The following is a 51,222-nucleotide window of genomic DNA, read 5'->3' on the forward strand; positions in this document are numbered from 1 at the left end:
GGGCTCGGCCTGCGGCTCGGCGGTCGCGGCGGCGGCGCCACCGAACAGCATCGCCGCGGCCATCGCCGCTCCGGCCCCTGCGCGGCCGGCGCGGGAGACGGGGGTGACGGTGCGCATAGCGCGGCGGTGGGTGTGGTGCACGGTGTTCGACACGAATCGCTCCCAGCCCCGGGCTCAGCCCCCGCGCGTGGTCACGTCTCGCACCCTGTTCTCCGGTGCGCGGTGGGGCTTCCGGAAGGGATGTCGCGGACCTCTGCGCCGCGACACGCCCTCGAGACTAAGGGCTGGTCGCGCCCTCGTCAGGATGACTGGAAGCTTCTGGGGAAGGGCTTGACGGAGGCTTTACCCGGCGGCGATCGGAGTCACGTGGAGCTGGTCGGCGTCGAGGTCGCCGATCGCCACCTCCCCGCCCTCGGGGCCGTGGACGACGACGCTCGCCCCCACCCGCTCCACTGCGAGCCGTGCACCGGGAAGGATGCCGTGACGTGCGAGTTCGCCGAGCAGGTCGACATCGCTCTGGAGTCGCTCGCCGATGCGCTCGAGGCGGACCTCGCGGCTCTGGCCGTCCACGACCGCGCCGCGCAGCTCCTGGACTGCGGAGGTCTCGTCTTTACCCTCGTCCGTGGCCTGGGTCTCCTCGATCCCGAGGGCCGCGAGGCCGGGGATGGGGTTGCCGTAGGGGTCGACGTAGGGCGGGGTGATCTGGCGGGCGAGGCGCTTCTCGACCTCGAGGCTCATCACGTGCTCCCAGCGACAGGCCTCCTCGTGGACGTGGGCGTAGTCCAGCCCGATCACGTCCAGCAGGTGCCGTTCGGCGAGGCGGTGCTTGCGCATGACGTCGGTGGCGACCTCGGTGCCCTCGGCGGTGAGGCGGATGCGCCGCTGGTCGTCGAGGTGGAGCAGCCCGTCGCGCTCCATCCGGGCGACCGTCTGGGAGACGGTGGGTCCGGAGTGCCCGAGCCGTTCGGCGATGCGGGCGCGCATCGGGGCGATCCCGGCCTCGTGGAGCTCGAACACCGTCTTCAGGTACATCTCGGTGGTGTCGATGAGATCTCCGGACACAGGCCCCTCCTCGGTCAGCGCGACTGGCGAGGTCCAGCTTATCGGGCGCGCCGACGTCGGACGCCCCGTTCGCCCCGGGCCGAGCGGGGGCAGGGTCGGATCGGACCGACGGATCCCCTGGTCGCGGCTCCCCACCCTGCCCTCACCCCAGCAGCCCCAGGAGATGGAGCAGCACCCCGAGCCCGTTGAGCAGGACGTGGGCGAGGACGCACACCCACAGCCGTCGCCAGCGCCGCCACATCAGGCCCAGCGCGATCCCAGTGGTGCCCTGCAGCGCGATCACCTGCGCGGCGCTCTCCCACCAGGCCCCTCCCCCGTGGCTGAGGACGTGCATGAGGCCGAACAGCAGCGAGGCGAGCAGCAGTCCGGTCCACGGGCCGAGCAGCGCCTCGAGGCGGGTCTGCAGGAAGCGGCGGTAGATGAGCTCCTCGCCGAGACCGGCGGTGATCGCGGTCGCCGTCGCCGCGATCAGCAGGACCTCGAGGGGCGGCCAGCTCGCGGGGCCGCCCGAGGAGAAGGGGCCGACGGTCGAGAGCACGCCCAGCACGAGGGCGGGCAGTGCGATCACCGCTGCGCCGACCTCGGGTCGTCGGATCATGAGCGAGGCGCCTCTGCGCCGGGCGGACAGCGCGAGCACGACCGACGGGACCAGCAGGAACAGCGCGGCCTTCACCAGCACGTAGTCCTCGCCCGTGGGCAGCAGCGGCACGAGCAGCGGGAAGGCGAGGACCAGGCCCAGCAGCACCGCCGTCTCGGCGCGCAGGGCGTAACCTCGTCGCACGCTCAGCTCCGCCGCGCCGCGCCCCCGCGGCAGCAGCGCGGTGAGCGCCATCGCGGCCAGTGCCGGGACGAGCAGGAGGAGGACCGGCATCGGGGCGTAGCCGGGATCCCGGGAGACCACCACCCCGTCGGGATGGCGCCAGGCCGTCACCGCGATCGCGAGGACGAACAGCGCCAGCAGGATGCCGACGACGACGGGGCTGTCCGCTCGGGCGGTCCGGCCGGTGGGCCCAGGATCAGCGGGAGGGACGGTGGGGTCCGCACCGGGTCCGCCGGCGGGCGCAGGATCGGAGGGACGGACAGCGCGGCCTGCACCGGGCCCGCGATCGGAGGAGGCGGGGCGATGGGCAGGAGCAGCGGTCATGCCCCGATCCTGCCCTGCGGCCGCACGGAGGCGCCTCCTCCTCCCGGAGGAGATCCGCACCCTGCCCCTGCGGTCCGGAACGACTCAGCGCTTGAGACCTGCCCGTCGGGCCACGGCACCGCTCCTCCCCTGGACGGCGACGTGCCCCGGACCCGTGCGGGTCCGGGGCACGAAGGCCTCGCGCGCTCAGGAGCGCTGGGCGGGAGGGATCAGGAGAGGCCCTTGATGATCTCGCGCATGAGATCGGCGGTCTCGGTGGGGGTCTTGCCCACCTTGACGCCGGCGGCCTCGAGGGCCTCCTTCTTCGCCTGCGCGGTGCCGGCTGAGCCGGACACGATCGCGCCGGCGTGGCCCATCGTCTTGCCCTCCGGGGCGGTGAAGCCCGCGACGTAGCCGACGACCGGCTTGGTGACGTTGGCCTTGATGTACTCGGCCGCGCGCTCCTCGGCGTCGCCGCCGATCTCGCCGATCATGACGATGCCGGCGGTGTCGGGGTCGGCCTCGAAGGCCTTCAGCGCATCGATGTGGGTGGTGCCGATGACCGGGTCGCCGCCGATGCCGATGGCGGTGGTGAAGCCGATGTCGGCCAGCTCGTACATCATCTGGTAGGTCAGGGTGCCGGACTTGGAGACCAGGCCCAGCTTGCCCGCACCGGTGATGTTCGAGGGGGTGATGCCCGCGTTGGACTTGCCGGGGCTGATCAGACCGGGGCAGTTCGGCCCGATGATGCGGGTCGTGCCCTTGGCCTGCGAGTAGTTGAAGAACTCGGCGGAGTCCTTGACCGGGATGCCCTCGGTGATGATCACCAGGAGCGGGATCTCGGCGTCGATAGCTTCGAGCGCGGCGGACTTGGCGAACTTCGGCGGCACGAAGACCACCGAGACGTTCGCGCCGGTGGCCTCCATGGCCTCCGCCACGGTGCCGAAGACGGGCACCTCGGCGCCGCCCTCGAAGGACACTGACTGGCCGGCCTTGCGCGGGTTCACGCCGCCGACGATGTTCGTGCCGGAGTCGAGCATGCGCTGGGAGTGCTTCATGCCCTCCGAGCCCGTCATGCCCTGGACGATGACCTTGCTGTTCTCATCAAGGAAGATAGACATGTCGGGTGCTGCTCACTTTCCTGCGGCGGCGGCCTCGGCGACCTTCGCGGCGCCGCCGTCCATGGTGTCGGCCTGGGTGACGAGGGGGTGGGCGAAGTCCGCGAGGATCTTGCGGCCCTCCTCGACGTTGTTGCCGTCGAGGCGGACGACGAGCGGCTTGGTCGCCGCGTCGCCGAGCTTCTTCAGGGCGCCGACGATGCCGTTGGCGACCGCGTCGCACGCGGTGATGCCGCCGAAGACGTTGACGAACACGGCCGAGACCTGCTCGTCGCCGAGGATGACGTCGAGGCCGTTGGCCATGACCTCGGCGCTCGCGCCGCCGCCGATGTCCAGGAAGTTCGCGGGCTTGACGCCGTGCTTCTCGCCGGCGTAGGCGACCACGTCGAGGGTGGACATGACCAGCCCTGCGCCGTTGCCGATGATGCCGACCTCGCCGTCGAGCTTGACGTAGTTGAGGTCCAGGGCCTTCGCCTTGGTCTCCAGCGGGTCCTCGGAGGTGACGTCGACGAGCTCGGCGTGGGCCTCGTGGCGGAACGCGGCGTTGTCGTCCAGGGTGATCTTGCCGTCCAGCGCGACGATGTCGCCGGCGCCGGTCTTGACCAGCGGGTTGACCTCGACGAGCGTCGCGTCCTCCTCGCGGTAGACGTCCCACAGCTTCTGCAGCACGGGGGCGACCTTCGCGCCGGTCTCGGCGTCGAACTTCGCTGCCTCGACGATCTCCTTCGCCTTGGCCTCGTCGATCCCGACGTTGGGGTCGACGGCCACGCGGGCGAGGGCCTCGGGCCGCTCGACGGCGAGCTGCTCGATCTCCATGCCGCCCTCGACCGAGCACATGGCCAGGTAGTTGCGGTTGGCGCGGTCCAGCAGGAGCGAGAAGTAGTATTCCTCGGCGATGTCCGCACCGGCCGCGATCATCACGCGGTGCACGGTGTGGCCCTTGATGTCCATGCCGAGGATCTCGGAGGCCTTCTGCTCCGCCTCCTCGGGGGACTTGGCGACCTTCACGCCGCCGGCCTTGCCACGACCACCGGTCTTCACCTGGGCCTTGACGACGACGACCGGGGTGCCGAGCTTCTCTGCGCCGGCCTTGGCGGCTGCGGGGTCCTCCGCGACGACTCCTCCGAGCACGGGCACGCCGTGCTTCTCGAAGAGATCGCGGGCCTGGTACTCATACAGGTCCACGGGGTGCTTTTCCTCTCGATGTCGGCAGTGGGCGGCAGGCCGCACTGGCCTCGATGCCACCCCTGGGAACACCGCCAGGGTAACGCGTCCGCAGGCCCCGCCGGACCCGGGCCCGGCACAGGAGGGGACTGTGGCGCGACTCTCATCCCGTCCGGCTCGCGTCCAGGCGCCGCGTCTACGATGGGACGATGAGCCGCCGTTCCCGCAGCCTCGTCCAGCGCGTGCGAGACCACCTCGGATTCAGCATCGTCGCCATCGGGGTGCTGTTCATCGTGCTGCGCCTGCTGGGCATGCGCTCGACCCTGGGCGGCTTCGTGCTGTCCGTGGGCATCACCCTCGCGCTGAACGTCGCCCTGTCGTACTACTACGAGCGCCGTGCCCGGAACCCGCGTCCGCAGCGGGAGCCCCGTGGCGGCGGGGACATCCGCTTCCGCGAGGACGACCGGCGCCCCCGAGACGACCGGCGCTTCGAGCACCTGGACCCGCGGGACCGCGGCGACTGGCACCGCTGAGGCGAGGAGAGCGATGGCCGACTGGAAGACCTACGTGAAGGCGGCGCGGAACACCGCCCGCAAGCAGGCCCCTGCCGCGAAGGACGCCGCCCACAGGGCCGGTGACCGTGCCGGCGGCTATGTGCGCGCCGCCGGCCGCGCGGTCGACGAGGGCTGGCGCGAGGACGGACGCCGTGCGTCGGCCGGAGCCGACGAGCGCGACGCGTACCTCGAGCGCGACGTCGATCGGGACCGTGACCATGGCGGGGACCGGGAAGCCCGTGGGGAGCGGGAGGACGAGCATCGCTCCGCCGCTCCGGAGGGCCGGCGCCGCTCCGCGGACCGGGACGGCGGGACCCGCACCGCTCAGCGCCCCCGCCCCTCCGGCGAGGAGATGCGCCGCGAGGCCGCCGCGTACTACGCCGTCGCGAGCCGGCACGCCGAGCGCGCGAACATCTTCCCGCGCATCATGCGCGCCCTGCGCGACGCCCTGCTGATCGGCCTCTCGCTGGTGGTGATCTGGGCGGTGCTCGCCGCCGCCGGGATCCCGATCCCCTTCACCACCGTGCTGATCGCCGTGGGGCTGATCGTGGTGGTGAGCTTCGGCGCGGGCCTGTACGCGCAGTGGAAGCGCAGCAAGGAGCGGCTCGACCGGACCGAGGACCCCCGCGACCGCTGAGCGCGCGTCGACCGCCGCGCACGCCGCTCCCGAGTGAGCATCGGTCCGCCCCGCCCGGGACACGTGACGACCAGACCGTGACGCGGTGGCCCGAGCGGCCGAGCGCTGTGCCGTGACGTCGGGACCATGGCCTGACAGGGCGTCGTCGGCCCGTCCTAGTCTGGAACGGTCCCTGCCCGTCCCCGACCGGTCGCCCGCCGCCCGGACCGGGATCACGCCTGAGGTGGTCCTGCACCGTGCCGTCCTCCCCTGTCCCGTCGGCTCCCGGGCCGTCATCCTCCGAGTCCTCCTCCCCCGCTCCTGACCCTCGTCCCGCCAGGCGCTCCCCCGCCACCGGGCGCGGTGCCTGGCATCGACGTGCCGCCCGCCCCGTGATGGGCTGGATGCTCGCTCTGGTCGTGGTGGTCCTGGTGCACCAGTGGCTGCCGCAGGCTCGCTGGCTGATGGTCCACATGGTCACGCTGGGACTGATCACCACCTCGATCATGGTCTGGGGGCAGCACTTCACCGAGGCGCTGCTGAAGACCCGCCTGGGCGAGGAGTCCCGCCCGCGCCAGCTGGCGAGGCTGCGGCTGCTCACCGCCGGGGTGGTGGTGACGATCGCCGGGATGCTGCCGGGATGGCCGTGGCTGGTGGTGCTCGGCGCGCTGGCCGTCTCCGCGGCGCTGCTCTGGTACGCCGCCACGCTCGGCGCGCAGATCCGGGCCGCGCTCGCGCCGCGCTTCGCGTTCACGGTGAGGGCCTACATCACTGCGGCCTGTCTGCTCCCCGTCGGTGCGCTGCTCGGCGCGGTGATGGCGTTCAGCCCGGGCGAGCCCTGGCAGGGACGGCTGATGCTCGCCCACCAGATCGTGAACGTGCTGGGGTTCGTGGGCCTGACCGTGACCGGCACGCTGCTGACCCTGTGGCCCACCGTGCTGCGCACGCGCATCGAGCTCGCCGCGGCGACCCGGGCCGCGGGCGGACTGCTGGGCATGTTCCTGGCCGTCCTCGGCGCGGTCGCCGGGGCGCTGATCGGCTCCACCCTGCTGGGCTGCGCGGCGCTGCTCGCCTATCTCGGCTCCTTCGCCTGGGTCGCGGTGACGCTCGTGCGGGTCGGGGTGCACGGCGTGCGCCAGGAGCGCCGGGTGCCGCTCGCTCCGTTCCCGATCCTGTCGATCGCGGCGGGGACGGGCTGGTTCGCGCTGACCACCGCGGGCCTGCTGGTGATGTGGTGGCGCTCCGCCGATGCGCAGATGGCGAGCTCCCTCGTCGCCGCCGACGTGCAGCAGCTCACCGTCCCCTTCGTCGCCGGCTTCCTGCTGCAGGTGCTGCTGGGGGCGATGAGCCATCTGCTGCCGGTGACCCTGGGCGGCGGTCCCCGCGCGACGACGGCGGCGCTGGCGGTGATGAGCCGCGGCGCGGTGCTGCGCGTGGTGGCGTACAACCTCGTCGTGGCCCTGTTCGTGCTCGCCGAACGGGCCACGGCCGGCTCCGGGGCGCTGTTCTCCGCGCTCACGCTCGGCACCGCGGAGGTCGCGGGCTTCGGCTCGTTCTCTCGGGTGCTCCTCTCCCTGCTCGGCTTCGCGGTGCTGGTGAGCTTCGTGGTGCTGCTGGTTCTCGCGGTGCGGACGAGCTCGCGGCTGCGCGGCACCGCCGTGCCGCTGCCGACGCCGGGCCGCCCGGAGCCCGCCACAGCGGTCTCCCCCACACGCAGCACGCTGCGGTCGCCATCGGTCGGCCCGCCGCCCTCCGTCGGCCCGCCGACGGGGTCCGGGACCGGGCTCGCTCCCGCCGCCGCAGCGTCTGTGGACCGACGTGCGCTGACCGGCGCGCTGCTGGGCCTCGGCTCCGTGCTCGGGGCGACCGCGCTCGGCGGCTCCCTGGACCGCTCCCAGGGCTCGATCCCCGACGCCTCCGGCACCGCGGGCACCGCCGCGGTGACGCCCACCGGGGAGACCACCACGATCTCGGTGTCCATGGCCGAGATGCGGTTCACGCCCGACCGGCTCGAGGTCCCCGCCGGGAACACCCTGGTCATCGAGCTGAGCAACGACGATCCGCACGACGTGCACGACCTCGTGCTCGCCACCGGCGCGACCTCGGGGCGCCTGCAGCCGGGCGAGTCGACGGTCCTCGACGGCGGCGTGGTCGCCCATGGAATGGAGGGATGGTGCTCGATCGTCGGCCATCGCGCGATGGGCATGACGCTGAGCGTCGTCGCGACCGGTGCCGCGGCGGGCACGTCCGCCGTCGGGGGCGCCGTGGCCGCGGCGTCCGGGCACGACGAGCTCGCCCGCGTGGGCGCCGACATGATGGCCGCCCCTGGACCGGGCGTCGCCGTGCGCGATGCCCGCCTCCCTGCCGCGACCGGTCCGCAGCAGCGGGTCACCCTGGAGGTCGTCGAGGTCGCCGCCGAGATCGCACCGGGCGTGACCATGGACGCGATGACCTACGGCGGCGCCGTCGTCGGGCCGGTGCTGCGCTCCGAGCTCGGGGCGCGCCTGACCGTCGACCTGGTCAATCATGGGTCGATGGGGCACTCCCTCGACCTGCACGCGGGCCGCGTCTCCCCCGACCAGGCCATGCGCACGATCCCGCCGGGCGAGCAGCTGGAGTACGCGATCACCACCGACCATGCCGGGATCTGGCTCTACCACTGCTCGACCATGCCGATGTCGGTGCACCTGTCCGCCGGGATGGTCGGCGCGCTCGTGGTCCCGCCGCCGGAGCTCGCGCCCGTCGAGCGGGAGTTCGTGCTGGTGCAGTCCGAGCACTATCTCGTGCCCGTCGGCGCTCCCGGCTCCGAGTCGACGACGCACGAGGGCGCCCTGCCGGTGAGCCCCGTGAAGATCGCCTCCGAGCGCCCCGACCTCACGGTCTTCAACGGCCATGCCACCCAGTACGTCCGCTCCCCGCTCGAGGCTCGGGTGGGCGAGCGGGTGCGGCTGTGGGTGCTCGCCGCGGGCCCGTCGCGCGGGATCTCCTTCCACGTCGTCGGCGGGGTGTTCGACACCGTCTTCAAGGAGGGCGCCTATCTGCTGCGTCCCGAGGACGGCGAGGGCGGCGGGGCGCAGGCGCTCGATCTCGCCGCGGCCCAGGGCGGGTTCGTGGAGCTGGTCTTCGACGAGCCCGGCACCTACACCGCGGTGAACCACTCCTTCGTGGAGATGGAGCGAGGCGCTCGCGCCCTGATCCGCGTTACGGCCTGAGCATTCCCGCGGCCGCGCACCGTCCGTGGCCGGACGTCGCCCGTGCGCTGCCGGACGCCCGCCCCCTCAGAGAGTCGGCGGTGCTCGGAGCGGGCGTGGCCGCGGGATACCGTCGGCCCCATGAACGCACCGTCGCCCTCCTCCGGCCTGCACCACCTCGAGCTCTGGACCGCGGACCTCGCCGTCTCGGAGCCGGCCTGGCACTGGCTGATGACCACGCTGGGCTGGCGGGCCGAGCGCGTCGAGGGCTGGGAGCTCGGGCGGATCTGGCGCCACGCCGACGGCTCCCATCTCGTCCTCGAGCAGTCCGAGGACGTGCGCGGCGAGCGCGCCGAGCGGCGCGCCCCAGGCATGAACCATCTCGCGCTGCGGGTGCGGGACCGCGAGCTGCTGGACCGGGTCCGACGGGAAGGGCCCGGGCACGGCTGGCGGGAGCTGTTCGCGGAGCACTACCCGCATGCGGGCGGCGGGGACCACACCGCCTGGTACGCGGAGGACCCTCACGGCATCGAGGTCGAGCTGGTCGCCGGCCCCTGACCGCCGCGGCTCGCCCTTGCGGCGCGCGGCCCGCGCGCCGGCCCGCTCAGAGCTTGGTCAGCGGGGCGTAGCGCAGTAGCAGGCGCTTGCGGCCGTGGGGGTCGCGGAACTGGACCTCGACCTGCGTCTTGTCGCCCTGTCCGGAGACCTCCGCGACCGTGCCCATCCCGAAGGAGTCGTGGGTGACGCGGTCGCCGACGGCGAGCTGCGGGAGCTTGTCGGTGGGCGTGGCGGTGCGACCGGATCCGAAGCTGGGGCGCTTCACGTCGGAGCGGCCGCCGCCGACCCCGCCGCTGAAGGACGGCCCCCGGCCCCCGGGGCGACCGCCGCCGAAGCCGGAGCCGCCGGAGAAGCTTCCGCCGCCGAACCCGGCGCCGCCGAGGGTGGAGCCGGCGCGCGCCACGTCCAGGACCTCCTCCGGCACCTCGTCGAGGAAGCGGCTGGCGGGCATGTACTGGGACTGTCCCCACATCGAGCGCATCTGCGCGCGGGTGAGATAGAGCTTCTCGCGGGCGCGGGTGATGCCCACGTAGGCCAGTCGCCGCTCCTCCTCGAGCTCGTCGGGATCCTGGAGCGTGCGGTTGTGGGGGAAGGTTCCGTCCTCCATGCCGGTGAGGAACACGACCGGGAACTCGAGGCCCTTGGCGGTGTGCAGGGTCATGAGGGTGACGAACTGGTCCTCCTCCCCTGGCAGCTGGTCGGCGTCCGCGACGAGGGAGACCTTCTCCAGGAAGCGGTCCACGAGGCTCGCTTCGGGATCGTCCGGCGCGGTCAGCGCCGCGTCCGGGGCGATGTCGGCGCCGACGGGGTCGGAAACGGGGGCCGCTCCGGCGACGACCGCGCCGGGCGCCTCGGCGACCGCGTCCGCGGAGCCCGCCGCGGCTGCGTCCGCTGTGCCCTCGGCGGCTGCATCCTCCTCGGCCTCGGCAGCGCCTTCCGCGCCCCCGGCCGCGGCGGCGTCGCCCTCCTCGTCCTCCATCTCGCTGGCGAGCGCGTCGAGCTCCTCCATCTGCGCCTCGAACTCCGCGGCCACGCTGATCAGCTCGGCGAGGTTCTCCAGGCGGGATTCGTCCTGCGGGTCGTCGCTGCCCTGCAGCTCGGCGTAGTAGCCGGAGCGGGTGAGGATCGCCTCGAGCAGCTCGGCGGGGCCATCGCCGCGCTCGGCCATCGCCTGGAGGTCCTCGAGCATCGCCACGAAGGTGCGCACGGCGTTCAGCGAGCGGGTCGCGATGCCCGGCGCCTCCTCCGCGCGGCGCAGCGCCTCCCCGAAGCTGATCCGGTCCCGCTCGGCGAGCATCGCGATCGCGGCCTCGGCGCGGTCGCCTATCCCGCGCTTGGGGACGTTGAGGATGCGGCGCAGGTTGATCTCGTCGGCGGGGTTGGCGAGCACCTGCAGGTAGGCGATCGCGTCCTTGATCTCGCGCCGCTCGTAGAAGCGCGTGCCGCCCACCACGCGGTACGGCAGGCCCACGCGGATCAGCTGGTCCTCCAGCGCCCGGGACTGGGCGTTGGCGCGGTAGAAGATCGCGATGTCCCCGGCACGACGGCCGTCGTCCACGAGCGCGTCGATCTGACGGCCGATGTAGCGGGCCTCGGACTGCTCGTCGTCGGCGACGTAGAGGGTGATCTGCTCCCCCTCGCCCTGGTCGGTCCAGAGGTTCTTCTTGCGGCGGCCCTGGTTCTCCTCGATCACCGCGTTCGCGGCGGTGAGGATGTTCTGGGTCGAGCGGTAGTTCTGCTCCAGCACGATGGTGCGCGCGGAGGGGAAGTCCTGCTCGAACTCGATGATGTTGCGGATCGTCGCACCGCGGAAGGCGTAGATCGACTGGTCGGAGTCGCCGACGACGGTGAGATCGGCGCGCGGGTCCTCCCCCACCAGCTCCCGCACCAGCTGGTACTGGGCGGTGTTGGTGTCCTGGTACTCGTCCACCAGCAGGTGGCGGAAGCGGCGCCGGTAGCCCTCGCGGATCGCGGGGTTCTCGCGCAGCAGCGCGACGGTCAGGCCGATCAGGTCGTCGAAGTCGACGGCGTTGGCCTGGCGCAGGCGCTCGGTGTAGTTCGTGAAGATCTTCGCGAGCGTCTTCTCGAACGGGTTCTTCGCGCTCTCGGCCTGATCGGCGAAGTCGATCGGGTCCACGAGGTCGTTCTTCAGCGTCGAGATGCGGGAGGCGAGCGCGCGGGGGGCGTGCTTCTTGGTGTCGAGCTGGAGGTCCTTGGCGATCGTGGTGATCAGGCGCAGCGAGTCGGCGCTGTCGTAGATCGTGAAGGAGCTCTTCAGCCCGGCCGCGGCGGCGTCGCGGCGCAGGATGCGCACGCAGGCGCTGTGGAAGGTGGAGACCCACATCGAGCGGGCGGCGGGGCCGATCAGCTCCTCGACGCGCTCGCGCATCTCGGCGGCGGCCTTGTTGGTGAAGGTGATCGCGAGGATCTCGCCGGGCAGCGCCTCGCCGGCGCGCAGCAGGTGGGCGATGCGGCGGGTGAGCACGCGGGTCTTGCCGGAGCCGGCGCCGGCGACGATCAGCAGCGGGCTGCCCCGGTGCTCGACCGCCTCGCGCTGGGCGGGGTTCAGGCCGTCGACGAGCTCGGCGAGGGCGGGTGAGTCCGCCGGGACCCGACGACGGGACGGCGCCGGGGCGGGCGGGGCGGCGACGGGCGCGGGCTCCTCCCGCGGCGGCTCGTCCTCGTAGGGCGGCTCCTCCTCGTACGGGGGCTCCTCGTGCTCGGGCGGCGGCTCGCGGTCGAGCAGGTCCGGGGCCTCCTCCTCGCGGTGCATCTCCTCGCCGTCGGTGCGTCCGTCGGCGCGAGCGTCGTCGTCGGCCGCGGCCCGGGAGGGCAGGGCCGAGGGCGTCACCTGCACGCCGTCCAGGCGGCGGAAGGCGTCGGGCAGCGAGAGGTCGTCGAAGAGTGAGCTCATGAGGCCTCCAGGATAGGCGCGGGGCCCGACAGCGGGTGTGCTGCCGGGCCCCGTGGGGACGGAGGTCGCGGTGGAGGGGAGGTGGGCTCCCTCGTCGCCGCGGGCACCGCCCGCGGCTCCGTCGCTCCGCGGGAGGCCCCCCGCGGGGATCGGATCAGACGAAGACCGCCACGATGATGTTGACGATGATCGCGGTGGGGATGCCGAACCAGACGGCCGAGGGGGTCTCGGTCTGCTTCCTGTTCGCGATGTAGGCGAGGACGGTGGCGACGATCGCCAGGAGCAGCTTGATGCCGAGCTTCATGTGGTTCGGGTCGCCGCCGATGGAGACGAGGGCGGCCAGGACGATGCCGAACACGAGCGCGCCCGCGGTGGCATGGGCCATCCCCTTGTTCGGGACGCGGGTGCGGGCGGAGGCGAACCAGGTGCCGAGCGCCACGGCCCAGCAGATCATGTGCAGCACGACGAAGAGCGAGATCAGGAAGGACATGACACCATGTTAGATCCCGGGCCTGGGAACTCCAGCGACACAGCGTGCGAGAATCACCGCATGTCAGAGGCACCTCCCGGCCCCCAGGACCCCGCACCGGAGCCCCCCGAGAGCGCAGAGCCGGCGCGGAGCACGGACCGGGCCTCGCGGGCGGTCCGCAGCCCGCAGCGGCTCGCGATGCTCACCGAGGACCTCGGCTCCGCCCCGCCGGAGCGTCCCGGCGCCGGGCGCCTGCTCGCCGCGGCGGCCTCGGGCCTGCTGGTGATCGCCCTGCTGGTCTGGGGCTTGCCGTGGGCGACCGGCGCGAGCTGGGACGAGATCGTCGCGAGCCTCGCCGCGCTGCCGTGGTGGTCCGTGCCCGCGATGCTCGTGTTCGGCGCGGGGGCGCTGCTGCTGGAGGCGATGACGGTCCGCGCCGCGGTGCCCGGCTCCCGCCCCTCCCCCGTGCTGCAGGGCCACGTCGCCTCCCAGGGTGCCGCGCTCGCCCTGCCGGGCGGGTCCGTGCTGGGTCTGGGACTGCTGGCCTGGGTCCTGCGTCGCAGCGGGATCGCCCTGCCCGTGGTGCTCACCGGCATCCTCGCCGCCTCGCTGGTCGAGATGGCGATCACCTCGGTGCTGGTGCCGCTGCTGGGCGCCGGCTCCTACCTGCTCGGCTCCGCCCTCACCCCGGCCGGCGCGCTCGCCGCCGGCTGGCTGTGGGCGGCCGCCGTGGCCGCAGCCGGCGCCGTGATCGCCCTCGTCCTCAGCGCGGTGCTGCTGCGCCGCGGCGTGCTCACGGCGCTGCTCGCACAGGCCGACGGGATGCTCCCCGCCGGGGCGTCGGCGGAGATCCTCCACCAGCGGGAGGCGCTGGTGGGGATGCTGCGGCGCCGGCTCCCCTCGCTCGCGCTGCCCACGCTCGCGGCGCGGGCGCTCCAGCTCGCCGCCCTGTGGCTCGCGATCGAGGCGGTCGGCGCCGAGGTGCCCGCGCTGTTCGTCCTCGCCGTCTTCGCGCTGGGCAGGGTGCTCGCGCTGGTGCCGCTGACGCCGGGCGGTGCGGGGATCTCCGAGACCGTCAGCGGGGCGGCACTGGTCGGCCTCGGGGTGGGCTCGGCCGATGCCGCCGCCGCGATGCTCCTGCTGCTGGTCGCGATGCTGGTGGTGCCGCTGCTGGCCGGGGCGGTCGCCGTGCCCGCGGCGCTCACGCGGACTCCCGCGCGGCGCTGACGCGTCCCGCGGCGGCGGCACGGGCGTCGCGTCGGCACCGGCCGGGCGCGGGCCGGGGCCGCGTCGCCGCTCAGCCCTCGTCGTCCTCGTCGAAGTCGGGGGTCTCGATGCCGAGGGCGGAGGAGGGATGCGCGAGGAAACCCTCCCGGACGCTCGGCTGCAGCGGGAAGCCGCCGATGCTCGCCCCGTGCTCGGTGCCGACGAAGGCGGGCTCGGCGGCGACGACCGCGGCGACCTCGTGCACGTGACGGCTCGCCTCCCTGCCGCGCCCCAGGAAGCCGGCGCCGGTGTAGCCGCCCATGCGGCGGCCGCTGAGCCGCTCCGCCCGGACCGCCTCCTGGTCGAGCTGCTTCGCAGCCGCGCGCAGACCCGTGACCAGGCGTCCCAGCTCGGGATGCTCCTCGCGGGTCCAGCGCTCGTGGACCTGCTCCCCGATCTCGCGGACCTCGGGCTGCTCCGCGCGACCGGCCTCGGCCAGCGTGTTCGCCAGGCGCAGGCGCAGGAGGGTGAGCCGATCCGCCCCACGGCGCTGGGCATCGGCGAGGGCTCTGAGGCCATGGGGGTCCGCGGTCATCGTGCTCCTCCTTGTCACGAGGTCTCGAGGGTCACGAGGCCCCGGTCTCGGAGGCGTCGGGTCCCGCGGTGCGGCCTGTCCCGATCATCGTAGGCGCTGAGAGCAGATCCGTGGCCAGCCAGTCGTCGAGGATCTCGATCGCCGTCGCCCGCACCGGCGGATCGGAGAGGAAGACGTCGTGCCGCGCCCCGTCGACGGGCACGATCCGCACCCGGGGGCCGAGCCGCCGCGCGGCCGCGGCGAGGGAGCGCACGTCCAGGACGGTGTCGGCGCGGAGGGCGCGCTCGCCCCGTCGTGACGTGATCGCGGTGCGGTCCGAGTGCAGGACCAGCGCCGGTACGGCGAGCGGGCCGGCGGCCGCCAGACGCCGGTGCCCATCGAGCATCGCCCGGAGGGTGCTGGCGGGGAAGCGGTGGCCCCCGGGCGGCTTCAGCTCGAGGTCGTAGTCGTAGTCACCGCCCAGGTCACGATGGGTGGCACGGGCGTAGCTGTCGTCGCCGACGGGGAGGATGGGCCTGGTCCTCAGCCGGCGGGCCAGCAGCTGCACCGGGCCCTCGAGCAGCTTCCGCGCGCCCGGTCCGAGATGCATCTCGAGCCACGGCGAGTTCAGGGCGAGGCCCCGGACCGCGCCGGGATGGCGCAGCGCGTAGAGCGTCGCGACGAGTCCTCCCGCGGAGTGGGCGAGGATCACCGGGGGCGAGCTGCGGCCGATGCGGCGCAGCGACGCTCCGATCTCCTCGTCGTACCGGCTGAGGTGGTCGATCTCGGTGGGAGTCTGACCGGGCAGGATGCTGCGGCCGCACTTGCGCAGGTCCAGGCCCCAGACGTCGTGGCCGCGGGCGCCGAGGTGGTCCATCAGGTCACGGTCGAAGACGTAGTCCGACCAGCCGTGCATCAGCAGCACGGGCGGGGTCCGTCCGGTGCGGGGAGCGTCGCCCGGGACGGGCTCGCGGTGGATGAGGCTCGCCTGCAGCGGTCCCTCGTCGTCGCTGCCGAGGTCGATCCGGTGGAGCGTGTAGCCCGCTCCGAGCACCGGGTCGGTGCTCACACGTCCTTGGAGCTCTCCCGCAGCAGCTCGACGACCTCGCCGCGGCGGTAGCGGCGGTGACCGCCGAGGGTGCGCATGTAGGTGAGCTTGCCCGCCTGGGCCCAGCGCGTGACCGTCTTGGGGTCCACATGGAACATGCTCGCGACCTCCGCGGGCGTCATCAGCTCAGCGGCGTCGTCCCCGTCGGGCACTCCACCGGGGTGCTGATCCGTGGAAGCGTTCATCGAGGAGGAGACCTTTCGCTGGGGGAGACGGCTCGAGACGGGACGGGGGTCCCCACTGCACTCGAGTACCGAGATAAGACTACCCGGTACGGTGTATGGGCCGGTAGAAGGCGGGCCGCGAAACGCCCAATTCCTTCACCGGGCGGTGCTCCGCCCGTCACACCGGGCGCCGCAGAAGGGACGTCGGGCACGTCCGGAGGGTCGCGGTTCGCCGTCGGCCGGAGCGACCATGTACTCTGGGCATCCGAAACTAATGCCATCCTCCGGGTCGTCGAGCACACCCGGCACCCGACGCACAGGGGGTCAGATCCATGGGTCGCGGCCGACAGAAAGCCAAGCACACCAAGGTGGCACGAGACCTCAAGTACTACAGCCCGCCGACGGATCTCTCAGCGCTGCAGCGGGAGCTGCAGTCTCAGCGGAGCGAGACCTCCTCCGCCGACGGGGACGACTGGGGCGAGGACGCCGAGGACTGGGCCGACGAGGACGCCCCGTCCGCACATCGCCGCTGAGCGGCGCGCGGCAGGCTCCGCGGAGCCCCCGCACACCAGGAGGGCCGACCTGATGGGTCGGCCCTCCTGCTGTGTGCGGGGTGGCCGCTCAGGCCCAGCCGGGGTGCTGGCCGGCGAGCATGACCGCGCCGCCCTCGACGCCCTTGGCGCCGGCGACGACGTGCTCGAGCACATGGCCGGGCTCGGGCAGGGACTCCTCGGCCACGACCTCGCCGATCGCGCGGGCACCGAGGCCGCGCTCGGCGAGCACGGCCAGGACCTGGTCGGCCTGCTCCTGCGCGACCAGGGCGACCATGCCGATGCCCATGTTCAGCGTGCCCTCGAGGTCGAGCTGCGGGACGGAGCCCCACCCGGCGACGCGGGAGAACACGGGGGTCGGCTCCCAGAGGGCGCGGTCCACGCGGGCCGCGAGGCCGTGCGGCATGACCCGGGCGAGGTTCGCGGCGAGCCCGCCGCCGGTGACATGGCTGAGGGCGTGGACCGCGCCGACGGTGCGGGCGTCGCGCAGCACGGCCAGCAGGTCCGCGGTGTAGATGCGGGTGGGCTCCAGGAGCTCCTCCCCCAGCGTGCGGCCGAAGTCCTCGACGCGCTGCTCGAGGGTGAGCCCGGCGGCGGAGACCACGGCGCGGACCAGGGAGTACCCGTTGGAGTGCAGGCCGGAGGCGTCCATGCCGATCACGACGTCGCCCTGGCGCACCCGGTCGGGGCCCAGCAGGTCGTCGGCCTCGACCACGCCGACCGCGGCGCCCGCGACGTCGTAGTCCTCGGCGGACATCAGCCCCGGGTGCTCGGCGGTCTCCCCGCCGACGAGGGCGCAGCCCGCGAGGCGGCATCCCTCGGCGATCCCGCGCACGATGTCGGCGATCCGCTCGGGCACCACGGCGCCGCAGGCGATGTAGTCGGTCATCGCCAGCGGTGCGGCGCCGACCACGACGATGTCGTCGATGACCATGCCGACCAGGTCCTGGCCGATCGTGTCGTGCACGTCGAGGGCGCGCGCGATCGCGATCTTCGTGCCGACGCCGTCGGTCGAGGAGGCGAGCAGCGGGCGGCGGTACTCCTTCAGCGCGGAGACGTCGAGGAGCCCGGCGAAGGCGCCGATCCCGCCGAGGACGTCGGGGCCGTGCGTCGCCGCGACGGCCTCCTTCATCAGCTCGACGGCACGGTCGCCCGCAGCGGTGTCGACACCGGCGGAGGCGTAGGTGATCGCGTCGCCCGAGGCGGGGCGGGGGGTGGTGTTCATGCGTCCTTCCCGACGGCGGCCGGCTCGCCGGGGCGAGCCTGGAGGATGCCCTGTGCCCGGGCGACGGGCTCCGGCAGGGCGACCGGGTACTTCCCGGAGAAGCAGGCGGTGCACAGCCGCTCCTCAAGCTGGCCGCTGGCGGCGATCATCCCCTCCTCGGAGATGTAGCCGAGCGAGTCCGCGCCGAGCGAGCGGGCGATCTCCTCGATGCCCAGGCCGTTGGCGATGAGCTCGGCCCGGGAGGCGAAGTCGATGCCGTAGAAGCAGGGCCAGCGCACCGGCGGCGAGGAGATCCGCACATGGACCTCGGCGGCGCCGGCCTCGCGCAGCATCCGCACCACGGCGCGCTGCGTGTTCCCGCGCACGATGGAGTCGTCGATGACCACGAGGCGCTTGCCCTGGATCACCTCGCGCAGCGGGTTGAGCTTCAGGCGGATGCCGAGCTGGCGGATGGTCTGGGAGGGCTGGATGAAGGTGCGGCCCACGTAGGCGTTCTTGACCATGCCCTGCCCGTAGGGGATACCGGACTCCTGGGCGTAGCCGATCGCGGCAGGGGTCCCGGACTCGGGGGTGGGGATGACCAGGTCGGCCTCGACGGGGTGCTCGCGGGCGAGCTGGCGGCCCATCTCGGCGCGGGACTCGTTCACGCTGCGTCCGGCGATGCGGGTGTCGGGACGGGCGAGGTACACGTACTCGAACACGCAGCCCTTGGGCTCCGCGGGGACGACCTGCTCGCTGTGCAGGCCCTGCTCGTCGACGATGACCATCTCGCCGGGGGCGACCTCGCGCACGAAGCTCGCACCGCAGATGTCCAGCGCCGCGGTCTCCGAGGCGATGACCCAGCCGCGCTCGAGCCGGCCCAGCACCAGCGGGCGGATGCCCTGCGGGTCCCGCGCCGCGTACAGCGCGGTCTCGTCCATGAGGGTGAAGCAGTAGGCGCCGCGCAGGTGCGGCATGACCTCGCGCAGCGAGTCGGCGAGGGTGCCCTCGGAGTTCAGCAGCGCGGTGACCAGGGCGGTGTCGGTGGTGTTGCCGCGGGCGAGCTCGCCGGTGCGGGGCGTGCCCTGCCGCTCGTGGATCAGCTCGAGCAGCTCCTCGGTGTTGACGAGGTTGCCGTTGTGGGCGAGCGCCACGGTGCCCTCGTGCCGGGGGCCGAGGGTCGGCTGGGCGTTGGACCAGACGGACCCGCCGGTGGTCGCGTAGCGGGTGTGCCCGATCGCGATGTGCCCCTGGAGGGTGCCGAGGGAGGTCTCGTCGAAGACCTGGGAGACCAGTCCCATGTCCTTGTAGACCAGGATCTGCGAGCCGTCGGAGGTCGCGATGCCCGCGGACTCCTGTCCGCGGTGCTGCAGCGCGTACAGCCCGTAGTAGGTCAGCTTCGAGACGTCCTCGCCGGGGGCGAAGACGCCGAAGACCCCGCAGGCGTCCTGCGGGCCCTTCTCCCCGGGGAGCAGGTCATGGGAGAGTTTTCCGTCGCCGCGTGCCACCGGTCCATGATGCCACAGCGAGGACCCGCCGCCGCCGTGCGGTCCGTCCCGCGGGCAGGGCGCGGCAGGCAGGGGTGCGGCACCCGCCCGCCCACGCGGTCCCCGGGGCGGGAGGCGTGCGCTCGACCGCGGGATGCGTGCACTCGGCCCGGGGATGCGGGCGCTCAGCCGCGGCGGCGGTCCTCGCGGCGGTGGCGGCGCGCGTCGACGAACGAGGCGATCGCGGCGAGCGGGAGCCCGATCACGACCATCGCCAGCAGCACGAAGTTCACGACGCCGCGGAGGTCGCCGAAGCCGAACAGCGGCACGCTCAGCAGGGCCAGGACCCCGGGCACCAGGAAGGACAGCAGGACCCAGAACCCGAGGGCGGGGGCGCGCCGACGGCGGACGTAGAGCGCGGTGCGCGGACTCCCGGCCTCCTCTGCCTCCCCGGCCCCGTCGGCGTCGGTCGGGTCAGCGGTGGGGGCCGAGTCGACGGCATCCTCCGCGGCGTCCGTGCGGCCCGTCAGGTGCTCGCGATCCTCGTCCTCGAGACGGGACTGGGGGTTCTCGGTGGTGTTCACGGTGTTCACAGCTCTCCTGCGGCATCGACCGCCGCGGCGACGATCGCCGGGTCGGTCAGGGTCTCGGGGGCGTCGGGCTCGACGGGCGCACCGGGCCGCCGACGGGCGGAGAGGTGCACGGAGCCGACGCCGGAGCGTCGGACGAGGTCCACGACGTCGGCGGGGCGGACCCCTCCCCCGGCGCAGATCTCGACGAGGTCCTCGGCGGCGTCGACCATCGCGGAGAGGTCGTCGGCGCCGTCGAGGGCCCGAGCCTGCCCTCCCGAGCTGAGAACTCGGTGGATCCCGAGGCCGATCGCGGCCTGGACGGCGGCGACGCGGGCCTCGCGCGAGGGCATCGCGTCGACGGCGCGGTGCAGGGTGAGGGTCAGTCCGCGGCCGGCGCGCTGGGCGGCGAGGAGGGCGCTGTCGCGCACGGCTTCGAGGGCGGGGAGGTCGAGCTCGCCGGCCTCGGTCAGCACCCCGAGCACGACGCCCGCGGCGCCGGCGTCGACGACGGCGGCCGCCTGGTCCGCCATCTGCCAGGTCGCGTCGGCGTCGGCCGCGAACTCGGTCGGCCTGCCGAAGAAGTCCGCGCTGCTCGCCCGGGGGCGGATCAGCGCGTGCACGTCGAGGTGGGGCTTCGCGTCCCGGGCGGCGACGAGCTCGCGGGCGCGGCGCACGGCCGGCTCGACGAGCTCGGGCGCGGGGGTGGTGCCGCCGAGGTCGAGGTCCTGGCACAGCTCGATCCGGTCGGCGCCGGCGAGCGCGGCGACCTCGAGGCCGGCGAGGTCCTCCACGGCGATCTCGACGGCGGGGCTCATCGCGTCTCCTCGGCGGTCTGCTCGCCGCGGTCCGGGGCCGACCCGTCGTCGTTCGGCGCCTCGCCGCCGGCGGGCCGCCCGCCGGTGCCGCCGGCGGTGCGGACCGTGCGTCGCGGGCCGGGCAGGGGCAGCAGCTCGGAGAGGTCGCTGCGCTCGCCCGACGCGGTGACCCGGCCGTCCGCGACGGCGTCGGCCCAGGTCAGGTCTCCGGTGACGAGAGCGAGCCAGGTCGCGGCGTCGGTCTCGACCACGGCGGGCGGGGTGCCGCGGGTGTGGCGGGTGCCGGCGATGGCCTGGACCGCGGCGTAGGGCGGGACCCGCAGCTCCACGGCACCGCCGGGATGCTCCTCGGCGAAGAGCTCCAGGGTGTGCCGCACGGCGGGGGCGAGCACCGGGCGGCGCGCGGCCGCGGGATCTCTCGCCCAGGCCGCGAGCGCGGCGCGGCCGGCCTCGGGGTCGGTACGGCGGGTCACCACGTCAGGCCGTCGTCTCCGGCAGGAGGTCATGGACGGCGATGGTGTCGGCGCGGTCCGGGCCCACGCCGATGGCGCTGATGCGGCAGCCGGCGAGCTCCTCGAGGCGGCGCACGTAGGCCTGCGCGTTCTCGGGCAGCTCCTCGAAGGTGCGCGCCTCGGAGAGGTCCTCGGTCCAGCCGGGCAGGGTCTCGTAGACCGGCACGGCGTGGTGGAACTCGGTCTGGGTCATCGGCATCTCGCGGTGGATCACGCCGTCCACGTCGTAGCCGGTGCAGATCGGGACCTCGTCGATGCCGGTGAGGACGTCGAGCTTGGTCAGCACGATGTCGGTGAAGCCGTTGATGCGCACCGCGTGGCGGATCATCAGCGCGTCGTACCAGCCGCAGCGGCGGGGACGGCCGGTGTTCACGCCCACCTCGCCGCCGGTCTTCTGGAGGTACTCGCCCCACTTGTCCTCGAGCTCGGTGGGGAACGGTCCGGCGCCCACGCGGGTGGTGTACGCCTTGACGATCCCGATCACCCGGTCGATGCGGGTGGGGCCGACGCCGGTGCCCGTCACGGCGCCGCCCGCGGTGGGGTTGGAGCTGGTGACGAAGGGGTAGGTGCCGTGGTCGACGTCGAGGAAGGTGGCCTGGCCGCCCTCCATCAGCACGACCTCACCGCGGTCCAGCGCATCGCCCAGCAGCAGCGTGGTGTCCACGACCATGGGGCGCAGGCGCTCCGCGTAGGAGAGCAGGCCCTCGACGATCTCGTCGACCTCGACGGCGCGACGGTTGTAGAGCTTGACCAGCAGCTCGTTCTTCTGACGCAGCGCGCCCTCGGCCTTCTGGCGCAGGATCGAGGCGTCGTAGAGATCCTGCACACGGATGCCGAGACGGCCCACCTTGTCGATGTAGGCGGGGCCGATGCCGCGCCCGGTGGTGCCGATCGCGCGCTTGCCGAGGAAGCGCTCGGTGACCTTGTCGAGGGTCTGGTGATAGGGCGCGACGATGTGGGCGTTGGCGCTGATGCGCAGACGGGTGGTGTCCACGCCGCGCGACTCGAGCATCCCGATCTCCTCGAACAGCGCCTCGAGGTTCACTACGACGCCGTTGCCGATCACGGGGGTGACCTGCGGGGAGAGAATTCCGGCGGGAAGGAGCTTGAGCTCGAACTTCTCGCCGTCGACGACCACGGTGTGGCCGGCGTTGTTGCCCCCGTTGGGCTTGACGACGTAGTCGACGCGCTCTCCGAGCAGGTCGGTGGCCTTGCCCTTCCCCTCGTCGCCCCACTGGGCTCCGACGATCACGACGGCGGGCATGGCGACTCCTGGGAACGATGTCGGAACTTCTGCACAGGTGACCGCGTGCGGTGCACAGGGCCGCGTGGATCCTACCAAGCGCCGTCCGGGAGCACGTCCGAGGGGTGACGGCGGGCGCTGCATCCAGTGGCGCTCAGCCGGCATCCGACCCCGCATGCGGCGACCGCTGTGCACTGGGCGCCGCTGGTCGCACACGCACCGCCCGCACTGTCCGGGCCGGCTCCGATCCTGCCAGGCCAGCGCAGGTCCCGCCGGTCCGGCCGGGCTCGCGCAGGCCCGGGCCGGGAGCCGGCTCAGTCCAGCAGGCTCGGGTCCGCCTCGCGCAGGAAGTCGGTGATGCGGTCGGCTTCGGGCTGGTCGCCGAGACGGCGGGAGACCTCTCCCAGCAGCGCCAGCGCACGCAGCACGCCGCGGTTCGGCGCGTGGGAGGCGGGGATCGGGCCCTGACCGCGCCAGCCGTTGCGGCGCAGCGCGTCGAGGCCCCGGTGGTAGCCGGTGCGGGCGCAGGCGTAGGCGGTGATCTCGTCACCGTCGCTCAGCGCGTCCTCGGCGAGGGTGGCCCAGGCCAGAGGGGAGTCCAGATGCCGGGCGACGACCTCGCGCGGCTCGCCCTCGACGAGCTCCTCGGCGACCTGGACGTCGACGAAGTCGTCGGGGAGGCGGGTCTCCGGAATGCCCAGGAGATTCCCGCTGGTGAGGTTATCGGTACGATCAGCCATGCAAGCATCGTAGGCGCAGCCGCCCGATGACCACAGAACAGAGTGAATCGCCCATGTCACACACGCAGGACGGCTCCGAGCTTCTCACCGGGCCCGGAGCCGGTGGGCTGCTCCGCTCGGCCGTCGGCAACTCGGGCGGGGTGCTGCACAGCTGGCAGCTCGACCACGTCGACCACCGCCCTGGCCGCAGCACCAAGGCCCTGTACCGCACCCAGGTCTCCTGGCCCGAGCTCGACGGCCCCCAGGCCCCGGCCCGGGAGGAGCTGTTCGGCGCGAGCGCCCACATCGGGGAGCGCGAGAAGAACCTCTACGTCGCCGAGCAGACCCTGGTGATGACCGACGGGGACATCAACGTGCGGGTGTGGCGCTACCCCCACGATCCGTGGCTGCCGATGCTCCCGCAGGTCTGCTATCCCGACATCGTCGGCCGCACCCTGCACGACCTGGGCGTCTCCCTCGGTCCGGACCCGTCCGAGCCGATCGCGATCGATGTCGTCTCCTACCGTCCCGGCCGGCGCGCCGTGCTGCGCGCCTCCCAGGGCGCCGCGGCCGTGTACCTCAAGGTCATGCAGCCGCACCGCAGCGGCGAGATCGTGGAGCGCCATCAGCGCCTGCTCTCCGCCGGGGTGCCGGTGCCCGAGGTCATCGCGCACCATCAGGGTCTCGTCGTGCTCGCGGAGCTGCCGGGCCGGCCGCTCGCCCGCGCGGTGATCGACGAGGGCGTGGACTCCTGCCGCGCCGAGGACCTGGTCGCGCTGCTGGACCGCCTGCCAGCCTCGATGTACGGCCTGTCGCTGCGGCCGCCGTGGACCGACTCGGTCGAGTTCTACGCGGGGATCGTCGCCTCCGCGGTGCCCGCGCTCGGGCCGCGTCTGGACGCGCTGGTGCGGGAGATCCGCGAGGGCCTGGCCGCGATCGAGCAGCGGATCGACATGCGCCCGCACGACGTCGTCCACGGCGACTTCTACGAGGCGCAGGTGTTCGTCCAGGACGGCAGGGTCGTGGGCCTGCTCGACATCGACACCGTCGGCCCGGGCCGACGCGCCGACGACCTCGCCTGTCTGCTCGCTCATCTCAGCGTCCTGGCCGACTACGGCAACGCCGGGCGCATCGACCGCGGCATGCAGCAGCGGGTCGAGGACGCGATCCGCACCTGGCACGAGACCTTCCAGGAACGGGTCGATCCGGTGGAGCTCGCGCTGCGCTCCGCAGGGGTCGTGCTCTCGCTCGCGACCGGGCCGCACCGTCAGCAGGAGGCGGCCTGGGAGGCCGCGACCGAGGCGATCGTGCGCGTGGCCGAGGAGTGGGTCGCCGCGGCACGGCACGCGGAGCGGCAGCGGATCGACCGGGCCGCCGCGGCGCAGCCCGCGACGCCCGCGCCCGGTCAACCGGCCGCCCAGCAGGCTGGTCCGGCCGCGGGGGCGCAGCGCGCCGCGCAGTCCCCTCCGACGCAGGGGCCGACGGGCATGCGGCAGGTCCCTGCCCAGGGCATGCACGTGCCGAGCGGTCCCGGGATCGCTCCCCCGTCGGGCTCCTCGGCGGTGCACCAGTCCGCTCCGCCGCAGCGCTCGGCGCCCTCGCAGTCGGCGCCCCACCAGTCGGCCCAGCACCCGTCGGCCCAGCACGTTTCGGCCCCGCAGCACTCGGCCCCGCAGCACTCGGCGCCGGCGCACCACTCGGCACCAGCTCAGCAATCGGCACCCCCGCAGCAGTCGGCACCGGCTCAGCAGTCGGCGCCCCCGCAGCAGTCGGCCGCGCCGCAGTACGTCGCCCCGCCGCAGCAGCACGGCGCCCCTGACCGCTCCGCGCCGCCGCAGCAGTTCGCCGCACCGGTCCAGCAGTCGGCACCGACGCAGCCGGTTCCCCCTCAGGCGGCGCCGCAGCAGTCCGCTCCCCCGACGGACCGCCCGTCCGAGCCGGTCGACCAGCACCCCGAGGACGACTCCCCCACCCAGGAGCGGAGGATCTCCTCGATCCCTCCCCGCTGACCCCGCGCCGGCGGAGCCCGCACCTGTGCCACGATCGAGGGCATGCGTGCAGTGCTCCAGAGAGTCGACGGTGCCCGGGTCGAGGTCGAGGGCGAGGTGGTCGGAGAGATCACCGGCGAGGGCCTCGTCGCGCTCGTCGGCGTCACCCATGAGGACGGCCCCGAGCAGGTCGCCACGATCGCGCGGAAGATCGCCGAGCTGCGGATCCTGGACGGCGAGCGCTCGGTCCAGGACACGGGCGCGCAGGTGCTCGTGATCTCGCAGTTCACCCTCTACGCCGACGTGCGCAAGGGGCGCCGTCCGTCCTGGAACGGCGCCGCCCCGGCCCCGGTCGCCGAGCCGCTCGTGCAGCAGGTGGTCGACGCGCTGCGTGAGCGCGGGATCACGGTCGCGACGGGCCGCTTCGGCGCCCACATGCGGGTGGGGCTGACGAACGACGGGCCGGTGACGATCCTGCTCGAGGCCTGAGCACCCGCAGCCTCGGCTGGAGGATCAGCCGCGCAGCATCCGGTGGAGCTCGGGGACCGTCGCGGCGTAGGGCAGGTCGGCGGCGCGCTCGGCGTCCCCGCCGTAGCCCCAGCCCACCAGCACCGCGTCGAGGCCGTGCACGGCGGCACCTTCCGCGTCGTGCAGTCGGTCCCCCACCATCACGGCCCCGCCGGCCGCGGAGACGCTGAGCCGCTCGATGACGCTGGCGATCACCTGCGCCTTGTGGGTGCGGCCCGCGGCGAGATCGGTGCCGCCGATCAGATCGAGGTCCGCGGTGAGGCCCTGGTGCTCCAGCACCCTGCGCGCGGTGGTCTCGGGCTTGTTGGTCGCGATCGCGACGGTGCGGCCGTCGGCCCGCAGCCCGGAGATGAGGTCTGCCATCCCGGCGTAGGGGACGCTGAACGTGAATCCCTCGGCGAGGTAGTGGTCGGTGTAGGCCAGGCGCAGCGCCTCGGCCCGCTCGGCGTCCATCCCCAGCTCGGAGCGGAAGGAGTCCACGAGCGGCGGCCCGATGAAGGACTGCAGGCGCTCCGCACCGGGATGCTCCTCGCCGCAGGCGTCGAAGGCGTGCTCGAGGGCGGCGAGGATGCCGGGCGCCGACTCGACGACGGTGCCGTCCAGGTCCAGCAGCACGACGGGCACGGAGGTGAGATCACGGGAGGTCACAGCGGTCATGGTCCGACCATATCCAGGCGGCCGGTCATGGTCCCCGGGGGGCCCGAGGCGCGGGCACCGGTCCGACGCGAGCCGCGGCCCGACCGGGACCCGCGACCCGGCCGGCACGCGCGCCGCCGAGCGCCCGTCGGCCGCGTCGGGGCTCGAACCCGCCCGTGGCCACCGATGGCCGCCGAATGCACGGCCGGCCTCGGCCCGCGTAGGCTGGGCCCATGACCTACACACTCGTGCTGCTCCGCCACGGCGAGAGCGACTGGAACGCGAAGAACCTGTTCACCGGCTGGGTCGACGTGGCCCTGACCGACAAGGGCCGCCAGGAGGCCGTCGACGGCGGCGAGCTGATGAAGGAGGCCGGCATCCTCCCCGATGTCGTGCACACCTCGCTGCAGCGTCGCGCCATCATGACCGCGAACCTCTCCCTGGATGCGGCCGACCGCCACTGGATCCCCGTCAAGCGCGACTGGCGCCTGAACGAGCGCCACTACGGCGCGCTGCAGGGCATGAACAAGTCGGAGATCCGCGAGAAGTACGGCGAGGAGAAGTTCATGGCCTGGCGCCGCTCCTACGACACCCCGCCGCCCGAGATCGAGTTCGGCACCGAGTTCTCCCAGGACCAGGACCCGCAGTACGCCGACCTCGGCGATCAGCTGCCGAAGTCCGAGTGCCTCAAGTACGTCGTCGAGCGCTTCCTCCCCTACTGGGAGGAGGGCATCAAGCCCGATCTCGTCGAGGGGAAGACGGTGCTGATCGCCGCCCACGGCAACTCGCTGCGCGCGCTGGTGAAGTACCTCGACGGCATCTCCGACGAGGAGATCTCCGGCCTGAACATCCCCACCGGCCAGCCGCTGGTCTACGAGCTCGACGAGGACTTCCAGCCCGTCGAGAAGGGCGGCCGCTACCTCGACCCGGTCGCCGCGAAGGCCGCTGCCGAGGCCGTCGCCAACCAGGGCAAGAAGTGATCTGACCTCGCCCGATGAGAACGGCGCCCCCACCTCGCGGCGGGGGCGCCGTTCTCGTCCTCGGCCTCAGCGACGCTTGCGGGTCCCGAACAGGGAGCGGCTGATCTCGCGGCCGAGCACTGTGCCGGCCGAGCGGAGGAAGGACTTCACGGCGGGGTTGCCCATGAACCCCTCGTCCTTCTTCGCGGGCTTCTTCGCGGCGGGCTTCGCCTCGGAGCCCGCGCCCTTTGCGGCACCCTTCCCCGCGGCCTCCTTCTCCGCGGCGGCCGCGGCCTCGGCGTCGGCCGCGGCGCGCTTCTGGAGGATCTCGTAGGCGGACTCGTTGTCCACCGCCTCGCCGTACTCGTCCATCAGCGGAGAGGCCGCGGCAAACTCCTTGATGACCTGCTCGCCGGCGGGCTCCATCGAGCTCTCCGGGGCGCGCACCGCGGTGATCGCGACCGGCGTCGGGGCGCCGTCCTCGCTCATCACGGTCACGATCGCCTCACCGGTGCCGAGGGCGGGGATGACCTCCTCGAGGTCGTGCTCGGAGGTGGGGAAGGTCTTCGCGGTGGCCTTGAGCGCCTTCGCGTCGTCCGGGGTGAAGGCGCGCAGCGCGTGCTGGACCCGGTTGCCGAGCTGGGCGAGGACGTCGCCGGGGAGGTCCTTCGGGGTCTGGGTGACGAAGAAGATGCCCACGCCCTTGGAGCGGATCAGGCGCACGGTCTGGACCACCTGGTCCAGGAACGCCTTGGAGGCGTCCTTGAACAGCAGGTGCGCCTCGTCGAAGAAGAACACGAGCTTGGGCACCTCGGCATCGCCCACCTCGGGCAGCTCCTGGTACAGCTCGGCCAGCATCCACATCATGAAGGTGGAGAACAGCGCCGGTCGGGAGGCGACCCCGGGCAGCTCGAGGCAGGAGATCATGCCCGCGCCGTCCTTCGTGCGCAGCAGCTGCTGGGTGTCGAAGGCGGGCTCGCCGAAGAAGACGTCCGCGCCGGAGGCCTCGAAGGCGGTGAGGCTGCGCAGGATCACGCCGGCGGTCGCGCTCGAGATCCCGCCGATGCCCTTGAGTTCGTCCTTGCCCTCGTCGGAGGTGAGGAACTGGATCAGGGCGCGCAGGTCCTTGAGGTCCAGCAGCGCGAGGCCCTGGGTGTCCGCGTAGTGGAAGATCAGCCCGAGCGAGGACTCCTGGGTGTGGTTCAGCTCGAGCACCTTCGCCATCAGCACCGGCCCGAAGTCGCAGACGGTGGTGCGGATCGGGACGCCCTCGCCCTGCCCGCCGAGGGTGAAGAACTCCGTGGGCGCCGCGCGGGAGACCCACTCCTGGCCGCGGGCCGCGGCGCGCGCGGTGAGCTTGTCGGAGGCGGTGCCGGGCACGGCGATGCCGGAGAGGTCGCCCTTCATGTCGGCGACGAACACGGCGGCTCCTGCGTGGGCGGCCTGCTCGGCGATGACCTGGAGGGTGCGGGTCTTGCCGGTGCCGGTCGCGCCCGCGATCAGGCCGTGGCGGTTCAGCATCGAGACCGCGAGGTTCACCGGCACGCTCGGGTCGGGCTCGTCCCCGTCGAGCATCGCGCCGAGGTGGATGCGCGCGCCCTCGAAGCCGTAGGCGGTGCGGATCGCCTCGGCCTCCGCCGAGCTCGCCGGCGGTGCGGCCGGGGCGTCCTGCGTCTCGGGCGCGGCGGCGTCCTGCGTCTCGGGCGTGGCGGGATCCTGCTGCGGGCTGGTCATCGTGGCCTCCTCGCCGGCGCACCGGCACGCTCGTGGTCGGGACGCACCGATCGTAGCGGGAGGAGTCGGCTCACCCGTTACCGTGATCTCATGAAGCCACCCCCGCCGGCCGGGATCCGCGCCGAGGACGAGCTCGCCGCGGCGGACGTGCGCGTCATGCTCACCGCCCCCTCCCGCACCGCCCTGCTCGAGAACCTCGGGATCACCGACCAGGACGCCTCGGACCTGCTCCCCCTGCTCGACGCCGCCGCGGCCGACGAGGAGGTGCTCGCCGAGGTGACCGCGATCGCGAACCGTCTGCGCGCCGCCGCCGGACTCGAGGTGCCCGAGGTCGACCTCGCCGCCGAGAAGGACCGCCACGACGCGCTCCAGCGGCGTCTCGCTCCCGGGGAGGGTCTGGTCGCGATCCTCGCGCTGCTCGTCTCGACCTCGACGGTGCGCGCCTGGCACAACGCCCGCGACCTCACCCCCGAGCAGTCCTGGGAGGTGCTCGCCGATCTCGGCCAGCAGATGCGGGTCCACCGCGCCGGCACGGGGCGCCTGGGCCTCCACCAGCTGAACTGGGTGAGCATGAACTGGGCGGGCCGGCTCGTGCATCTCGGGCGCCTCCAGTTCGACCTGCACCGCCAGAGGGTCGCCCTGCTCGCGGGCTCCGGCTCGACGCCGTCGGCCGACGGATCGGCTCCCGCGGCCGACGGGTCGGCTCCCTTGGCCGACGACCCCCGCCGCTGGGTGCTCGGCACCCACATCCCGGCGCGCGGTCCGCTGGATCCCGCGGAGGTCGACGCCTCCTTCGACGCCGCGACCGCGTACTTCACGGAGCACTACCCCGAGCTCGGCGCGGGGCGCGGCACGGAGGAGCCCGCGTTCGGCCGTGAGTTCCTCTGCGACTCGTGGCTGCTGAGCGACCAGCTCGCCGAGATCACGGGAGAGGGCTCGAACCTCGCCCGCTTCGCCGCGCGCTGGGAGATGCTCGAGCGCTCCCGGATGGACGACGGAGCGCTCTTCTTCGTGTTCGGCCGTCGGCCCCCGGTCGACGTCGCCTCGCTCCCCCGCACCTCGCGCCTCGAGCGCGGGGTCGCCGAGCGCCTCGAGGACGGGCGCGGCTGGACCGGCGGACTCGGCCGCATGCTCCGCTGAGCCTGCCCACCACAGCCCAGGCTCGCGCGGCCTCCGGCTCAGATCTCGGTGCCCGACCCGTCGTAGAGAGTGAGCACCTGGTCGAAGGCGCGGACCGGGTCGATGCCGCGCCGCATGGAGATCGCGAACGCGCTGCGGGTCAGGGCGAAGCTCACCTGCACCAGGATCACCGCATGATCGCGAGCGAACTCGCCCTCGAGCGCCTCGGCGAGCTCCTCGACCAGCTCGGTCTGCATCGCCTGGAGGTTTCCGCTGGAGACCAGGTGCAGGCTCGGCTCCTGCTCCATGACCTGCTTCTTCAGCTCGCGCAGACCACGGTCGACGGGGACGTTCGCAATCGCTTCGCGCATCATCGAGCGCATCGCCTCACGCGCCGGCATGACCAGGAGCTTCTCCCGCAACGAGGCGATCGCCTGTGCACCCTCCCCGCCGTTGATCCCGAGGATCGCGGACTCCTTGGTCACCCAGTGGTTGAAGAAGGTGCGGGTGGAGACCCCGGCACGCTCGGCGATCATCTGCGCCGTCACGGCCGAGAGCCCGCGCTCGACCACCAGCTCGAGGGCGGCGCGGTGCATCGCCATGCGGGTCTGGCGCTTCTTCTGCTCCCGCAGGCCGAGCTCCTCCGAGCCCGCGGGGTCATGGTCATCGGTCGTCTGCGCGGAAGTCACGCCCCCATCCTAGGTCCGACACATCACAAAATCTGCACTCGATGCAATAGTGCAGTCAATGCAACAGTTCTGTAGTGTGTGCGAGTCACAGCCCGACGGGGTGCTGCGGCCGTCTCCCCACCGCTCACTCCCGAGGACCTCATGACTGCATCCACCACCCGGGCAGCGCAGCCGGCCGCTGCGGAGCCCGCCGCCTTCACCGGCCTCGACCGCCAGGGCAAGCTCGTCTTCGTCGGGCTCATGCTCGGCATGTTCGTCGCCTCCCTCTCCCAGACCGTCGTCGGCCCCGCGATGCCGCGCATCGTCGCCGAGCTCGGCGGCGTCGAGCACTACAACTGGATCGCGACCGCCGCGATGCTCGTCTCCGCCGTCGCGGTCCCCGTCGTCGGCAAGCTCTCCGACCTCTACGGCCGACGCTGGTTCTACCTCGGCGGCCTCGCCGTGTTCATGATCGGCTCCGTGCTCGCCGGCCTCGCCCAGGGCTTCTGGTTCCTGGTCTTCGCCCGCGCCGTGCAGGGCCTGGGCATGGGCACCCTGATGCCGCTGAGCCAGACGATCATCGGCGACATCATCCCGCCCCGTCAGCGCGGCAAGTACCAGGGCATCATGGGCGCCGTCTTCGGCGTCACCTCGGTCGCCGGCCCGCTGATCGGCGGCACCATCACCGACCACGTCGGCTGGCGCTGGCTGTTCTTCCTCACCCTGCCGCTGGGCGTGGTCGCCTTCGGCTTCATCCTGCGCTTCCTCCACCTGGAGAAGTCCCAGCAGCACGGCAAGGTCGACTTCTGGGGCATCCTCACCCTCACCCCGGGCCTCGTGCTCGCGCTGCTGGCCACCACGTGGGGCGGCGGCGACTACGAGTGGACCTCCCCCGTGATCATCGGGATGTACGCGGTGGCCGCACTCTTCCTCGTCGCCTTCGTGGTGATCGAGACCCGGGTCGAGGAGCCGCTGCTGCCCCTGCACCTGCTGCTGCGCCCGATCGTGGCGCTGTCGGTCGCGGCCTCCTTCGCGATCGCGGTGGCGATGTTCGGCGCGATCATCTACATCCCCGTCTACGCGCAGGGCGTCATGGGCGTCTCCGCCACCAATTCCGGCATGATCCTCGTCCCGCAGTCGGTCGCGATGATCCTCACCTCGATCCTGGTGGGCCTGCTCATCTCCCGCACCGGCCGCTACCGCCCGTTCCTGATCCTGGGCGGCGTGGTGATGGTCGCGGGCTACCTGCTGCTGGCGAACCTCTCCTACGGCGACACGCAGTGGCACCTGACCCTCGCGATGATCGTGATCGGCCTGGGGCTCGGCCTGTCGATGCAGGTCTACACGCTGGTCGTGCAGAACGCCGTCTCCCGCCGCGAGCTCGGCACCGCGACCGCCGCGATCCAGTTCTTCCGCAACATCGGCTCGACGGTGGGCACCGCCGTGCTCGGCACCGTGATGACCGCCTCGATGTCCACCGCGATCCCCGAGAAGATCGCGGCCCTGCCGCCCGAGCAGCTCGCCGCGCTGCAGAGCACGGGCGGTGAGGTCGACACCAGCACCCTCGAGAACGCGGTGCTGGACCCCTCCGCCCTGGCGAAGCTGCCCGAGTTCCTCGTGGACCCGGTGCGCGGCGGGCTGAGCGATGCGATGCACGACGTGTTCCTCACCGCGGTGCCCTTCGCGGTCCTCGCGCTGGTGCTCTCGCTGTTCATCAAGCACGTGCCGCTGCGCGAGACCGTCGAGACCGCCGATGAGCAGGTCGCACAGCCCGGCCTCGACGCGGCCGCGGAGCTCAGCGGCACCGGCTCCGAGCCGGAGGACCTCCACCCCCGCACCGGGCCGATCCCGGTCGTGGACCCCGAGGCCGACGCCGACGCCGACGCGGGACAGCGCCCCGCCGGCGACGGACGCGATCCGGTGGGCACCGCCCGCTGACCCGGCCCGTCGGCCCGTCGGCCGTCGACCCACTCCGGCGACGCACCTCGCCGAGACGCCGAGAGCTCCGTTCCACCCGCTCCACCCGGGAGGAACGGAGCTCTCGGCACTTCGGGCAGGGCGTCTCGACGGGCGGGGCCGCGACACGCCGGTGCCCGATGCGCCCGGACGAACGCCCAGGCGCCCCGTGCCCGTCGTGAAAAGATGGGCGGATGCTGCTCGTGGATCACTTCCCGCCCGCCCTCCCCGCATCGCTCGAGGGGAGGGTCACCACGCGCCTGCCGATCCCGGCGGACGTCGCCCCGGTGTCCGCGCTGATCACCGCCTCGATGCGCCGCTACGACCCCGAGGCCACACCCGACGAGGCCGGCCTGCGCTCGCGCATGGTGGGGCTGAAGTCGTGGGCCCGACGCCAGGTGGTCGTGGTCCCCGTCGCCGCCGACGGCGCCCCCTCCCTCGACCTGCCGCCGCTGGCCTGGATCTCGCTCGAGGACCGCGCCACCGGCCGCACCAACGTCCAGTTCACGATCGCGTCGGAGGCCCCGGAGCGGGATGCGCTCGCCGCCTCCCTGCTGGACTGGGCCGTCGAGGTCGGCGGGTCGTTCGCCCGCGCCCGCGGCGTGGAGACCTCCAAGCTCACCACCGATGCGAACGAGCTCGACACCGACAAGGAGCGCCTGCTCGCGGCGGCCGGCTACGCACAGGTCCGCACCTGGCTGCACATGCGCCGCCATGTCGAGGCGGAGGAGGCGACGTCGACGCCCGCCCCGCGCGAGGGCACGCGGGTGCGAAGGGTCAACCTCCACGACACGGGCCTGCCGGTCGCCCAGGACGTCCGCACCGTGCACCGGATGCTCGAGGAGTCCTTCGCCGACCACTTCAACTCCTACCGCGAGTCCTTCGCCGAGTTCGCCCAGCGCCTCATCGAGAACCCGGAGCAGGCGGACTGGGACCACTGGTGGATCGCCGAGATCGAGCGGGACGGACGCTGGCTGCCCGCCGGCGGCCTCGTCGCCGCGCCGATGAAGGCCACGGCCACCCGCGGCGAGGGCACCTACCTCGAGTACCTCGGCGTGCACCGCAGCGCCCGCGGCCACGGGGTGGCGAAGTCCCTGCTGCGCGCCGCGATCCGCGATGCCGCCGAGCGAGGACGGGAGTTCGTGGACCTCGAGGTCGACGACGACTCCCCCACCGGCGCCGACGGGATCTACGCCGCGATGGGCTGGGAGACCTTCGAGAGGACCCACTCCTGGCACGCCGTCGCCCCCTCGCACCCCTCGCGCCTGCTCGAGCCGCCGACGGAGGTCTGACGGGAAGCCTGGCATTCATCGAGCACAGGTATACGAATGGCGTATGCTCACGCTCAGTGAAAGGGGCGAGATGAAGGATCTGGAGCTCGTGAGGACGATCGCCAGCGCCCCCTTGCGCACGATGCGGTTCCGCGATCTGCAGACCGCCGGGACCAACACGTGGCGTCAGCTGGATTCCCTCGTGTCCGGCGGTGCGCTGCTGCGTCTGGCACATGGCATCTACACCGTCCCCCCCGATGGCCGAGATGCACGGCGCTGGCAGCCCGGGCTGGAGAGCGCTGGATTGGCGATCGCGACGGCGCGGCACGGCGAGCGCCGCACGATCCTCATGGGGATCGGCGCAGCCCGCCACTGGGGTGCCATCCCGCGGGCGATCGGCACTACGGTCATCGCGGTCCCGACCGCAGGCCATCATCCTCTGACGATCGGATCCGGAACCGTCCACTTCGTGCAGCGCGACCTCGACCTCGTCGACGCCGCCCTGGAGGAGACCGAGCTGGGTCGAGCACTGGTCACGACTCCGGAGCAGACACACGTCGACCTGCTCATGCGCCCCGCCCAGGGCGGCGACCGCGACACCTCGCTGACCGCCGCCGAAACTCTCCGCCCGCAGCTGGATCCCGACGAGTACGCGCAGATCATCCGCACGGCGCCCCGGACGAATACCGCGATCCGTCGCACACTCGACGAACTGCGCGCATCACGATGATCTCTCGAGCACCAGGAGTACTCGATACAGGCGAGATGCACGAGATCGCCGAGCTCTTCGGTGTCGGCGAGGCCCAGGTGCGCCGCGACCACGTCATCTCCCACGCACTTGCCGCACTGTCGACTCTCGGGACCGACGACCTCGTCTTCTTCGGCGGCACGGCCCTGTCACGAACTCATCTGCCCGCTCTGCGCCTCTCCGAGGACATCGATCTGATCGCACTCGGCCCTCGGGCCGCCACCGCATCTGCTGTGGGGAAGACGCTCTCACGCCTGTTGCGGAGGAGTCTCGGGCGCCCGCGCTTCGCGCCACCCCTCGAGGAGACGCGAGACGCCGATCCGTCGACGATGACGATCGGATCAGTGCGGGTCCAGATTCAGCTGCTCAGCGCATCGCATCTGCCCCCATGGCCGACCGAGGTCGTCGACCTCGAACAGCGGTACAGCGATGCCCCGCCCGCCACGATGCGCGTTTTCACACCGGCATCCTGCGCCGCCGCCAAACTTGCCGCCTGGCATGACCGAGCCGCGCCGCGCGATCTCTATGACCTCTGGGCTCTGGCCTCCGCCGGGATGATCGATCAGGACGCAGCGACCCTGTTCTCACGCTCCGGTCCACTGACGTCACCGGAGGCGGTCTCGTTCGCACGGCTCCCCACGCCAGAGGAATGGGAGGCCGCGCTCGGTCACCAATGCCGGCCGGCGGTCACCGCCGACGAAGCCGCCGATGCCGTACGCAGGGCCTGGGTGCGCTGAGCGACCTCGACCCGACGACGAACGGGCCGGGGCCCGAGCCCGCTGTGCGGCGGCTCGGGCCCCGGCCCGTTCGCGGAGGTCGCGGCTCAGGCCGCGACGCTCACTCCCACTCGATGGTGCCCGGGGGCTTCGAGGTGATGTCGAGGGTGACGCGGTTGATCTCGGAGACCTCGTTGGTGATGCGGGTCGAGATCCGGGAGAGCACCTCGTAGGGCACCTTGGCCCAGTCCGCGGTCATCGCGTCGTCGCTGGTGACGGGGCGCAGCACGACGGGGTGGCCGTAGGTGCGGCCGTCGCCCTGGACGCCCACGGAGCGCACGTCGGCCAGGAGCACGACGGGGCACTGCCAGATGGTGCGGTCCAGGCCCGCGGCGGTCAGCTCGGCGCGGGCGATCGCGTCGGCCGCGCGCAGGATGTCCAGGCGCTCCTTGGTGACCTCGCCGATGATGCGGATGCCGAGGCCGGGGCCCGGGAAGGGCTGGCGCCAGACGATCTCGTCGGGCAGGCCCAGCTCGGTGCCGACGGCGCGCACCTCGTCCTTGAACAGGGTGCGCAGCGGCTCGACCAGCTCGAAGGAGAGGTCCTCGGGCAGGCCGCCGACGTTGTGGTGGCTCTTGATGTTCGCCGCGCCCTCGCCGCCGCCGGACTCGACGACGTCGGGGTAGAGCGTGCCCTGGACGAGAAAGGCGGTGGACGCCTTCCCGACATTCGCCGTTTCGCCCTCGCCCTCGACGACGCCCTGCTCGCGCAGGATCTCCGCCTGGGCCTTCTCGAAGGTGCGGATGAACTCGCGCCCGATGATCTTGCGCTTGGTCTCGGGGTCGGTGACGCCGGCGAGCGCGGTGAGGAACTGCTCCTCGGCGTCGACCATGACGAGCTTCGCCCCGCCGGTGGAGGCGCCGAAGGCCTTCTCGATCTGCTCGGACTCGTCCTGGCGCATCAGGCCGTGGTTCACGTACACGCAGGTGAGGCGGTCGCCGATGGCGCGCTGCACGAGCGCCGCGGCGACGGCGGAGTCCACGCCGCCGGAGAGTCCGCAGATCGCGGTGCCCTCGCCCACCTGGGCGCGGATCCGCTCGACCTGCTCCTCGATGACGTTGCCGGTGGTCCAGGACGGCTCGATGCCCGCGCCGCGGTGGAGGAAGTTCTCCAGCACCTCCTGGCCGCGGTCGGAGTGGCCCACCTCGGGGTGCCACTGCACGCCGTAGAGCCGCTTCTCGCGGTTCTCGAAGGCGGCGACGGGGCTGGCGGAGGAGGTCGCGACGACCTCGAAGCCCTCGGGCGCCGCGGTGACGGAGTCGCCGTGGCTCATCCACACGTTCTGGTCGACGTCCTGGCCGGAGAGCAGCTCGGAGGAGGCGTCGAGGGCCTCGAGGCGGGTCGCGCCGTACTCGCGCACGCCCGTCGGGGAGACGGTGCCGCCGGCCGCCGCGGCCATCGACTGGAAGCCGTAGCAGAGCCCGAGCACCGGCACGCCGGCCTCGAGCAGGGCCGGGTCCAGGCGGGGTGCGCCCTCGGCGTAGACGGAGCTCGGCCCACCGGAGAGGATGATCGCGCGGGGATCCTTCGCGAGCATCTTCTCGACGGCCATCGAGTGCGGGACGATCTCGGAGTAGACCCGGGCCTCGCGCACGCGACGAGCGATGAGCTGTGCGTACTGGGCGCCGAAGTCGACGACGAGGACGGGGCGCTGGTCGGTGTCGGTCACAGGCGCGAGTCTACGTCGCGCCCGGGCCCCGGGGCGCCGCGGTCCGGCTCCCCCGAGGGCGAGCCTGCTCACGCCGGGCTCCGCTCCTCGGGCACGGGCCCGGCACCGCGGCCCCGAACAGGAAGGGCCCGGTCACCCAGCGGTCAGACCCGCTCCTGGTCCTGGATCGTGGGGCGTCGCGCGAGATCGGACTCGACGCGCTGGTGGGTCCAGCGCTCACCGAAGAAGGACAGCACCGGGACGACGCCGAAGAACATCAGCAGCAGCATCCGCGGCAGGCCCCAGCGCATCTTCATCCACAGGTCGAAGCCGAGCACCACGTAGACCATGTAGATCAGGCCGTGGATCGGGGACCACACCGAGGAGACCTGCTCCCAGAACGGGGAGGTCGAGGTGAACCAGGCGTCGCCGCCGAAGACGACATAGCGCATGGTCATGATGCCCACGAGCACCAGCAGCGCGATCCCCTCCACGATGGAGGCCACGCGGAAGCGGGCGAAGGAGGTCCTGGCGGCGACTTCGTCGAGGGGGCGTTCTGCGGGCACGGTCACACGTCCTTGTCGGGGTTCTGCTGGGGGGCGGGGCGGGAGCTCGGGGCGATGCCCGAGGGGGCGAGTCCGGCGGCGTGGTCCGCGCCGGCGGAGCGGTCGGCGGCGGGGTCGGCACTCGGGGCGGAATCGGCGCCGTCGGAGGGCTGGGCGCCGGCCGACGGCCCGGGGCGGGGCCCGTCGCCGGAGGCCTCGGCGAGCAGCCTCTCGACCTCCTCGCGACGGTCGTCGAGCTCGTCGCGATAGGCGGTGCGCACCGAGCGCCACCACAGGTACAGGAAGAACACGCCGAACGCCACCCACTGGAAGGAGTAGCCGATGTTCTGCCAGTCCAGGCCGCGGGAGAACTGGGACTCCGCGGCGGGCAGCGCCGAGAGCGGGGCCTCGGCCTCGTCCAGCGCGAGATAGCCGGCGTACATGGGCGAGCCCCACTCGTTGACCAGCAGCGGGGTCGCGATCTCCCGCGCCACGCCGTCGACGACGCCGCCGGAGGCGGACTCGCTCGCCTCGAGGCGTCCGGAGAGGTGGACCTCCCCCTCGGGCGCGGCGGGGGCGAGGGCGGGATCGAGCGCGCCGTCCTCGCCGGCCACGTCCTCGGCGGGCAGCCAGCCGCGGGCCACGGGCAGGCGAGCCTCGGTGCCGTCCTCGAGCTCGACGAGGAAGGCGGTCACCACGATCACGGCGTCCTGCCCCTCGATCCGGCGGCCGGGGACGAGCACCTGCTCGCCGGCGGCGAAGCGTCCGTCGGCCGTGACGATGTCGCCGACGATCTCGTTGGTGACGGCGTCGCCGACGCCGACCACCTCGCGGATGTCGCCGATCTGCTGGGGGCCGTCGGCCTTGTCGGTCAGCGCGCGGTGGGCGCGGTCCCACTGCCATCCGGCGAGGAGACCGCACACGATCGTCGCCACGATCATCAGGGCGAGCAGCCCGAGGAATCGGGGACGGAGGGCGACGCGGAGCATGGCCACCATGGTACGAGGCGGCGCCCGGACGGGGCCTGGAGAGGGACCTCGATCACGTCGGGAATCCACCTCGCCGGGGCCGGGCCCGCCCCACCTGCGCCGTCGGGGTCCCCGTTGTCTCGGACCGTCGTCTCGGCGCGGCGCGCGGCGGCCCGTCGGCCGCTCCCCCGTACCCGAGCCGACGGCTCCTGGCCGGGACTCCCGGCCCCGTGCCACGGGAGGGCTGCGCGCCTATGCTGGGGTCGTGTCGCAGAGTGTGTATATCGCCAGCCCGGAGGGGATGACCGGCAAGTCGATGGTGGCTTTCGGTCTGCTCGAAGCCCTCGCCTCCCGATCCGATCGCGTCGGGGTCTTCCGCCCCGTCGTGCGCTCGACGTCCACGCGCGACTATGCGGTGGACCTGCTCATCCGCCATCCCGCTGTCGACCAGGCCTACGAGGACGCGATCGGGGTGGACCACCAGCTGGTCCTGTCCGATCCGGATGCCGCCCACGAGCGGATCCTCGCCCGCCATCGCGAGCTCGTCGAGCGCTACAGCGTGCTGGTCGTGCTCGGCTCGGACTACGACGACCTCGCCAACCCCACCGAGCTCGCCTTCAACGCCGAGGTCGCCGCCAACATGGGCGCGCCGGTGGTGGTGGTGCTCTCGGGGCTGGACCGCAGCCCGGACCAGATCGGGGCGCTCGCAGCGGTCGCCGTCGGCGAGTTCGGCGGCCACCATGCGATGCCGCTGGCCGTCATCGTCAACCGTGCCGAGGCCGCGTCCCTCGACGCCGTGCGCGAGGCCGTCTCGGCGAAGGTGCCCGGCGCGCTGGTCTCCGCGATCCCGGAGAACCCGGTCATCCTGGCGCCGACGGTGCAGGAGCTGAAGGACGCGGTGGACGGCTCGCTGCTGATGGGCAATCCCGAGTGGCTCGAGCGCGTCTCCGTGGGCACGGTCATCGCGGCGATGAGCCTGCCCAACGTGCTCACCCGTCTCACCGAGAACTGCACCGTGATCGCCCCCGGCGACCGCTACGACCTGCTTCCCGGGCTCGTCATGGCGCAGCAGTCGGGCACCTTCCCCGCGCTCTCCTCGATCGTGCTCACGGGCGGGTATCAGGTTCCCGAGGAGGTGGACCGCCTCATCTCCGGCGTGCAGCAGGACCTGCCGATCATCACCTCGGAGCTGTCCACCTTCGACACCGCGGTGCGGATCGCCCGCTCCCGCGGCCGGCTCAGCGCCGCGAGCGCGCAGAAGCTCGACGCGGCGCGCCGCGCGGTCGCCGAGCACCTGCCCACCGAGGAGCTGCTCTCCGCTCTCGAGGTGACCCGCAGCGAGGTGGTCACCCCGATGATGTTCGAGTTCGAGCTGCTGGCCCGCGCCCGCGGGGAGAAGAAGACGATCGTCCTGCCCGAGGGCGAGGACGAGCGGATCCTCGCCGCGGCCGAGTCGATCCTCGCCCGCGGCGTCGCGGACCTGGTGCTGCTCGGCGAGGAGAACTCGATCCGCGCCAAGGCCTCCCAGCTCGGCCACGACATCTCCGAGGCGCGCGTGGTCTCTCCGCACGATCCGGAGCACGTCGAACGCTTCGCGGAGGAGTACGCGCGGCTGCGCGCCAAGAAGGGCGTGACCCTCGAGCAGGCCCGGTCGACGGTCCAGGACGTCTCCTACTTCGGCACGATGATGGTGCAGATGGGCGAGGCCGACGGGATGGTCTCCGGCGCGGTCCACTCCACCGCCCACACGATCCGCCCGTCCTTCGAGATCATCAAGACCAGGCCCGGCGCGAAGATCGTCTCCTCGGTGTTCCTGATGGCGCTCGAGGACCGGGTGCTGGTCTACGGCGACTGCGCCGTGAACCCCGATCCCACTGCCGAGCAGCTCGCCGACATCGCGATTCAGTCCGCGACCACCGCCGCGCAGTTCGGTGTGGACCCGCGGATCGCGATGCTCTCCTACTCCACCGGCACCTCGGGCAGCGGGGCCGACGTGGACAAGGTGCGCGAGGCGACCGAGCTGGTGCGCTCCATCGACCCGTCGCTCGACGTGGAGGGTCCGATCCAGTACGACGCCGCGGTGGACGCCTCGGTCGCCAAGACCAAGCTGCCGGACTCCTCGGTCGCGGGCCGTGCGACGGTGTTCGTCTTCCCCGATCTCAACACCGGCAACAACACCTACAAGGCCGTGCAGCGCTCGGCCGGCGCGATCGCGATCGGCCCCGTCCTGCAGGGCCTGAACAAGCCGGTCAACGACCTCTCCCGCGGAGCGCTCGTGGACGACATCATCAACACCGTCGTGATCACCGCGATCCAGGCCCAGGCGGCCGACGCGGAGAACGCCTCGACGGAGCCGGCGAAGGAGAACGCATGACCACGTCCGCCCCTGCCTCCTCCGACAGCGCCGAGCGCCCCCGGACGATCCCGGACGCCGCGACGGTGCTCGTGCTGAACTCGGGCTCCTCCTCGCTGAAGTTCCAGCTTCTGGACCCGACCGCGGAGGAGGTCTTCGCCTCCGGGATCGTCGAGCGGATCGGCCTGGACAACGGCGTCGCGCGGCTGGAGACAGGCTCGGTCGCGCAGCCCTTCTCGGGCGAGGTGCCGAACCACGTCGTGGCCATGGAGGTGGTCATGCGGCTGTTCGAGCAGGCAGGGCTCTCCCTCGAGGAGGCGAACGTGGTCGCGGTCGGCCACCGCGTGGTGCAGGGCGGGGCGCGCTTCTCCGCCCCGAAGCTCATCGACTCCTGGGTGCGGGACCAGATCAAGGACCTCGGCGCGCTCGCGCCGCTGCACAACCCCGCGGCGGTCGACGGGATCGACGCGGCCCGCAAGCTGTTCCCCGCGATCCCGCACGTGGCCGTGTTCGACACCGCCTTCTTCACCTCCCTGCCGGAGGCGGCGCGCACCTATGCGCTGAACAAGCAGGTCGCCGACGAGTACCGGATCCGCCGCTACGGCGCCCACGGCACCAGCCACCGCTACGTCTCCGAGCAGGTCGCCGCGCACTTCGCCGCGCAGGGGAAGGACACCTCCGCGCTGCGCCAGATCGTGCTCCACCTGGGCAACGGCGCCTCCGCCTCGGCGGTGCGCGGCGGCGACCCGGTGGAGACCTCCATGGGGCTCACCCCGCTCGAGGGCCTCGTGATGGGCACCCGCACCGGGGACATCGACCCGGCCGTGTACGCCCACCTCTCCCGCAGCGCGGGGATGGGCATCGACGAGATCGACACCCTGCTGAACAAGCGCTCCGGCATGCAGGGGCTGTGCGGGAAGAGCGACTTCCGCGACATCACCGCCGCGATCCGCGACGGGAACCAGGACGCGGAGCTGGCGATGCAGGTGTACGTGCACCGGCTGCGCAAGTACGTCGGCTCCTACGCCTTCGTGCTCGGCGGACTCGACGCGATCACCTTCACCGCCGGCATCGGCGAGAACGTGCCGGAGGTGCGCGAGCGCGTGCTCTCCGGTCTCGAGGGCTTCGGGATCCGCCTGGACCCTGCGCGCAACGCCGAGCGCGCCAAGGGCGTCCGAGTCATCTCGGCCGACGACTCGCCGGTGACGGTGCTGATCGTCCCCACCGACGAGGAGCTCGCGATCGCGCAGCAGGCGCTGGAGGTCGCGCGCTCGAAGCGCTGAGCAGGTCGAGCGGGCGGCCAGGTCGACACGGCGGAGCATCGCTGCGGAGCAGGCCCAGTGTGCCAGGCGCCGCCGCCGTGCGACAGGGCTCACTCGCACGATGCCGCTCTCGTCGAGCGTGACGAGCCGTCCCGGTCGGAGGGCGCCGGTCAGCCGCGCCGCTGGATATCCTGTGCTTCGCATCCATGCGTCCTGAGGGGGAACCGATGACCTATCCGCCTGCCTACGGCCCTGCCCACAGCTATGCCCCGGCTCCGCGTCGTCGCCGCCGCGGGCTGAAGCGCACGATCTTCGGCGGGCTGGGCCTGGTCGCCAACGCCATCGGTCTCGTGGTGATGCCGATCGTCGCGGCGATGATCGGTGCCATGTTCATCGTCACCGGGAACACGGAGATGGCCCCGCTGGACCCCGCAGGCGACAGCTTCGAGGCCTCGACCTGGTCCATGTACTCCATCGCGGTGCCGCAGGAGGACCTCGGCACGACGACCTGCGAGATCGAGGGCGCCGACGTCACCGTCGAACCAGCCGAGGCCTCCTCCTCGATGGGCTCGGTGGACGGCGTGCCCTACTACGACCTGTACTCGGTGCAGGTCTTCGGCGACCAGGAGGTCTCCGTGACCTGCACCGGCGGCGAGTCGGTCGCGCTGTGGGATGCGGGGATGGGTGGCTTCGCGATCAGCATCGGGGTCGGCGTCCTGCTGCCGGTGGTGCTCGGTCTGGTCGCGCTGGTGATGCTGATCTGGGGGATCATCGCGCTGGTGCGCTCCGCCTGAGGACTCGGGCGAGGAGCCTGCGGCGTGAGATCTCGCGGGGATCCCGAGGCGTGGAGCCTGGCCGCGGGACGGCGCGGCCGGCCGGCGCAGGTGCTCGCCGCACGGCCTCCAGGCAGGCGACGGCCCAGCCCTGATGGTCGTGGACGAACTCGACGCGCCAGGTGATGCCGAGCGCCTCCGCCATCTCCCAGCGGTGCTGCGCGCCGAGTTCGGGGAGGGGCCCGCCGGGGATCCGCAGACGCTCCTGCTCCCCACCGCCCTCCCCGTCGTGCACTGCGGCCGGAGGATCCGTCGAGCCGACGACCCGCTCGGAGTCCTCGGACCGCCCCGTCCCCGCGTCGCCACGTGCGCAGTAGCGAGCACCCCCCTTCCTGCTCCGCGTCGTCCCCGGCGCGTCCGCGCGGCGGGGCCGGCGCAGCAGGGGCACCTGGAGCACGAGCCCCAGGGCGAGGGTGAGCGGGATCAGCCCGGAGCCGAGGTCGACCACCCAGCGGATCGAGAACGACAGGATGCCCGGCCGCAGCGCCCAGTGGTCCTGGGACGTGAGGATCCACACCGCGAGGGAGAACGCGGCCACTAACAGGAAGTAGGAGCGCCGCAGCTTCGCCTCGAGGCGCTTGTCCTCCTCGCCGCGGGAGCTGTCATCCCCGCCGTCGTCTCAGGCGGTGGTGACGACCTCGACCCGCTGGAACTCCTTGAGGTCGAGGTAGCCGGTGGTCGCCATCGCGTGGCGCAGCGCGCCGACGAGGTTGGTGGTGCCGTCGGCGGAGATCGACGGGCCGAAGAGGATCTGCTCGAGCGGGGCGACGGTCCCGACGGGGACGCGGTGGCCGCGGGTGAGCGTGGGGTGGTGCGCCTCGCTGCCCCAGTGGTGGCCGCGGCCGGGCGCCTCCTCGGCGCGGGCCAGGGCCGCACCGACCATCAGGCCGTCGGCGCCGCAGGCGATCGCTTTCACCAGGTCGCCGCTACGGCCCAGGCCGCCATCGGCGATGACGTGCACGTAGCGGCCGCCGGATTCGTCCATGTAGTCGCGGCGGGCGGCGGCGACGTCGGCGACGGCACTGGCGAGCGGGACCTGGATGCCGAGGGTCTCGCGGGTGGTCTGCGAGGCGCCGCCGCCGAAGCCGACGAGCACGCCCGCGGCGCCGGTGCGCATCAGGTGCAGGGCCGCGGTGTAGGTCGCGCAGCCGCCGACGATGACGGGGACGTCGAGCTCGTAGATGAACCGCTTGAGGTTCAGCGGCTCACGGCCGGTGGAGACGTGCTCGGCGGAGACGGTGGTGCCGCGGATGAAGAAGAGGTCCACGCCCGCGTCGACGACCGTCTTCCAGTGCTCCTGGGTGCGCTGCGGGGAGAGGGAGCCGGCCGCGGTCACGCCCGCATCGCGCAGCTGCTGGATGCGGTCGCGGATCAGCTCGGGCTTGATCGGCTCCTCGTAGACGCTGCGCATCACCTCGACCACGCCCTCCTCGGAGGCGGCGGCGATGCGGTCGAACTGCGCGGAGGGGTCCTCGTAGCGGGTCCACAGCCCCTCGAGGTCCAGCACGCCGAGTCCGCCGTGCTCGCCGAGCGCGATCGCGGTCTCCGGGGACATCAGGGAGTCCATCGGGGCGGCGAAGATCGGGATGTCGAAGTGGTAGGCGTCCACCTGCCAGGCGGTGGAGACGTCCTCCGGGTCCCGGGTGCGTCGGGAGGGGACCACCGCCACGTCGTCGAAGCTGTAGCTGCGGCGTCCCCGCTTGTTGCGGCCGATCTCGATCTCGCTCATCACACCGGGGAGTCTACCGATCCCGGGGACCGCGACGGGCCGGCCGCCGGGGAGGGCCGCCGCCCCGGGTCGTCACAGCGGCCAGGCGGTGGTCACGTCCGGGGTCCTGCCCTTCTTCGTGAGCCACTCGTTCATGCCCTCGGCCCAGCGGCCATGCCAGCCCACCTGCTCGCGGTGGAGCTCCTCGAGGGTGGAGAAGGCGACCTGCGGGTGCTTCGCGGCGATCGCGCGGACCACGTCCAGCGTGGCGGAGACGTCGACGTCGGCGGTGTGGAGGCGGCCGTCCTGCTCGAGGTCGTAGTGGGCGAGGACGTCGGTGAGGGTGCGCTTGCCCTTGCGGTAGCGATCCACGCCGCGGTCGATGACGAGCCCGTCGATCACGGGCGCGATGTCGTGGCCGAGCCGCTGGACGAGCGTGGGCAGGCCCAGGCGGGTCAGCTCGTTCTCGAGGATCGCCAGGTCGAAGCCGATGTTGAAGGCGACCAGCGGCACGTCCTTCCCGAGTGCCTCGACGATCATGCCCGCGACCTCGTCGAGCGCCTCGGCGGGCTGCATGCCGTGCTCGCGGGCGTGCTCGGTGCTGATCCCGTGCACGCGCTGGGCGGGCTCGGGGATCTCGACCCCCGGGTCGATCAGCCAGGTCGCGACGGTCTCGTTCTCGCGGCCGGGGCCGACGGAGTGCACGAGCGCGACCGTGACGATACGGTCCCGCTCGACGTTCGTGCCGGTGGTCTCGGTGTCGAAGCCCAGCAGCGGGGCGTCGATCCAGGAAGGGGTGCTCATGCGTCCCAGCCTAGGTGCGCACCCTCGCAGCGCTGACCGCGAGGCGGGCGATGTGGACGTGCGGGCGCTGAGGAGGAATGATCGCGGGGCACACGAATCGTCCCGCTCCCGAGGAGACCCGATGCCCGCGCCCGCCCTGTACCTGCGCCTGCCCGGCACCGCCGCCGAGGCGCTCGAGTTCTACCAGGGGGTCTTCGGCGGGAAGACCTCCGCGGCGACCTACGCCGAGTTCGCGCGGACCGACGGCCCCGGCTCCGCGCTCGCCCACGGCATGCTGCGCGGCGCGGTGGACCTAAACGTCTCCGACGCCGGCGAGGCCGATGAGCCCTTCGCCGCGCGGGGACTCATGGTCGCGCTGCTCGGGGCCGCCGATCCCACCACGCTGCGCACCTGGTTCGCGGAGCTCGCCGAGGGCGGAGAGGTCCTCGATCCGCTGCAGCGCCGGGCCTGGGGCGCCTCCGACGGGCAGGTCCGCGACCGCTTCGGAGTGCGCTGGCTGATCGGCTACGAGCACGGCACCGATCCGTCGGCGGAGGCCACGGCTCAGCGCGAGGAGTAGTTCGGGGCCTCCATGATCGCGGCCATGTCGTGGGGGTGGGACTCCTTGAGCCCGGCCGCGGTGATGCGCACGAACTTCCCGCGCTCCTTCAGCTCGGGCACGGTGTTCGCGCCGACGTAGAACATCGACTGGTGAAGCCCGCCGATGAGCTGGTGGACGACGGAGCCGAGCTGCCCCTTGTAGGAGACGCGGCCCTCGATGCCCTCGGGGACGATCTTGTCGTCGCTGGGGACGTCGGCCTGGAAGTAGCGGTCCTTGGAGAAGGACTTCTTGCCGCGCGAGGACATCGCGCCGAGCGAGCCCATGCCGCGATAGGCCTTGTACTGCTTGCCGCCGACGAGCACGACCTCGCCCGGCGACTCCTCGGTGCCGGCCAGCAGGGAGCCGACCATGACGGTGTCGGCGCCGGCGACGAGCGCCTTGGCGATGTCGCCGGAGTACTGCAGGCCGCCGTCGCCGATCAGCGGCACGCCCGCGGGGCCGCAGGCCTTGGCGGCCTCGTGGATCGCGGTGACCTGCGGGACGCCGACGCCGGCGACCACGCGGGTGGTGCAGATGGAGCCGGGACCCACGCCGACCTTGACCGCGTCGGCGCCCGCGTCGACGAGCGCCTGCGCGCCCTCGCGGGTGGCGACGTTGCCGCCGATGATCTGGACGTCGGCGAAGTAGGGGTCGTTCTTCAGGGTGCGGATCATCTCCAGCGCCAGGCGGGCGTGGCCGTTGGCGGTGTCGACGACGAGCACGTCGGCGCCGGCGTCGCGCAGCTGGCCGGCGCGCTCGAGGGAATCGCCGAAGAAGCCGACGCCCGCGCCGACGAGGAGGCGGCCCTGACTGTCCTTGGAGGCGTCGGGGAACTGCTCGGACTTCACGAAGTCCTTCACGGTGATCAGCCCGGTCAGGCGGCCCTCGGCGTCGATCAGCGGGAGGCGCTCGCGCTTGTTCTTGCGCAGCAGGGCGGTGGCCTGCTCGGGGGCGACGTCCTCCGGCGCGGTGAACAGCTCGGTGGTCATCACGTCGGCGACACGGGTGGTGGACCACTCGGCGACGGGGATGAAGCGCAGGTCACGGTTGGTGCAGATGCCCAGCAGGCGCTGGCCCTGGTCGACGACGGGGAGACCGGAGACCCGGAACTGGCCGCACAGGGCGTCGAAGTCCTCGAGGGTCGCCTCGGGGCCGATCGTGACGGGGTTCGTGATGCGGCCGGTCTGGGTGCGCTTGACGAGGTCGACCTGGTGGGCCTGGTCCTCGATGGAGAGGTTGCGGTGGAGGATGCCGATGCCGCCGTGGCGGGCCATCGCGATCGCCATCCGCGACTCGGTCACGGTGTCCATCGCGGCGCTGGCGAGGGGGAGCTTGAGGGTGATCTCCCTGGTGAGCCGGGAGGAGGTGTCCGCCTCGGAGGGGATCACGTCGGTCTCCCCGGGAAGCAGCAGGACGTCGTCGTAGGTCAGGCCGATGAAACCGAAGGGATCCGCGCTCGTCATGCAGAAATGCTACGTCCCGGAGAACCGGGGCGGGCAGGCCGTCCGACGTGGGAACGGCCACGTCCGCGACCCGGCCCCACCCCGGGAGTTCACCCCGATGACACCACGATGACACTTCTCGGCCTAGAGTGGCCGCGGCGCGCGAGGGCCGTCCGGCCCCCGCGCCCCTCCCCCGTACCTCCTCACCCCGGGAACGCGACGATGGCACGCACCTCCGCCCAGGACTCGACCGACGCCCCCGTGACCCAGGGCTTCCTCGGTCTCGATCGCAGCTGGCACGTCGGTGCCGGACTGCTGACCCTCGCGACCGTGGTCGCGTTCACGATCTGGGCCTTCACCCACACCGGCACCGACGTCAACGCCTTCCTGCTGATCCTCGCGATCGCGTTCGGGCTGTTCATGGCGTTCAACATCGGCGGCAACGACGTCGCGAACTCCTTCGGCACGAGCGTCGGCGCCGGCACCCTGACCATGAAGCAGGCCCTCGTCGTCGCGGCGGTCTTCGAGGTCTCCGGCGCCGTGCTCGCCGGCGGCTCCGTCACCGAGACCGTGCGCAGCGGCATCGTGGACCTCGAGGGGATGTCGCTCGACCCGCTCGCCTTCGCGCTGATCATGATGTCGGCCCTGCTGGGCGCCGCGGTGTGGCTGCTGCTGGCGACCAGGATGGGCTGGCCGGTCTCCACCACGCACGCGATCATCGGCGGCATCGTCGGCGCGGCGGTGACCACCGGCCTGGTCACGGGCACCGGCGGCTTCGCCATGGTGCACTGGGGTGAGATCGGGAAGATCGCCGTGTCCTGGATCCTCTCCCCGCTGCTGGGCGGCATCGCCTCCTTCCTCCTGTTCGGGGCGATCAAGCGCCGGATCCTCGCCCCCGCCGCTCGCGCGATCGCGCTCGGCTCCCGCGGCTACGACGACGCGGAGGACGACGATGACGTCGATGACGACGATGAGGAAGACGACGCGGACGAGTCGTGGCAGCGTCACGTGCCCGCCTCCGAGCGCATGACCGAGCTGCAGCAGTCCGCGTTCGCGGAGTCCGCGGCGCTGGACCTCACCCCGGGCGGCCCCGGCGCTGAGCTCATCGAGGCCTCCGCGGATCTGACCAAGAAGGAGCGCAAGGCGGCCCGCAAGGTGGAGCGCAAGGCCGCCTACCACGCCCTGGAGAAGCGGGTCCCGCCGCTGGCCGCCGGCGCCGCGATGGTGCTGGCCGCGATGCTGGTGTTCAAGGGCCTGGACAACGTGGGGCTGAACATCTCCGTCGGCGGCGGCGTGCTGATGCTGGTCATGCTCGCGCTCGGGGTGTGGATGGCGACGACGATCTTCGCGCGCGCGCTGAAGAAGCAGTCGATCTCTCGGGCCACCTTCATCATGTTCAGCTGGATGCAGGTGTTCACCGCCTGCGCCTTCGCCTTCTCCCATGGCGCCAACGACATCGCCAACGCGATCGGCCCCTTCGTGGCGGTCCTCGACGTGCTGAAGACCGGGCAGATCGGCGCGGAGGCAGCGGTGCCCACCGCCGCCCTGATCGCCTTCGGCGTCGCGTTGGTCTCGGGGCTGTGGTTCGTGGGCCGCAAGGTGATCCACACCGTCGGCACCGGCCTGACTGCGATGCACCCCTCCTCCGGCTTCGCCGCGGAGCTGGCGGCAGCGACGATCGTGCTGCTCGCCTCGGTGCTGGGGCTGCCCGTCTCCTCCACGCATATCCTCATCGGCGCGGTGCTCGGCGTGGGCATCGTCAACCACGCCGCGAACTGGCGGCTCATGCGGCCGATCTTCCTCGCCTGGATCATCACCCTGCCCGCCGCCGCGGGCATCGGCGCGGCCGGCGTGCTGGTGCTGCGCGCGATCTTCTGAGGCGCCGGCCTCGGCGGCGCACGGCTCCGCAGCCCGCCGCCGCCGCACCCGCGCCCGCGCCCCGGCGGCGTCCTCCAGGACGCCGCCGGGGTGCGGTCGTCTCAGGGGCGCGGATCGCCGGCCCGGGGTTCCTCCCGCCCGCCGAGCACCCGTCGCACCCGGTCGAACTCGGCCTGGAAGGCGACCTCGTCGTGCGCGTACTCCTCCCGCCAGGGCATGTCGAGGCGGGCGGCGAGCTCCCGATGCGCCGCCTCCACGCGGCCGCGCCGCTCCTCGTGCACGAGCACCTCGCGCGGCGGCGCCGGACGGAATCCCGCCGCGGCCTGCAGGACGCGCAGCCCGTCGAAGGAGGCGGCGTCCCAGCCGATCTCCGGAACGACCCACTGCCGCACCTGATCCTCCCCCCGCGCGCGCACACCGATAAGCCCGAGACTGCCGCGCATCGCCTCCCCCACCGCGTACTCGACCTCGCCGAGCGCGGCGCGGTCGCGGGTGCGCAGGCCCTTGCGCAGGCGCAGGGTCCGTGACTGCTCGTCGAGGAGCACGACGGTGCGCGTCAGCAGCAGCGGCACCAGCGCCCACAGCGCGAACAGGGCCCAGAGGGCGAGCGCGCCCAGCAGCAGCTGCGTCCAGGCGGGGGCGAGCAGCTGCTCGAGCAGCCCGTCGTGCCCGTCACGGAGTCGGGAGATCCGCCACTGCTGGAATCCCGCGCCGGCGAAGGGGCTCAGCAGCAGGGAGACCAGTGGCAGTCCGATCAGCGCACCGGGCAGGTAGCGGCCGCGGACCGAGGGGCCGACGAGCACCTCGCCGCTGCGGGTGCGCCGCGGGGCGGGGACGGTCGCGGCGGGGTCCGGGGGCGGGGTCGTGCTCACGATGACCAGCGTACGGTCAGGTGCCTGGGGGCTCGCCCGGGGCGAGGCCCCCGAGCACCCGCCCGCTGCGGAACTCCCTCGCCTGCCCGGTCACCGGATCGGTGAAGGCGAGCGAGCGGGCGAGCAGCTGGAGCGGCCCGGCCGGCTCCGGGGAGGGCTCGGGGTAGAGGTCCTCGCCGGCGATCGGGGCGCCGCGGGAGGAGAGCTGGAGGCGCAGCTGATGCGTCCGTCCGGTGCGGGGACGCAGCCCCAGCAGCAGCGCCCTGCCCTCCGTGGGGCCCTCCCCCTCGGAGTCGCCCACCGCGAGCACCTCGAGCTCGGTGTGCGCGTTCGGCGCGCCGGGCACGATCCTCGCGGTGAGCTCCCCACGGCGCTTCTCCATCCGGTCCGCGAGCTCGGCGCGCTCCCCGACGGTCCGCGGCAGCGTGCACCCGGGCCCGGGCAGGACGAGCGCCTCGTAGCGCTTGTCGACCTCGCGCCTCGCGAAGAGCTGCTGATAGGCGCTGCGCTCCTCGGGACGCACCCCGAAGGCGAGCACCCCGGCGGTGCGACGGTCCAGGCGGTGCAGCGGCACCAGCTGCTCGATCCCCGTGTCGCGGCGCAGGCGGACCAGGGCGCTGGCGAGCACATGGGCGCCGCGCGGCATGGTCGCCACGTCATGGGGCTTGTCGATCACCAGCAGGTGCTCGTCGCGGAAGAGGATCGGCAGCGGCTCAGCCGGCACCTCCTCCGGGCGCAGCTCGCGGTGGAACCACAGCTCGTCTCCGACGCCGACGGCATCGTCGGCCGCCCACGCACGTCCGTGGGCGTCGACCACCTCCCCGGCGGCGAAGCGCTCGGCCAGCGGCGTGGCGGCCGGGTCCGCGAGGGCGGGGAAGCGTGCGAGGAGCATCGAGGCCGCCGGTCCGGCGGGGGCGCCCTTCGGCACGAGCCAGCGCACCGCGTCCAGCCCGTCCCGCTGCGGCAGCGGGGGCGGGAGCCGACGGGCGCGGCGGCGGGCGGCGCGGCCGGCCAGATCGGAA

Annotated in this window: 47 protein-coding genes; 19 read left to right on the forward strand and 28 right to left on the reverse strand. The window is 72.7% G+C overall.

Features of this window, described 5'->3' with window-relative positions:
* Nucleotides 1-342 precede the first annotated feature (342 nt).
* From L3K22_RS12255 to sucC, 4 genes are all read right to left on the reverse strand, one after another.
* Nucleotides 343-1,062, reverse strand: coding sequence for a metal-dependent transcriptional regulator (locus tag L3K22_RS12255; protein ID WP_259883567.1), 720 nt, complete (start codon nt 1,060-1,062; stop codon nt 343-345).
* 142 nt (nt 1,063-1,204) lie between these two features.
* Complete coding sequence (locus L3K22_RS12260; RefSeq protein WP_263311619.1) at nt 1,205-2,206, reverse strand: CPBP family intramembrane glutamic endopeptidase; 1,002 nt, start codon at nt 2,204-2,206, stop codon at nt 1,205-1,207.
* Between the two features lie 209 nt (nt 2,207-2,415).
* Nucleotides 2,416-3,306 carry a succinate--CoA ligase subunit alpha gene (sucD, locus tag L3K22_RS12265; protein WP_263311620.1) on the reverse strand — a complete coding sequence of 297 codons (891 nt, stop codon included), beginning with the start codon at nt 3,304-3,306 and terminating at the stop codon, nt 2,416-2,418.
* 12 nt (nt 3,307-3,318) lie between these two features.
* Nucleotides 3,319-4,488 carry an ADP-forming succinate--CoA ligase subunit beta gene (gene sucC, locus L3K22_RS12270; RefSeq protein WP_263311621.1) on the reverse strand — a complete coding sequence of 390 codons (1,170 nt, stop codon included), beginning with the start codon at nt 4,486-4,488 and terminating at the stop codon, nt 3,319-3,321.
* A 188-nt stretch (nt 4,489-4,676) separates the two neighbouring features.
* Here sucC and L3K22_RS12275 point away from each other — a divergent pair, with 188 nt between their 5' ends.
* The 4 genes from L3K22_RS12275 to L3K22_RS12290 all read left to right on the forward strand — a co-directional run bounded on the left by L3K22_RS12275 (nt 4,677) and on the right by L3K22_RS12290 (nt 9,386).
* Nucleotides 4,677-5,000 (forward strand): hypothetical protein, encoded by a 324-nt coding sequence (locus tag L3K22_RS12275; protein ID WP_263311622.1) that lies wholly within the window; start codon nt 4,677-4,679, stop codon nt 4,998-5,000.
* 13 nt (nt 5,001-5,013) lie between these two features.
* Nucleotides 5,014-5,658: a hypothetical protein gene (locus tag L3K22_RS12280; protein ID WP_263311623.1), complete on the forward strand. Its 645-nt coding sequence runs from the start codon at nt 5,014-5,016 to the stop codon at nt 5,656-5,658.
* Nucleotides 5,659-6,032: 374 nt separating this feature from the next.
* A complete protein-coding gene (locus L3K22_RS12285) occupies nt 6,033-8,849 on the forward strand; it encodes a multicopper oxidase domain-containing protein (protein ID WP_263311624.1) in 2,817 nt (938 codons plus the stop codon).
* Between the two features lie 120 nt (nt 8,850-8,969).
* Nucleotides 8,970-9,386 carry a VOC family protein gene (locus tag L3K22_RS12290; RefSeq protein WP_259883489.1) on the forward strand — a complete coding sequence of 139 codons (417 nt, stop codon included), beginning with the start codon at nt 8,970-8,972 and terminating at the stop codon, nt 9,384-9,386.
* Nucleotides 9,387-9,432: 46 nt separating this feature from the next.
* Here L3K22_RS12290 and L3K22_RS12295 read toward each other — a convergent pair whose 3' ends face one another.
* Together L3K22_RS12295 and L3K22_RS12300 are read right to left on the reverse strand one after the other, a co-directional pair.
* On the reverse strand, nt 9,433-12,300 hold the full coding sequence (locus L3K22_RS12295; protein ID WP_263311625.1) for a UvrD-helicase domain-containing protein: 2,868 nt from the start codon (nt 12,298-12,300) through the stop codon (nt 9,433-9,435).
* Nucleotides 12,301-12,454: 154 nt separating this feature from the next.
* The gene (locus L3K22_RS12300; protein WP_259883487.1) at nt 12,455-12,790 is read right to left on the reverse strand and encodes a hypothetical protein; all 336 of its coding nucleotides are present in this window, start codon (nt 12,788-12,790) and stop codon (nt 12,455-12,457) included.
* A 60-nt stretch (nt 12,791-12,850) separates the two neighbouring features.
* Here L3K22_RS12300 and L3K22_RS12305 point away from each other — a divergent pair, with 60 nt between their 5' ends.
* Nucleotides 12,851-13,996, forward strand: a complete 1,146-nt coding sequence (locus L3K22_RS12305) for a lysylphosphatidylglycerol synthase domain-containing protein (protein ID WP_263311626.1) — start codon at nt 12,851-12,853, stop codon at nt 13,994-13,996.
* Nucleotides 13,997-14,066: 70 nt separating this feature from the next.
* On the opposite strand, the gene L3K22_RS12310 is transcribed toward L3K22_RS12305, so the two are convergent.
* The 3 genes from L3K22_RS12310 to L3K22_RS12320 are packed head-to-tail and all read right to left on the reverse strand — an operon-like array spanning nt 14,067 to nt 15,842.
* A complete protein-coding gene (locus L3K22_RS12310) occupies nt 14,067-14,570 on the reverse strand; it encodes a hypothetical protein (RefSeq protein ID WP_263311627.1) in 504 nt (167 codons plus the stop codon).
* Nucleotides 14,571-14,601: 31 nt separating this feature from the next.
* Nucleotides 14,602-15,618, reverse strand: a complete 1,017-nt coding sequence (locus tag L3K22_RS12315; protein ID WP_263311628.1) for an alpha/beta hydrolase — start codon at nt 15,616-15,618, stop codon at nt 14,602-14,604.
* Nucleotides 15,615-15,842, reverse strand: coding sequence for a BldC family transcriptional regulator (locus L3K22_RS12320; protein WP_050815757.1), 228 nt, complete (start codon nt 15,840-15,842; stop codon nt 15,615-15,617). The genes L3K22_RS12315 and L3K22_RS12320 overlap by 4 nt, the downstream gene beginning before the upstream one ends.
* Nucleotides 15,843-16,153: 311 nt before the next feature.
* Between L3K22_RS12320 and L3K22_RS12325 the strand changes: the two genes are divergently transcribed.
* Nucleotides 16,154-16,354, forward strand: coding sequence for a DUF3073 domain-containing protein (locus L3K22_RS12325; RefSeq protein WP_029360640.1), 201 nt, complete (start codon nt 16,154-16,156; stop codon nt 16,352-16,354).
* An 88-nt stretch (nt 16,355-16,442) separates the two neighbouring features.
* Here the strand turns inward: L3K22_RS12325 and purM are convergent, their stop codons facing one another.
* The 7 genes from purM to L3K22_RS12360 all read right to left on the reverse strand — a co-directional run bounded on the left by purM (nt 16,443) and on the right by L3K22_RS12360 (nt 22,945).
* A complete protein-coding gene (gene purM, locus L3K22_RS12330) occupies nt 16,443-17,597 on the reverse strand; it encodes a phosphoribosylformylglycinamidine cyclo-ligase (RefSeq protein WP_263311629.1) in 1,155 nt (384 codons plus the stop codon).
* The gene (purF, locus tag L3K22_RS12335) at nt 17,594-19,084 is read right to left on the reverse strand and encodes an amidophosphoribosyltransferase (protein WP_263311630.1); all 1,491 of its coding nucleotides are present in this window, start codon (nt 19,082-19,084) and stop codon (nt 17,594-17,596) included. The genes purM and purF overlap by 4 nt, the downstream gene beginning before the upstream one ends.
* Nucleotides 19,085-19,248: 164 nt before the next feature.
* The gene (locus tag L3K22_RS12340; protein WP_263311631.1) at nt 19,249-19,656 is read right to left on the reverse strand and encodes a hypothetical protein; all 408 of its coding nucleotides are present in this window, start codon (nt 19,654-19,656) and stop codon (nt 19,249-19,251) included.
* On the reverse strand, nt 19,653-20,450 hold the full coding sequence (locus L3K22_RS12345; protein ID WP_263311632.1) for a copper homeostasis protein CutC: 798 nt from the start codon (nt 20,448-20,450) through the stop codon (nt 19,653-19,655). Before L3K22_RS12345 ends, L3K22_RS12340 begins: the two co-directional genes overlap by 4 nt.
* Nucleotides 20,447-20,923 (reverse strand): sterol carrier family protein, encoded by a 477-nt coding sequence (locus L3K22_RS12350; RefSeq protein ID WP_308445936.1) that lies wholly within the window; start codon nt 20,921-20,923, stop codon nt 20,447-20,449. Before L3K22_RS12350 ends, L3K22_RS12345 begins: the two co-directional genes overlap by 4 nt.
* A gap of 4 nt (nt 20,924-20,927) precedes the next feature.
* Nucleotides 20,928-22,226, reverse strand: a complete 1,299-nt coding sequence (locus L3K22_RS12355; protein ID WP_263311633.1) for an adenylosuccinate synthase — start codon at nt 22,224-22,226, stop codon at nt 20,928-20,930.
* Nucleotides 22,227-22,519: 293 nt separating this feature from the next.
* A complete protein-coding gene (locus tag L3K22_RS12360) occupies nt 22,520-22,945 on the reverse strand; it encodes a DUF3151 domain-containing protein (RefSeq protein WP_010551222.1) in 426 nt (141 codons plus the stop codon).
* 53 nt (nt 22,946-22,998) lie between these two features.
* Between L3K22_RS12360 and L3K22_RS12365 the strand changes: the two genes are divergently transcribed.
* Nucleotides 22,999-24,933 (forward strand): phosphotransferase family protein, encoded by a 1,935-nt coding sequence (locus L3K22_RS12365; protein ID WP_263311634.1) that lies wholly within the window; start codon nt 22,999-23,001, stop codon nt 24,931-24,933.
* Nucleotides 24,934-24,975: 42 nt separating this feature from the next.
* Nucleotides 24,976-25,401, forward strand: a complete 426-nt coding sequence (gene dtd / locus L3K22_RS12370; protein WP_010551220.1) for a D-aminoacyl-tRNA deacylase — start codon at nt 24,976-24,978, stop codon at nt 25,399-25,401.
* 24 nt (nt 25,402-25,425) lie between these two features.
* Here dtd and L3K22_RS12375 read toward each other — a convergent pair whose 3' ends face one another.
* Nucleotides 25,426-26,097, reverse strand: a complete 672-nt coding sequence (locus L3K22_RS12375) for an HAD hydrolase-like protein (protein ID WP_263311635.1) — start codon at nt 26,095-26,097, stop codon at nt 25,426-25,428.
* Nucleotides 26,098-26,309: 212 nt separating this feature from the next.
* On the opposite strand from L3K22_RS12375, the gene L3K22_RS12380 reads away from it, so the two are divergent.
* Nucleotides 26,310-27,056, forward strand: a complete 747-nt coding sequence (locus L3K22_RS12380) for a phosphoglyceromutase (protein ID WP_263311636.1) — start codon at nt 26,310-26,312, stop codon at nt 27,054-27,056.
* A gap of 66 nt (nt 27,057-27,122) precedes the next feature.
* Here L3K22_RS12380 and L3K22_RS12385 read toward each other — a convergent pair whose 3' ends face one another.
* A complete protein-coding gene (locus tag L3K22_RS12385) occupies nt 27,123-28,769 on the reverse strand; it encodes a helicase HerA-like domain-containing protein (protein WP_263311637.1) in 1,647 nt (548 codons plus the stop codon).
* A 90-nt stretch (nt 28,770-28,859) separates the two neighbouring features.
* On the opposite strand from L3K22_RS12385, the gene L3K22_RS12390 reads away from it, so the two are divergent.
* Nucleotides 28,860-29,909 carry an acyltransferase domain-containing protein gene (locus L3K22_RS12390; protein WP_263311638.1) on the forward strand — a complete coding sequence of 350 codons (1,050 nt, stop codon included), beginning with the start codon at nt 28,860-28,862 and terminating at the stop codon, nt 29,907-29,909.
* A 38-nt stretch (nt 29,910-29,947) separates the two neighbouring features.
* Here L3K22_RS12390 and L3K22_RS12395 read toward each other — a convergent pair whose 3' ends face one another.
* Nucleotides 29,948-30,577, reverse strand: coding sequence for a TetR/AcrR family transcriptional regulator (locus tag L3K22_RS12395; protein ID WP_263311639.1), 630 nt, complete (start codon nt 30,575-30,577; stop codon nt 29,948-29,950).
* A 141-nt stretch (nt 30,578-30,718) separates the two neighbouring features.
* Between L3K22_RS12395 and L3K22_RS12400 the strand changes: the two genes are divergently transcribed.
* The 4 genes from L3K22_RS12400 to L3K22_RS12415 all read left to right on the forward strand — a co-directional run bounded on the left by L3K22_RS12400 (nt 30,719) and on the right by L3K22_RS12415 (nt 35,268).
* Complete coding sequence (locus tag L3K22_RS12400) at nt 30,719-32,494, forward strand: MDR family MFS transporter (protein WP_263311640.1); 1,776 nt, start codon at nt 30,719-30,721, stop codon at nt 32,492-32,494.
* 212 nt (nt 32,495-32,706) lie between these two features.
* The gene (locus L3K22_RS12405; protein WP_263311641.1) at nt 32,707-33,804 is read left to right on the forward strand and encodes a GNAT family N-acetyltransferase; all 1,098 of its coding nucleotides are present in this window, start codon (nt 32,707-32,709) and stop codon (nt 33,802-33,804) included.
* Nucleotides 33,805-33,847: 43 nt separating this feature from the next.
* On the forward strand, nt 33,848-34,513 hold the full coding sequence (locus tag L3K22_RS12410; RefSeq protein WP_126984675.1) for a type IV toxin-antitoxin system AbiEi family antitoxin domain-containing protein: 666 nt from the start codon (nt 33,848-33,850) through the stop codon (nt 34,511-34,513).
* A gap of 35 nt (nt 34,514-34,548) precedes the next feature.
* Nucleotides 34,549-35,268, forward strand: a complete 720-nt coding sequence (locus L3K22_RS12415) for a nucleotidyl transferase AbiEii/AbiGii toxin family protein (RefSeq protein WP_259882775.1) — start codon at nt 34,549-34,551, stop codon at nt 35,266-35,268.
* Nucleotides 35,269-35,368: 100 nt separating this feature from the next.
* Here L3K22_RS12415 and guaA read toward each other — a convergent pair whose 3' ends face one another.
* From guaA to L3K22_RS12430, 3 genes are all read right to left on the reverse strand, one after another.
* Complete coding sequence (gene guaA / locus L3K22_RS12420) at nt 35,369-36,976, reverse strand: glutamine-hydrolyzing GMP synthase (RefSeq protein WP_259882879.1); 1,608 nt, start codon at nt 36,974-36,976, stop codon at nt 35,369-35,371.
* A 143-nt stretch (nt 36,977-37,119) separates the two neighbouring features.
* Nucleotides 37,120-37,521 (reverse strand): DUF3817 domain-containing protein, encoded by a 402-nt coding sequence (locus tag L3K22_RS12425; protein WP_083840098.1) that lies wholly within the window; start codon nt 37,519-37,521, stop codon nt 37,120-37,122.
* A 2-nt stretch (nt 37,522-37,523) separates the two neighbouring features.
* A complete protein-coding gene (locus tag L3K22_RS12430; protein WP_263311642.1) occupies nt 37,524-38,489 on the reverse strand; it encodes an SURF1 family protein in 966 nt (321 codons plus the stop codon).
* Between the two features lie 244 nt (nt 38,490-38,733).
* On the opposite strand from L3K22_RS12430, the gene pta reads away from it, so the two are divergent.
* From pta to L3K22_RS12445, 3 genes are all read left to right on the forward strand, one after another.
* Nucleotides 38,734-40,842 carry a phosphate acetyltransferase gene (gene pta, locus L3K22_RS12435; protein ID WP_263311643.1) on the forward strand — a complete coding sequence of 703 codons (2,109 nt, stop codon included), beginning with the start codon at nt 38,734-38,736 and terminating at the stop codon, nt 40,840-40,842.
* On the forward strand, nt 40,839-42,104 hold the full coding sequence (locus L3K22_RS12440; RefSeq protein WP_259882883.1) for an acetate kinase: 1,266 nt from the start codon (nt 40,839-40,841) through the stop codon (nt 42,102-42,104). Before pta ends, L3K22_RS12440 begins: the two co-directional genes overlap by 4 nt.
* Nucleotides 42,105-42,310: 206 nt before the next feature.
* Nucleotides 42,311-42,877 carry a hypothetical protein gene (locus L3K22_RS12445; protein WP_259882884.1) on the forward strand — a complete coding sequence of 189 codons (567 nt, stop codon included), beginning with the start codon at nt 42,311-42,313 and terminating at the stop codon, nt 42,875-42,877.
* Here L3K22_RS12445 and L3K22_RS12450 read toward each other — a convergent pair.
* The 3 genes from L3K22_RS12450 to L3K22_RS12460 form a co-directional block, all read right to left on the reverse strand.
* The gene (locus L3K22_RS12450; RefSeq protein ID WP_263311644.1) at nt 42,852-43,454 is read right to left on the reverse strand and encodes a hypothetical protein; all 603 of its coding nucleotides are present in this window, start codon (nt 43,452-43,454) and stop codon (nt 42,852-42,854) included. The genes L3K22_RS12445 and L3K22_RS12450 overlap by 26 nt on opposite strands.
* A gap of 81 nt (nt 43,455-43,535) precedes the next feature.
* Complete coding sequence (locus L3K22_RS12455; RefSeq protein WP_259882886.1) at nt 43,536-44,645, reverse strand: GuaB3 family IMP dehydrogenase-related protein; 1,110 nt, start codon at nt 44,643-44,645, stop codon at nt 43,536-43,538.
* Nucleotides 44,646-44,717: 72 nt separating this feature from the next.
* Nucleotides 44,718-45,428: an exonuclease domain-containing protein gene (locus L3K22_RS12460; protein WP_263311645.1), complete on the reverse strand. Its 711-nt coding sequence runs from the start codon at nt 45,426-45,428 to the stop codon at nt 44,718-44,720.
* Between the two features lie 121 nt (nt 45,429-45,549).
* Here L3K22_RS12460 and L3K22_RS12465 point away from each other — a divergent pair, with 121 nt between their 5' ends.
* Entirely contained in the window at nt 45,550-45,987 is a 438-nt protein-coding gene (locus L3K22_RS12465; protein WP_263311646.1) for a VOC family protein, read from the forward strand.
* Here the strand turns inward: L3K22_RS12465 and guaB are convergent.
* Nucleotides 45,972-47,471: an IMP dehydrogenase gene (gene guaB / locus L3K22_RS12470; RefSeq protein ID WP_263311647.1), complete on the reverse strand. Its 1,500-nt coding sequence runs from the start codon at nt 47,469-47,471 to the stop codon at nt 45,972-45,974. The genes L3K22_RS12465 and guaB overlap by 16 nt on opposite strands.
* 201 nt (nt 47,472-47,672) lie before the next feature.
* Between guaB and L3K22_RS12475 the strand changes: the two genes are divergently transcribed.
* The gene (locus L3K22_RS12475) at nt 47,673-49,328 is read left to right on the forward strand and encodes an inorganic phosphate transporter (RefSeq protein ID WP_263311648.1); all 1,656 of its coding nucleotides are present in this window, start codon (nt 47,673-47,675) and stop codon (nt 49,326-49,328) included.
* A gap of 101 nt (nt 49,329-49,429) precedes the next feature.
* Here the strand turns inward: L3K22_RS12475 and L3K22_RS12480 are convergent, their stop codons facing one another.
* Entirely contained in the window at nt 49,430-50,200 is a 771-nt protein-coding gene (locus L3K22_RS12480) for a hypothetical protein (protein ID WP_263311649.1), read from the reverse strand.
* A gap of 16 nt (nt 50,201-50,216) precedes the next feature.
* A partial coding sequence (locus L3K22_RS12485; RefSeq protein WP_308445938.1) for a pseudouridine synthase occupies nt 50,217-51,222 on the reverse strand: 1,006 nt, incomplete at its 5' end.

The sequence above is a fragment of the Brachybacterium atlanticum genome (genome assembly GCF_025669985.1).
GTDB lineage: Bacteria > Actinomycetota > Actinomycetes > Actinomycetales > Dermabacteraceae > Brachybacterium > Brachybacterium conglomeratum.

Excerpts from the sequence above, each read along its gene's own strand:
- L3K22_RS12260 (WP_263311619.1), bottom strand. The coding sequence starts at position 2,206 with ATGACCGCTGCTCCTGCCCATCGCCCCGCCTCCTCCGATCGCGGGCCC.
- sucD (WP_263311620.1), bottom strand. The coding sequence starts at position 3,306 with ATGTCTATCTTCCTTGATGAGAACAGCAAGGTCATCGTCCAGGGCATG.
- L3K22_RS12275 (WP_263311622.1), top strand. The coding sequence starts at position 4,677 with ATGAGCCGCCGTTCCCGCAGCCTCGTCCAGCGCGTGCGAGACCACCTC.
- L3K22_RS12280 (WP_263311623.1), top strand. The coding sequence starts at position 5,014 with ATGGCCGACTGGAAGACCTACGTGAAGGCGGCGCGGAACACCGCCCGC.
- L3K22_RS12285 (WP_263311624.1), top strand. The coding sequence starts at position 6,033 with ATGGGCTGGATGCTCGCTCTGGTCGTGGTGGTCCTGGTGCACCAGTGG.
- L3K22_RS12290 (WP_259883489.1), top strand. The coding sequence starts at position 8,970 with ATGAACGCACCGTCGCCCTCCTCCGGCCTGCACCACCTCGAGCTCTGG.
- L3K22_RS12295 (WP_263311625.1), bottom strand. The coding sequence starts at position 12,300 with ATGAGCTCACTCTTCGACGACCTCTCGCTGCCCGACGCCTTCCGCCGC.
- L3K22_RS12300 (WP_259883487.1), bottom strand. The coding sequence starts at position 12,790 with ATGTCCTTCCTGATCTCGCTCTTCGTCGTGCTGCACATGATCTGCTGG.
- L3K22_RS12305 (WP_263311626.1), top strand. The coding sequence starts at position 12,851 with ATGTCAGAGGCACCTCCCGGCCCCCAGGACCCCGCACCGGAGCCCCCC.
- L3K22_RS12310 (WP_263311627.1), bottom strand. The coding sequence starts at position 14,570 with ATGACCGCGGACCCCCATGGCCTCAGAGCCCTCGCCGATGCCCAGCGC.
- L3K22_RS12320 (WP_050815757.1), bottom strand. The coding sequence starts at position 15,842 with ATGAACGCTTCCACGGATCAGCACCCCGGTGGAGTGCCCGACGGGGAC.
- L3K22_RS12325 (WP_029360640.1), top strand. The coding sequence starts at position 16,154 with ATGGGTCGCGGCCGACAGAAAGCCAAGCACACCAAGGTGGCACGAGAC.
- purM (WP_263311629.1), bottom strand. The coding sequence starts at position 17,597 with ATGAACACCACCCCCCGCCCCGCCTCGGGCGACGCGATCACCTACGCC.
- L3K22_RS12345 (WP_263311632.1), bottom strand. The coding sequence starts at position 20,450 with ATGAGCCCCGCCGTCGAGATCGCCGTGGAGGACCTCGCCGGCCTCGAG.
- L3K22_RS12355 (WP_263311633.1), bottom strand. The coding sequence starts at position 22,226 with ATGCCCGCCGTCGTGATCGTCGGAGCCCAGTGGGGCGACGAGGGGAAG.
- L3K22_RS12360 (WP_010551222.1), bottom strand. The coding sequence starts at position 22,945 with ATGGCTGATCGTACCGATAACCTCACCAGCGGGAATCTCCTGGGCATT.
- L3K22_RS12365 (WP_263311634.1), top strand. The coding sequence starts at position 22,999 with ATGTCACACACGCAGGACGGCTCCGAGCTTCTCACCGGGCCCGGAGCC.
- dtd (WP_010551220.1), top strand. The coding sequence starts at position 24,976 with ATGCGTGCAGTGCTCCAGAGAGTCGACGGTGCCCGGGTCGAGGTCGAG.
- L3K22_RS12375 (WP_263311635.1), bottom strand. The coding sequence starts at position 26,097 with ATGACCGCTGTGACCTCCCGTGATCTCACCTCCGTGCCCGTCGTGCTG.
- L3K22_RS12380 (WP_263311636.1), top strand. The coding sequence starts at position 26,310 with ATGACCTACACACTCGTGCTGCTCCGCCACGGCGAGAGCGACTGGAAC.
- L3K22_RS12385 (WP_263311637.1), bottom strand. The coding sequence starts at position 28,769 with ATGACCAGCCCGCAGCAGGATCCCGCCACGCCCGAGACGCAGGACGCC.
- L3K22_RS12390 (WP_263311638.1), top strand. The coding sequence starts at position 28,860 with ATGAAGCCACCCCCGCCGGCCGGGATCCGCGCCGAGGACGAGCTCGCC.
- L3K22_RS12400 (WP_263311640.1), top strand. The coding sequence starts at position 30,719 with ATGACTGCATCCACCACCCGGGCAGCGCAGCCGGCCGCTGCGGAGCCC.
- L3K22_RS12405 (WP_263311641.1), top strand. The coding sequence starts at position 32,707 with ATGCTGCTCGTGGATCACTTCCCGCCCGCCCTCCCCGCATCGCTCGAG.
- L3K22_RS12410 (WP_126984675.1), top strand. The coding sequence starts at position 33,848 with ATGCTCACGCTCAGTGAAAGGGGCGAGATGAAGGATCTGGAGCTCGTG.
- L3K22_RS12415 (WP_259882775.1), top strand. The coding sequence starts at position 34,549 with ATGCACGAGATCGCCGAGCTCTTCGGTGTCGGCGAGGCCCAGGTGCGC.
- L3K22_RS12430 (WP_263311642.1), bottom strand. The coding sequence starts at position 38,489 with ATGCTCCGCGTCGCCCTCCGTCCCCGATTCCTCGGGCTGCTCGCCCTG.
- L3K22_RS12440 (WP_259882883.1), top strand. The coding sequence starts at position 40,839 with ATGACCACGTCCGCCCCTGCCTCCTCCGACAGCGCCGAGCGCCCCCGG.
- L3K22_RS12445 (WP_259882884.1), top strand. The coding sequence starts at position 42,311 with ATGACCTATCCGCCTGCCTACGGCCCTGCCCACAGCTATGCCCCGGCT.
- L3K22_RS12455 (WP_259882886.1), bottom strand. The coding sequence starts at position 44,645 with ATGAGCGAGATCGAGATCGGCCGCAACAAGCGGGGACGCCGCAGCTAC.
- L3K22_RS12460 (WP_263311645.1), bottom strand. The coding sequence starts at position 45,428 with ATGAGCACCCCTTCCTGGATCGACGCCCCGCTGCTGGGCTTCGACACC.
- L3K22_RS12465 (WP_263311646.1), top strand. The coding sequence starts at position 45,550 with ATGCCCGCGCCCGCCCTGTACCTGCGCCTGCCCGGCACCGCCGCCGAG.
- guaB (WP_263311647.1), bottom strand. The coding sequence starts at position 47,471 with ATGACGAGCGCGGATCCCTTCGGTTTCATCGGCCTGACCTACGACGAC.
- L3K22_RS12475 (WP_263311648.1), top strand. The coding sequence starts at position 47,673 with ATGGCACGCACCTCCGCCCAGGACTCGACCGACGCCCCCGTGACCCAG.